Here is a 57,434-nt window from a genome sequence, read left to right as displayed (position 1 = left end):
CGGGGGTGCGCGCGTCGGGGGCCGTAGGAGTGAAATGCAGACGGAATGTGCCGCGGCAGCTTCGCCGGACCGGTCGCACCGCATGAGATCGCTACGGAGAGGGCCGCTAAGCCGGGAAATGCGCAACACCTTCGACCGCGGCTCCTTCAGTCGCTGCCGCCTCCCGGGGCACTTGGTTGGGCCACCCGGCTGATTCTGGTCCGAAAGCGTTTCGGCTCCAGCGGGTTGAAGACCGTACCGGCCGCCGGGGCACGACGATACCTCTGCCATCACCGGACCAAACGGCAAGGAGCGTCGTGAGAAGCGTTGTGCGGGCTGGAAATGTCGTCGGGGCGTGCGGCCTCGTTCTGCTGAGTTCCGGAATCGCCCGGGCCCAGATCCTTCCGGAGCCCCTTTCCGCGGTCACCGACCTCGCCGGTCTCACCGGCGTTCACAACGGTGTGGCCTGCCACAACCGGTTCGGCAACATCTTCTTCAAGGCGCCGGTGAACGGGATGTCCCGCCCCTGCGTGAACGGCCCGGTGAACAGCGGTAACAGCCAGGGCGCGGAAAACGTCATCAACCACGGCACCGCGAACAACAGCGGCAACCTCGGCAGCTACAACGGAAACACCAACAGCGGCAACTCCGTCTCGGGCGCCTCGCAGGACAGCAGCAACAACATCCAGCGCAACATCGGAGGGGGCCACCACCACCGGCACCACCACTGATCCCGCTACGGCCCCGACCGTGCCGGCCCTGGCCAGCGGCACGGTGGGGGCCGGTGGTTCGGGGCCAATGGCTCTGGGGCCGGTGGTTCGGGACCGGAAGTGCCGTGCGACTCAGCTTCCGGTGTTGGTCGGACTCCCGGCGTTGGTGACGTTGCCGGAGATGTACACGTTCTGCGCGTCCCGGACGTTTCCGCTGTTCACCGGCCCGTTGGCGCAGACCCTCGCCCTGCGTGTGCAGCGCAGCAGACCATCGAATTCGACCAGGGTGTCGCTGTCGAATACGTTGCCGTCCGAGCCCAACGGGCTCTCGTCCGCCTGCGCGGGCGAGGCCCCACCGACGGCCAGCAGCAGGCCGCATGCTCCGGCTATCACCATGTCGACACGTGCCATCTTCTTCACTGTGCGCTCCTGCACCTCGCGGTTGCCCCCCGCGGTCGGACTGCCGGGCATGCCGGTATCCACGATGCATGAGCAGCGGCCGGCCCGCGCGTTCACCGTCGGGCAGGCGCCGGACGGGCGGCCCTCGGATGGCCGATCAGTTCACGGCCGGACCGCCCGTGTTGGCGGGACCCCGTCGTCGCCGACGGGGTCCCGCCACGGCCGGGGCTGGTTCAGAGGTCCACCGTGACCTCGAACTCCTCCGGGGCAGCGCCCTCGGCCGTGACGATGAAGGTGGCGCTGCCCTCCGCATCGCCTGCCGTCAGCGGCGGCGTCCGTGCGTACCCCTGGGCGTCCGTGCGGATGGTCACGGTTCTTTCGTTGCCCTCGAAGAGGACCTGCTGGCTGGTGGACACCCAGGAGAACGTCACGAGGGCACCGGACACCGGCCGGTGGGTGTTGCTCTCGAGCAGCCGGGCCGTCAGTGGCAGGGCGAAGGGCTCACTACGCCCGGCGCGCTGGCCGGTACCCCCGGCCGGCTGGATGGTCAGTCCCCGAGCCGAGCCTGCTTCCGCACTCATGGTGCCTCCTGACTGAATGACCCTGTGGGTGGCAAGCTGCCCGGCCGGTTCCCGGGTTCCGATGCCGGTGCGGAGGCCGGATTCCGGGATGCCGGATGCGGATGCCGGATTCCGGTGATGGTAGACAGCGCAGCGCACCCGTCTCGCGCATGACCTGCTCGTTTCCGGGGAGTTCCTGCGTTGGGGTGACGAGCGCGCTGCCGTCGCGTCCACGGCCGGCACCGGGGCGTGCCGGTTCAGTCGACCATGAGGACGATCTTCCCGGTGGTCCGGCCCGTCTTCCCCAGCGCATGTGCCTTGGCCGCCTCCGAGAGCGGGAACACCGTGTCGATGTGGGGGCGCAGCGCGCCGGATTCGACGAGCCCGGCGATCGCCTGCATGCCCGCCTGGTCGGCCTCGACGAGCAGGTTCTCCAGACGGACGCCCAACGCGGCGGCCTTCTCGGTCTCTTCCTCCGTGGGGCCCTGAAGGATCGAGACGAGGATGCCGCCCGGGCGCAGCACGTCGAGGGAGCGGAGGCGGGTCTCCCCGGCGAGGCTGTCCAGGACGATGTCGATCTCCCCGGTGGCTTCGGTGAAGTCGGTGGTGCGGTAGTCCACCAGCTCGTCCGCGCCCAGCTCCCGCAGGAATTGGTGCTTGGCGGCGCTGGCCGTGCCGATGACGTAGGCGCCGCGGGCCTTGGCGATCTGTACGGCGAGGTGGCCGACGCCGCCGGCGGCCGCATGGATCAGCACCCGCTGTCCGGGCCGGATACCGGCGGTGTCGACCAGTGCCTGGTACGCGGTGAGGGCGGCCAGCGGGAGGGCACCGGCCTGGACGTGGTCGAGGGCGGGCGGCTTGGGCGCGAAGGCGCGGGCGGGTCCGGTGACGTACTCGGCGTGCGAGCCGAGCCCGTGCGGGTAGGGCAGCATCCCGAAGACCTCGTCACCCGGCTTGTGGAGGGTGACGCCGAAGCCGACGGCCTCGACGACACCGGAGACGTCCCAGCCGAGGACGAGCGGCGTCGTGCGGAGGAATCCCTGGCCCGCGCGGTGCTTCCAGTCGGTCGGATTGACGCCGGCCGCACGGACGGCGATCAGGATCTCGCCGGGGCCGGGCTGCGGTCGGGGAAGCTCGACCTCCTTGAGGACGTCGGGACCGCCGTGGGCATCCTGGCTGATGGCTCGCATGGTGGCTGGGGTGGCGCGGTGCGCTGTCGACTCGGTCATGTCCCCAAGACTGTCGGGGCCCATGATCGACGACAATGGCACGATGGTCATCGTTCGATGGGATCGCGCCAGCCGCCGGACGCTGGACAGATGGCCGGCCGGGCGCCGCCACGATGGCCCCGGGGCCTTACTGCGCCGCCCGGAAGGCCCGTCGGTAGGCCAGCGGGGAAACCCCGATCAGCGCGTTGAGGTGCTGACGGAGGGAGATGGCGGTGCCGAAACCGACTTCGTGGGCGATGCGTTCGACGGACAGGTCAGTGGTTTCCAGCAGCCGGCGGGCCTGGTGGACGCGCTGCTGGATGAGCCAGCGGCCCGGGCTGGTGCCGGTCTCCTCGGTGAAGCGCCGTGCGAAGGTACGGCCGCTCATCCCGGCCCGCGCCGCGAGGTCGGCGAGGGTGAGAGGCCGGTCGAGGTGTTGCAGGGCCCAGGCTCGTGCGGCGGCGGTGCCGGACGTCCCGGGCTCCGGCACCGGGAGTTCGATGTACTGGGCCTGCCCGCCGTCCCGCCAAGGCGGAATGACACAGCGGCGGGCGATGCGGTTGGCGAGCTCGCTACCGTGGTCCTTGCGGACGACGTGCAGACAGAGGTCGACGCCCGAGACCGCCCCGGCCGAGGTGAGGATGTCGCCGTCGTCGATGAACAGCACATCGGGGTCGACGGTGACGCGCGGGAACATCCGGCGGAAGGTGTCCGTGAGCGCCCAGTGGGTGGTGGCCGTCCGCCCGTCGAGCAGGCCCGCCGCGCCGAGCAGGAAGGCGCCGGTGCAGATCGATACGAGGCGGACTCCGGGGCGTACGCGGTCGAGGGCGGCGGCCATCGGCGGGGTGAGCCGGTCGGTGATCAGCCGGCGGTCATAGGGCGGAATGACGACCGTGTCGGCGTCTTCCAGGGCCTCGGGGCCGTTGTCGGGGGTGACCGCGAAGTCTGAACTGGTGCGTACCGGACGGCCGTCGGGGGTGCAGGTGACCACCTCGTACCGGTCCCGCGCCTCACCGAAGACGCGGTTCGCGATGCCGAGTTCGAAGGGGTACACCCCCTCGGGGGCCAGCACGACGACGCGGTGGATCGACGACTGCATGGCGTCATGCTATCGGGGGGCGGCAATCGTGCCATGACTGCCGCCGGTCGTGCCATTGCTGCCGCCGGGCCGTGCCATGACAGCCGCCGGGTCGTGCCATGACTGCCGCCGGTCCCGCCGCGGGTGCGTGCCGGTGGGCCGGCGGAGCGCCGCGGCGCCCGTGCGCCGGCCCGGACACGTGACAGGCCGTCCCGTCAGCGCGGAGCGAAGGGAACCTGCCCGGGTGCGTGCGCCGCCGTCCAGTCCACGATCTGCACCGCCGCACCGGCCGCCTCCTGGCCCCGGCAACGGGCATGGTGCCGACGGGCGATCCCGTCCAGGTCGAGGTGCGCACCGAAAGCGGGCAGGGCGGCCAGCCGGCGGGCGTACGACCACAGCCGCCGGTGGTCGGCGATGCGGTGCACGGCCTGGGCGTCCAGATGCCAGCGGTGCACGGTGTCGAGCTGCACCAGCGTCACCCACAACTCGACGTCGGCGGCGGTGAGTTCATCGCCCAGCACATACTCATGGCCGGCCAGCCGCTGCTCCACCGAGTCCAGCGCGCGCAGCAGACCGTCCATTGCGGTCCGATGGGCGGCGCTGTCGGCGCCGCACCGACCGGCACGCTGGGCAGCCTCGTTGATGTCCTGTTCGCACAGCCGCCCGACCGCCTCGATCTCCTTACGGGCATGGGGCGGACGGAGTTCGGGACCGTGCGCCCCGAACTGCCCGGCCAGATCCCGCAGGATGTCGGGCGCGTGGGTGCTGACGATCCGCCCCGTCCATCCGTCGCTGAGCACCGGCACCGCGGCGGGCCCCGGGTGCTGGTGCGAGCTGGCCTCGTACAGCGGCCGCAGCGCGGCGTATCCGCCGTCCGGGCCGTCGGGAACGGCGGGCAGCAACGTCACCGGGAGGGTGTCGCCGAGGTCCAGCAGGCTGTGGGTGATGGCGAGGCGCAAACAGCGCGGACAGGACAGCGACAGATGGAGGCGATAGCGGTGCGGTACTGCGTAGTGGCCGCTGCGGGCATCACCACCGATCCTGCCGCGCAGGGACGACTCGGACGCGGGGGACGCGGGGAATGCGGGCGACGCGGAGGACGTGGTGGATGTGGCGGGGGCGGCGGATGTGGCGGACGTGGACGGCGTGGCGGACATACGGCTCCCTCGATCCGGGCCGGTGCGGGCACGTGCGCGGGTGTGCGGGCGGGCGGACCGGCCGGTGTGTGGTCGGACGGAGATGCGGCGGCAGCCGACGGGCGGGCACTGTCGGCGCCGTCCGGCTGCGGAAGGGCGTCCGTGCGGCGCGGAGTACGGCGCGTACGGATCACGACACCTGCGGATGACGGCGCGCACGGATGACGGCGCGAGCGGGTTACCGCACGGACGAGTTACGGCGCGGCACCGGCCGCTGCCGCCTCAGCGAACGGGACTTGCCGCGCTGCACACACGCAGAAGATCGATGTGCCGGCGCGAGGTCAGACGCGAGGACAGCAGGGGAAGCGGCTGGGCCGCTACGGCGCGGTCGGTGGCCGGCCCTGCACTCCCCATGATTTCCCACCCATTCACTAGGGTTCCCACTTGAGTGTCGAGCCGTGGCCGAGCCGCGTCAAGAGGGTGCGCCGGGGTCCGCAGGGCGCTCCCCCGCGGCTGCTGCGGAATAATGCAGTCATGCGGATTTCAGCCAGGGCGGACTATGCGGTGCGGGCCGCGCTGCAACTCGCTGACGCCGGGGATGCGGGGCCGCTCAAGGCGGAGGCGATCGCCGAGGCCCAGGACATTCCGCACAAGTTCCTCGAAGGCATCCTGAACGATATGCGCCGCGGTGGGCTGGTGCTCAGCCAGCGCGGCGGCAAGGGCGGCTACCGGCTGGCCAAGGCCGCCGACGAGATCAGCATCGCCGATGTCATCCGCGTCGTGGACGGACCACTGGTGTCCGTACGCGGCGTCCGCCCACCGGAGTTGTCCTACACCGGCCCCGCGGAGTCGCTGCTCCCGCTCTGGATCGCACTGCGGGCCAACGTCCGGCAGATCCTCGACGAGGTGTCACTGGCCGATGTCGCCTCGGCCAAGCTGCCCGGCCGGGTGTCCGCACTGGCCGAGGACCCGGCGTCCTGGACCAATCCGTAGGCGAGCGAGAACGCGGCGCCTCAGCCTTGCGGCCCTTCGGCCGCCCTGGCACCGCACTGTCCGCGCGGTCCAATCTGTGCACCCCTGTCCGCACTTCAAGACTCGCTTGTCCATCCCTTGAACAGCCCTTGCCGCGAACGGAGTCCGGCCGCGATTCTTTCCCTACTAATCAAGTGGGAAAACTGGGAAACAACACGACCAGGGGCCGGAGAACCACTACTGGGCGCGCCGGTGGTCCGGGTTCCGGGGAGGGGACGGTGAACGGCGCCATGCCGAAGAAGTCCGGAGCATCCGGAGCATGTCCTGTCGCCTCGTCGATCAACTCCCCTTCTGAGGAGGAGATCTGGCGCCGCGTCACCCGTGAGCTCGCCGATGACCTCGCGGTCGATGCGCTCGTCCGGGACCGGGCTGGGAAACCGCCGTTCGACGAGATCGCGCGGCTGCGCGAGGCCGGGCTGCCGGGCTTGCTGATGCCGCCCGGCCCGCTCCGGGGCGCCGACTGGCGCACCGCCTGTGCGGTCGTCCGGGAGATCGCGGCGGCTGACGGCTCCATCGGCGAGCTGCTCGGCCGGCACTACGTCCTGTCGTGGAGTGCCCGGTTCTTCGGTACTCCGGAGCAGGCCGACGGGCTGGAGCTGCGGGCGGCCGGCGAGCAGTGGCTCTGGGCCGGCAGCACCGACGTCCCAGGATCCGTGAGGGAGTGCCGGAGCGCGACGGAACCCGGGCTCACCCTTACGCCGGCACACAACGGATACGTCCTCAACGGGCGACGGGCCCTCGCCGCGGGTGTCGCCGTCGCCGACCGGCTCGTCCTCGGCGCGGGCTGTACCGGAACCGGCGACTCACTGATCGTGGTCGTGGACCCGGCCCACCCCGGCGTCATGGCCGCTCCGGCGCACGATCGGCTCGGGCAGCGGCTCACCGGAGCCGGCAGCATCGGTTTCGACGGCGTCCCGGTGCGCCCGGACCAGGTGCTCGGCACCGTCCCGCGGGACGAGTACGACGTCTCCCCGTTCGCCACGCTCGCCCCGCTGGCGCTGCGGCTCGTCCTCGTGCACGTCGCTCTCGGGATCGCCGAAGGGGCGTTGGCCGAGGCGCGGGACGTCAGTCGTGCCACACCGCGCACCTGGCCGCCCACGGGTCCGGACGGCGAAGCGTACGAGGGGCTGCCCGGTGGGGATCCGTATCTCCTGCTGGCCTACGGGGAGTTGGTGGCCGCCGCGCACACCGCCGCCGCGGTCGTCGAACCGGCGACGGAAGCCATGGCGAGGGGCCTGCTGGCGGGGCCCGGCCTCGGCGTGGACGAGCGCGCCGACATCGCCGCCCTCGTGGCCGCGGCGGAGGCCGTCACCAGCCGGTCGGCGTTGCAGATCACCACCCGTATCCTGGAGCTCACGGAGGGCGCCGACTCCCCCGCCGCCGACCCCGGCTTCGACCGGTTCTGGCGCAATGCGCGCGTGCTGACGGCCCAGGGCTCCACCGCCCACCGGCTGCGCGATATCGGCGCCCACTATCTGAACGGCACGCATCCGCTCTTGACGCTGCGGAGGTGACGGTGACGGTCACGGCAGAGACCACCGGCCAGGGACTTGGTCCGCCGAGGCTGCCGCTCACTTGGCGGTGAGCACACCATGCGCCTCCGGATCGACCGCACGGGAGGGCGAAGGCGCCGGGCCCTGACGGGAGCGACGAGCGGACCGCGGCCGTCACGCCGGGCGGAGGGTGAAGGTGCCGGGCGGCTCGGATGCGGCGCACGGCCGGAAACCGGTGGCGATCCGGTCGAGGAGCCTTTGCAGCCACTGGAGATCCTCGGCCGAGGGGTGCCGCAGCCTCATCTGCCGCGCCTGGAGGGGAATGATCCGCAGGTCGTGGAGCCGGCCGGTGTCGGGGTCCAGCGAGACGAGGAACAGCAGCCGCAGGTCGTCCCGGTACTGCTCGTAGCCGGTGATGCCCTCGTAGTCGTCGATGAAATCGCCGCACCCGTGGATCATGAGCTTTCCCCGGTGGACCTCCAGGCCGCGCGGGTGGTGCGCGGAGTGCCCGTGGACGAGGTCGACTCCGCCGTCGAGGAGGAGGTGCGCAAAGGCGGTCTCGGCGCGCGCGACGCCATAGCCCCAGTTGGGGCCCCAGTGGACGGAGGCCACCGCGAGGTCTCCCGGACGCTTCGCCTGCCGTACGCGGGCCGCCAGTGCGTCGGCTGCCGCCTCGGTCGGGCCCGGTACGAAGGCGACCCCGCTCCGGTCGTCGGCCGCGGCCCATGACCAGGGGATACCGCTGGACGGCATGCCGAGGGAGAAGACCAGGATCCGACGGCCGCCGTCGACGGGTACGACGGCCGGGCGCCTCGCCGCGTCGCCGTCCTCCCCCGCTCCCGCGGTCCGCAGCCCCGCCCCCGCCAGCGTGCCGAGCGTCTCCTCCAGTCCGTTGCGGCCGAAGTCCAGGACGTGGTTGTTGGCGAGTACGCAGACGTCGGGCCGGGCGACGGTCAGGCAGGGCAGGTTCGCCGGGTTCATCCGGTAGTGGACCTCCTTGCCGTCCGCGAAGGCCTCGCTGCGCGTGATGCTGGTCTCCAGATTGATCACCCGGGCGTCGGGCGCGGCCTCGTCGAGCATGTGCAGGGCCTCGCCCCATGGCCAGGCGAAATCGACCGGCCGGTCGAGGGGGCCGTGCGCCGCCTCGGCCAGTTCGACATAGGCGCGGGCATCGCGGATGTACGCCTCGCGCAGCGTGGGGTCGCCCGGGTACGGCAGGATCTGGTCGACGCCCCGCCCGAGCATGACGTCCCCGCAGACGAACACCGTGATCGGCTTGTCGCCCATGCCTCCAGGCTAGGGGGTGTCCCCCGATCCTCGATCCCCGAGCCCCGGAAGGTGCCCGACCGGCCGGCAGGCTCGGTTTCCGGCGCCGTGTGTCAGAGTGAAGAGAGGACTCGATGACGGGGGCGGCTACGCATGAGAGGGGCGGCCTGTCATGTCCATACAGTCGGATCGCCCTGACTCGGCCACCGCGCGCTCCACGACGGCCTACCTGCGCAACGAGCAGTACGTGGACCTGTTCGACCAGGCCCCGGTGATCTTTACCGCGCTGAGCGGCCCGCAGCATGTGCTGGAGGCGGCGAACCCGGCGTTCTTCGAGGTGTTCGGCGACAAGCGCGGGCGCACCGGCGCACCGATCGGTGAGCTGTTCCCGGAGCTGGGACCGCAGCGCGTCCTCGACAAGCTCGACGCCGTGTACCGCACCGGCACCGCGTACCGGGCCCGCGGCGCACGGCTGGTCCTCGGTGCGCCCGGCGCCGAGCGGGAGGGGTTCTTCGACTTCACCTACGAGCCCCGGCGGGACGCGTCCGGCGAGGTCGACGGCGTGATCGTGATCGCGGTCGAGACCACCGCCTACCACCACGCCCAGCTCCTCGCCGCCGAGCAGCACCTCCTGCTGGAGCAGATCGCGCGCGACGCCCCGCTCAGCGAGATCCTGACCGGGATGGCCCGGGCGATCGAGGAGCACTCCCCCGAACTGATCGTCTCCGTGCTGCTCATGGACCCCGACGGCGTGCACCTTCGGCACGGCACCGGTCCGAGCCTGCCCGACTTCTACAACGAGGCGATCGACGGGGTCGCCATCGGCCCCGACGTGGGCTCCTGCGGCACCGCCGCCTATCTGCGCGCTCCCGTGATCGTCAGCGATATCGCGACCGATCCCCGGTGGGAGGGCTACCAGGAACTGGCCCGCCAGGCCGGGGTCGCGGCGTGCTGGTCCACCCCGATCATGAGCGCGGACGATCAGCTGCTGGGCACCTTCGCGATGTACCACCGCACGCCCAAGGCCCCCGAGGACAAGGACGTGGCGCTCAGCGCCGCGTTCGCCCGGATCACCGCGCTGGCCATCGAGCGCCATCGTGCCCTGGAGGCCGGCCACGCCGCCCAGGAGCGGGAGAAGGCGGCCCGGGAGGACCTGGCCTTCGTACTCGACGCGAGCACCGCGATCACCCGCGAGCCGCACTACTTCGACTGTCTCCAGTGCATGGCCCGGCTGACCGTCCCGGCGCTCGCCCCGCTGTGCACCGTCCATGTCCTGGAGGACGGCCGGACCCGGCGGATCGCGGTGGCGGCCGCCAGCCGGGCCGCGGAGGATCTGCTCGCTTCCTCCGGTGTCAGCGACGAGATCGATCGCGCGGTCGCCCGGGTGCTCGCCTCGGGCGTGATCGAGACCGGCGGGAGTGTCGCGGGCGCCGCCTCCCGGGGGGCGAAGGTCACCGGCTACGCCTGCGTACCGCTGGCCACCCGCGGCCGCACCTTCGGCGTACTGACCCTCGTGGCCACCGGCCCGCCGCTGGACGGCCATGTCATCGCGCTCGCCGAGGAGTTGGCCCGCCGGGCCGCCTCCAGCGCCGACAACGCCCACCAGTTCACCGACCGGGTCCGGCTCGCCCGCGATCTTCAGGCCGGGCTGCTGCCGCCCGAGTTGCCGGCGATCCCCGGCGCCGATCTGGCGGCGTCGTACCACCCGGCGGGCGAAGGCCTCGAAGTGGGCGGCGACTTCTACGACGTCTTCCCGCTGTCCGACGACCGCTGGGCGCTGATGATCGGCGATGTCTGCGGACGCGGCGCACCGGCGGCCACCACGACCGGTATGGTCCGGCACACCGCGCGGGCCGCCGCCCGCCTGCTCAACGACCCGGCGGACGTGGTCTCCGCGATCAATGACGCGCTGACCGAGAGCACCACCGAGGACACCTTCGTCTCGCTCGTCTACGGCGAGCTACGGCGCTCCGCCTCCCGGCTGACGCTGGACCTGCTGCGCGCCGGACATGTTCCCCCGCTGGTCCGGCGCGCGGACGGCAGGGTCGAGGAACTGGCCGAGCCGGGGCTGCTGCTGGGCATCGGCCCCGATTTCGCCGGAACCCCGTGCCATGTCGAACTGCGTCCGGGTGACAGCCTGGTGCTGGTCACCGACGGCATCACCGAAGCCCGCTCCGCCGAGGGCGAGTTCTTCGACGACCGCCGGCTGGCCGATGCGCTCACCTCCCTCCCCGGCAGCTCCCCCACGGCCGCCGCCCTGATCGACACCGTCAATGCCGCGGTGACCGCCTTCGCCGGCCCTTCCACGCCCGACGATCAGGCCGCGCTGGTGCTCACTGCCACCTGACATCCTGCGGCTGACCTCCCGGCGACCGGTCCGTCACGGCCTTCCGGGGCGCACCCGGGTCGGCAGGGTCGGCAGGGATCTCTCATCAACGCGCTACCGAAGACTGCCGTGGTAGACAGGGCAACCAACTGGCGTACGGGGGCTGCCCGGCGGCGCCGGCCGGGCCTATGTTGGCCTCATGGAGCGCAGGCCACCGAGGCCGCCCGACGGGCCCGGCCACCACGACCCCGGCCCCGACGATCCGCTGCGCCGGCTGACCCTCACCGAGCTGCGGCGGCGTACCAGCATGAAGTGGCGCACCTATCCGCCGGATGTGCTGCCCCTGTGGGTGGCGGAGATGGATGTGCCGCTCGCCGAACCGGTCGTCCGGGCGCTCTCGGAGGCGGTCGCGCTCGGCGACACCGGCTATCCGGCGGGCACGGGCTACGCCCGGGCGCTGGCCGGTTTCGCCCACGAGCGGTGGGGCTGGGACGGGCTCGCCGTGGAGCGTACGGCGCTGGTGCCCGATGTGATGCTGGGCATCGTCGAAGTCCTCAAGCTGATCACCCGGGCGGGAGATCCGGTGGTGATCAACTGCCCGGTGTATCCGCCGTTCTACGCGTTCGTGGCCCATATGGACCGGCGCGTCGTGGAAGCACCGCTGGGCGCTGATCTGCGGCTCGATCTCGGCGCGCTGGAGGCCGCGTTCCGGCGGGCCGCCGCGGGCGGCCGGCGGCCCGGGTACCTGCTGTGCAGTCCGCACAATCCGACCGGCACCGTGCACAGCGCCGAGGAGCTGGCCGCCGTCGCTGCGCTGGCGGCCCATTACGGGGTACGGGTCGTCGCCGATGAGATCCACGCCCCTCTGGTGGCCCGGGGCACCGCCTTCGTGCCCTATCTGAGCGTGCCCGGGGCGGAGGAGGGTTTTGCGCTGATGTCGGCTTCCAAGGCGTGGAACCTGGCAGGGCTCAAGGCGGCGCTCGCCGTTGCCGGTCCGGCTGCCGCCGGCGATCTGGCGCGTATGCCGGAAGAGGTCGGCCACGGGCCGAGCCACCTCGGCATCCTCGCCCATACCGCGGCCCTGCGGGACGGCGGCGGGTGGCTCGACGCGCTGCTCGCCGGCCTCGACGACAACCGACGGCTGCTCACCGCTCTGCTGGCCGACCGGCTGCCGGCGGTCCGCTACCGCCCGGCCCCCGGAACCTTTCTCGCCTGGCTCGACTGCCGTGCGCTCGGCCTCGGCGACAACCCGGCCGCGGTCTTCCTCGAACGCGGCAGGGTGGCGCTCAGCCCCGGCCCGGATTTCGGCACCGGCGGCACCGGGCACGTACGGCTGAACCTGGCGACCTCTCCGGAACTGCTGACCGAGGCGGTACGCAGGATGGCCGTCGCGTTGGACTGACCCGGCGCCGGATTTTGGTGTCTGACGCCGGTTCACTCCTGTTGGGTGCCCGGCAGCAATTCGACCCGGACGTGCTCGCCGTCCTGGACGACGTAGGTGACGCCGGTGCCTTGGTTCCAGCCGAGGGGCAGCAGATAGTAGCGGCCGTTGCGGTCGACGAGCCGGCGCAGACCGGTGTAGCGGTAGCGGAAGTGCGCCTTGGGCCCCAGATCCGCCACCTCCAGCCCCGGCCCGGCCAGGCTGAGACGTTCGGTGCTCAGAATCACCACCGCGGTGCGGCGGATGAGGTGCTGGGCGGTCAGCCGGGCCTCCCGCTCGCCGAGATCGGAGGTCGCGAGGCTGAGCGCCCACATGACCAGCAGCCCGGCCGTGAAGGCGGGGACCGCTCTGCCCCATAACGTGGGCGGCGGGGCGGTACCGCGGGCGGCCCAGGGGGTCTGGCCGAGGAAGATGCCCACCCCCAGCAGCAAAGGGGCCGTCCATTGATACGGGACGAGGTACGGCCACAGGAGCAGCAGGAGCAGCCCGGCTCCGACGAGGCCGAGGTGCGCCCGGGCCACCGCGCGCAGTGCCCGCTCCGCCTCGTGTGCGAGGCGGCCCTGGCCCGGGTGCTCTCCACCGGTGGCGAGGTGACGTGCCATCAGGACGGCCGCGATGCAGGCGATCGCCACGGGCACGGTGACGATGTTCAGGCTCTGGATCGCCATTTCGGCGAAGCCGAAGCCCAGGCTGAAGGAGTCCAGCCGGAAGTAGTGGTAGTAGGCCGTCATATGGACCGCGCCGAGGTAGTACATGAGCGCCACGAGGAAGGAGGCCTGCGTGACGACGATGCCGAGCAGTCCGGCCGCGGTGTGCTCCCCCGGCGCGGGGGCCGTCCCCGGCACCGGCGCCGGGGACACCGGTCGCACCCGAGCGGGGCGGGACGCCCGTGTCGCGACGGGAGAAGGGCGGCGGGTCCGCCGACGGGCGGGCCGTCCGGCCCCGGGTGCCGCCCGCGCGCCCTCGTCGGCACCTGCGCTCATGTGCCGGACGCCGACGGGCAGTTGACACCCGAAGAGGGATCGTCGGAGCCGGGTGGCGACGAGGGAGTGGCCGATCCGGTCGCCTCGGGTGAGTCGGTCGGCGACGGGGACGAGGACGGGGACGACGGGGATGACGGAGACGGGGACGGGGGCTCCGCTCCTCCGGAGCTCGGGCAGGGATCGGTGGGTTCGCCGCCGACGTCACCCCCGGTGGACTCGCCGCCACCGGTGTCCCCGCCACCGGTCGGATCCAGGCCGCTGCCGGCCGGCGGCCTGCCACCGTGGTCGGGAGGCGGTGACTTGAGCGGCGGCACGGGGTCCCCGCCGTAACTGGGGCCGCCCCCTGACGCGCCTCCCGACTCCGTACCACCGGCCGCCGACTGGTCCGGCTGTTGTCCGGTGGGGGCCGGCGTCTGCGACGCTCCCGGCGTGGACGGGCCGCCGATCCCGGCCGTGGGCCGTCCTCTGTCGGAGTCCGCCCCGGACGTACCGGACGTGCCGGATGCCCCGTGCGCGCACCCCGCCGAGGCGATCAGCGCCGCGACGAGCACGGCGGTACGGAGCGGGTGACGTTGCCTGTCGCGGTGTCCCATGACGATCCCCCTGGCATGCGGTACCGCCGTGCGGCGCACCTCCTCGGCCGCACGGCGTACACAAGGAGCCACGTCCGACGGCCCGGTTCGGTTCCCGAGACGGGCGGAAAGACCCCATCGGGTGAAGGTGCGGCGCCACAGTCCCGGTATGGCGTTCGTCCGAGGGGTGGGCGCAGGGGTCGAGTCGCTTTGTGTGCGGTGCCGTTGGGCGCCGGCGGCCGTTTTGGAGCCCGGCGGATTTCTCCATACGATCCAGCGATGATCATAAGAAAACGGCTGGCGGCCGGGGTGTGCGGGCTGCTCGCCGCCCTGGCCGTCGCCCTTCCTCCCGCCACCGCCACGGCCGCCGAGCCGGACGCGAAGCCGTCACCCAAGGTCGAGTTGACGCTCGATGTCAGCGGCTCGATGCGAGCCCGCGACATCGACGGACAGAGCCGGATGGCCGCCGCCAAGCAGGCGTTCAACGAGGTGCTGGACGCCGTACCGAACGACGTCCAGCTCGGCATCCGTACCCTCGGCGCCAACTACCGTGGTGAGGACCGCAAGGTCGGCTGCAAGGACACAAAGCAGCTCTATCCGGTCGGGCCGCTCGACCGGACCGAGGCGAAGACCGCGGTGGCGACGCTCACCCCCACCGGCTGGACGCCCATCGGCCCCGCCCTGATGGGCTCGGCCCAGGACCTCAAGGGCGGTGAAGGTACCCGCAGGATCGTGCTCATCACGGACGGCGAGGACACCTGCGCCCCGCTCGATCCGTGCCAGGTGGCCCGCGACATCGCCGCGCAGGGCATCCACCTCACCGTCGACACCCTCGGGCTGCTGCCGGACGCCAAGACCCGCAAGCAGCTGAGCTGTATCGCCGAGGCCACCGGCGGTACGTACACCTCCGTGCAGCACACCAAGGAACTCCGGGACCGGGTGCACCAGTTGGTGGACCGGGCCGCCGACCCTGTCGTCACGCCGGTGCCGGCGAAGGGTGCCCAGCAGTGCGCGGGCGCCCCCAAGCTCAAGCCCGGGCTCTACAGCGACCGGGAGAAGTTCGCCGAGCACCGCTGGTACCGGGTCGATGTCCGGCCCGGCCAGGAACTGCGCGCCTCGGTGAGCGTCGGCGCCGACCGTGCGGTCAACAACGACTACGGGGTCCTGTTGCGGGCCTCGACGGTGCACGGCCGGGAGATCGTCCGCGGCGCGGAGGCCGGTGACGGCCGTACCGATGTGATCTCGTCCGGACTGCGCTACCCCAAGGCGCCGCAGGACGCCCCGGACGGCGCGGAGCAGGCGCCGGCGGAGACCGTGTGTCTCCAGGTCAGCAACTCCTTCTCGGCGCCCGCCTCGGTCAAGACCGAGCCCGGCCTGCCGGTCGAGCTGACCATCGACCTGGTGGACGGCCCCGACGACGCCTCCGACGTGGCCTCCTTCGGCCTCGGCCACGGCTGGTGGCTGCTGGGCGCGCTGGCGCTCGCCGGTCTGCTGGCCGGCCTGGTGTGGGGCTGGATCTCCCGTTGGCGCGTCACCGTCTGGAGGACCAACTGATGCGTACCGTACGCCTGCTGACGACCGCCGTACTGGCGGGCCCCGGTGTCCTCGGCCTGGCGGGCAGCGCCGTCGCCGACGACGCCACGCCGAGCCCGAGTGCGAGTGCGAGCTCGGATGCGGCCGGTCCCACCGAGGCCGGCACCTCGTTCCGTACGGCGACCGCCATCAAGCCGGACCAGCCCGCCACGGCCGACGCCTCCACCGGCGACTACCTGTACTGGGTGCTGCCCGTGGACACCGCGCAGCGCGCCACCGTCAAGGCCAAGGTGACGCTGCCGGCGGCCGCCGCCCGGCACGGCGCGGCCACCTGGCAGCTCGATGTGTACGACGGACTGCGCCGCCGCCAGGCGTGCACGTACGGCGCGCAGACCAGGACGGCGGACCGGGAGGCCGGTTCCGTCGAGTTGTCCTGCACCCTGCGCACGGTCCGTGGCGGGGCGGAGCCCTGGGCCAACGACCCGCTGCCGGGCAGCTATTACGTCCGGCTGACGGTCGTCGATCTGCCGCAGGAGGATCTGGGGCAGCCGGTGCACGCCGAGGTCGAGGCGTCCGTCTCCGACCAGGGCGGCGCGTATGCGGTGGACGGTGCGCTGGCCGCTCCGCTGGTGCCCGGCGCCGGGGCCGCCACGCCGGAGGCGGACGGCGAGTCCGCCTCCCCGCGTCCCGCGGCCCGGGTGGAGCCGGAGGGCGGCTGGTCCTCCGGCCGGTGGTCCGACCGCTGGCTGTGGACCGCGGCGGGCGGCGCGCTCGCGGCGCTGGCGGGCATCGCCGGGTACCGCGTCACCCGAGGCTCGGGCCGTCCGGCACGGATTCCGCCGGGCGCCTGACCGGCGGGGCGGTAGCCCTCGTTACGGCTGACGCAGCTCGCCGGCCGCGCCCATGGTGGCGCGGCCGGCGGGGCGAGGGGTGCCGCGTGCGTCCGGTGCGGACGTGGAAGCGCTCAGCAGTCGCAGCAACTACAGCATTCACAGCAACCGCAGCACTCGCAGCAGCCACCGTCGCAGTTGCAGCCGTCGATCTTGTGGCAGCAGCCCTCGCGCTTCTTGCGCGACCACGGACCCTCGAACTCCTCGGCACAGCAGACCTTGCAGGTGCAGAACAGGCCGATGGCGACCGCGCAGCCGGCGAGGAAGCCGCGGGGCGGCTTCGGCTGGTTCGGGAACTGCGGCCTTCCGCCGTCCCCACCGCCCGGACCGCCTCCGTGTCCCCCGCCATGGCCGCCGCCCGGACCGCCGGGCGGCACCGGGCCGCCCGCGTACGGGTGCTGCGGGGCGTTCAGGGGCAGGCCGCCCTGGGCGTACGGGCCGGCGGCCGGGGCCTGGCCGGGGTGCGGGGGCTGACCGTACTGCGGGGGCGGGCCGCCGTACCCGTCCTGGTACGGGTTGGCGCCGTGGCCCTGGTGCGCGCAGGTGGTGGTGCCGAAGGCGCGGTCCACCGAGCGCCGCAGCTCGTGCACCAGCAGCACATGCACCAGGGCGGAGTCGGTGAACTCCACCTCGCGCAGCGCGAGTCGGATGCCGTGCAGCGCGTCGTCGCACAGCCGGCGGGCCTCGGCGACGGTGGCGCCGGTCGCGGTGAGCGGGTTCCAGGCGCCCTCGGCGGCGTCCGTGGCGCGGTCCTCCACGGCGTCCAGGAGGTGGGCCAGCCGGCCGAAGAGCCGGCCGGCCTCGGCCAGTGGCGCGGCGTTGCCCGGGCGGCCCGCCAGCACCGCGGTGTGGGCGAAGGCGGCGCCGGTCGCGGTTTCGGTCGGTTCGGTGATGACGGTCAACGGGGTGCCGGGGCCGGCCAGTTGCTCGATGCCCGGCTGCCGGTCGACCGCGTCGACGAGTACGGCGGTGTCGAAGCCGAGGGCGGCGCCGGTGCGTGCCCCGGCCCGGTCCCAGCCCGCGGCGACCTTGCGCGCGGCAGCGGCCACCGGCCGGCGGCGCAACAGGCCGTTCCGGTCGGCGACATGGTCGCGTATCTTCGCCGAGGCGAGGACGAGGGAGACCGAGGCGGCGAGCCGCGCGCCCTCGCCCTTGGCGACCGAGGCGGTCCGCATGCCCCGGAGGGGGCAGGGGCCGGCGGTGCGGCGTTGCCCGGCGGCGTGGCCGGACTGGGCATCCGTGAGTACGGAGACGATCAGGCCGTCGTAGTTGGTGACGACCCGGGCGAACTGCCCGTGGTCACCGCGCAGCGCGAGACAGAGACCGCACAGATGGGCCATCCACTCCGCTTTGAGCCCTTGGGAGAGCCGATGGGTGCAGGGCCTGACGATTCCGAACATATGGCTACCCCCGTGAGACATCGGAAGGTGCGGGCAGGGGGTGTGCGCCCCGGCCGGCACCGGGGGTGATCGTACGACAGGGCCGTTGACCTGGGTGCACACGCCCTCGGGGGCATGGGCCCGATCCACCTGACGCACCGTCAGGCAAGCTGGAGCCGTACGGAGCCGCCGCACTCCCGTCGTACCGGGCGGCGGATCATGTCGTCGTCATCGGATGCGTCGGCCCCGGCCCCGGATGCTCGCGCACCCGTGCGGCGAGCACGGCGACATCGTCCTCGGCGTGCATCCCGTCGAGGTGGAGCAGCACCTCGTCCAGCACCTCCTCCACCCCGGCCCCGGCGGGCACCCGCAGCCGGGCCAGCCGGGCCAGGGAGTCGTCGATGTCCTCACCGCGGCGCTCGATGAGGCCGTCGGTGAACATCAGCAGGGTCTCGTCGGGGGTGAGGTTACGGGTGACGAGTTCGTAGCCGCCGACGCCCGTACCCAGCGGCGGGCCGACCGGCACCCGTACCAGGTTCGCGGTGCCGTCGCGGCCGAAGACCACCGGGGGGAGGTGGCCGGCGCTGGCGAACCCGGCGATGCCACGTGCCGGGTCCACCTGGGCCAGCAGACAGGTGGCGGGCCGGCGGGCCTCGTCCTCGGCCACCGCGGTGTCGAGCTGGCGCAGCACGCGATGGGGCGGCAGATCGGTCGAGGCGACGTAGCGCAGGGTGGTGCGGTAGGCGTTCATGTCGACGGCCGCGTCCAGGCCATGCCCCATGACGTCACCCATGACGAGCAGGGTGCGCCCGTAGTGGAGGCGCACCGTCTCGAACCAGTCGCCACCGACCAGGGCGGTGGTGCCGGAGGGGAGGTAGCGGGTGGCGAGCTCCAGATTGGGGTGCGGCCGGCCCGGTTCGGCCAGCAGGGCCCGCTGGAGGTCCATCGCGGTGCGCTGGACCGAGGCGTACCGGCGGGCATGGGCAAGATGGGCGGCGGCCAGGCGCGCCGCGTAGTGCATCGTGGCGGTCTCGTGCTCTCCGAAACTCCCGCCGGCCCGGAAGACGAGCAGCACGCCGTAGCAGCGGCCGTGGGCGAGCAGCGGCACCGCCTCCGCCTCGGCGGACATACCGCCCTTCAGGACGCCGGTGGCGGTGACCGGATGCCGCTCCATCAGCGCCCGCAGCGCGGGGAACCCCTCGCCCGGCTCCCCGGTCCCGTCGTCCGGGAACTGCGCCTGGAGCACCTTGACCAGACCCGCCGACGCCACGCGGGTCAGCTCCGGGGCCCGGGAGGGGCGCCTCGTCGCGGCGGCCTCCTCGGGGAGGAGGTCGACCGCGGCGGCGTCACACAGGTGCTGGCACAGGAACCGGGACAGCTCGGCGCAGATCGTCTGCTCGTCCAGGGTGGTACCGATCCGTTCGGCGGCTTCCTCCACCACGCGCAGACGGGTCAGCACGTGTGCCGCGCCGGTGTCCCGACCCTCATCCGAGCCATCCCGGTTCGTCAAGGCCACCTCCAGGGCACTGCGTCCGCGTACGGCGGATGCGCTTCTGATGCACCCATACCACCCACGACGCCGGATCCCGGCCCGGCGCGGCGGCCGTCAGGTCAGTACGCCCATGCCAAGCAGTCCGAACAGCAGCGCGCCGATGAGGATCCGGTAGATCACAAAGGAATTGAAGGAGTGCTTGGCCACGAACTTCAGCAGCCAGGCGATCGACGCGTAGGCGACGAGGAAGGAGACGACCGTGCCGACGGCCAGCGGGGCGACCGCGGCGCCGCTGCCGACCGCGTCCTTCAGTTCGTAGATTCCCGCCCCGGTGAGGGCCGGGATGCCGAGGAAGAACGACAGCCGGGTGGCCGCGACGCGCTCCAGGTCGAGGATGAGCGCGGTGGACATGGTCGCGCCGGAGCGGGAGAAGCCGGGGAAGAGCAGCGCGAGGATCTGCGAGCAGCCGACCCACATGGCGTCCTTGAGGGAGGTGTCGTCCTCCCCGCGCTTGTGGCGGCCCATCTGGTCGGCCGCCCACATCACACCGCTGCCGACGATCAGCGAGCCGGCCACCACCCACAGCGAGGCAAGGGGACCCTCGATCAGCGGCTTGGCGGCCAGACCGACGACGACGATCGGGATGGTGGCGTAGATCACCCACCAGGCGAACTTGTAGTCGTGGTGGTAGCGCTCCTCGCGGTTGCGCAGTCCGCGGAACCATGCGCCCACGATGCGCACGATGTCCTTGCCGAAGTAGACGAGCGCGGCGGCGATCGCACCGACCTGGATGACGGCCGAGAAGCCGACGACGGCCTTGTCGTCGACGGGGATCCCCATCAGACCTTCGGTGATCTTGAGATGGCCGGTCGAGGAGACCGGGAGGAATTCCGTCACCCCCTCGACGGCTCCGAGAACGACGGCTTGGCCGATGCTGATCGCGCTCATGGGATCCATTTCTGGCGACGGGCGGACGGTGGGCGCAGGGCGCGCCTCACGGCGCGGGGCGCGGTGAGGCGCCTGTGACTGTACTGGGGGTTTGACTGCCCGGAGGACGGGAAGGCCTCCGCAGCCTCCCTCGACGGGCAGAGGTGCGCCCCGCGTGCCCGGACGTCTACAGTGCCCCGAAACGGTCTACAGCACTGTAGACGGAACGAGGGGAGGAAAGGTTCCATGGCCGAGGCACAGGTCCACCGCCGGCCCATCAGCGGCGAGCGGCCCGCCCCCGGCAAGCAGCGCGACGCCTTCTTCGACAACGCCAAGTACCTGGCCATCGTCCTGGTGGCGATCGGCCACGCCTGGGAGCCGCTCTACCACACCAGCCGGAGTGCGGCCGCCCTCTACATCTTCGTCTTCGCCTTCCACATGCCGGCGTTCACGCTGATCTCCGGCTACTTCTCGCGCAGCTTCACGATGCGCCGCGACCAGCTGCAACGGCTGGTCACCGGCGTCGCCGTCCCGTACGTGGTCTTCCAGATCGCCTACGCGCTGTTCAGATACGCGGCCGGCGACCTCCCGGAGTTCTCGGTCAGTCTGCTGGACCCGTGGTTTCTCACCTGGTTCCTGGCCGCGCTGTTCCTCTGGCGGCTGACCGCACCGCTGTGGCGGATCGTGCGGTGGCCGGTGCCGCTGGCCCTGGCGATCGCCGCACTGGCCTCGGCCTCCCCGGAGATCGGCAGCGATCTGGACCTGCAACGGGTGCTCCAGTTCCTGCCGTTCTTCGTCCTGGGGAGGTCCCTGAAACCGGAGCACTTCGCATGGGTGCGCCGCCGGGCGGTGCGCCTCGCCGCGGTGCCGGTTCTCGCCGGGGCAGCGGTCTTTGCGTACTGGGCCGTACCGCGGATGAACGACGCGTGGTTCTACCACACCGACAGTGCCCAGAAGCTGGGCGTCCCGTGGTGGTGCGGGGTGCTGATGCAGGGGGCCATGTTCGGCTGCTCCCTGCTGCTCAGCGCCTGCTTCCTGGCCTGGGTGCCGGGCCGCCGGACATGGTGCACCGCGCTGGGCGCCGGCACGCTCTACGGCTATCTGCTGCACGGCTTCCTCGCCAAGGGCTCGCGCTGGTGGAACTGGTACGACGCGGCCTGGATCCACACGCCCTGGGGCGCCGTCGTGGTGACCCTGATCGCCGCGGCGGCCGTGACGCTGCTGTGCACCGCGCCCGTGCGGCGCGCCTTCCGCAGTGTCATGGAGCCGACGATGGACTGGGCGTTCAGACCGGTCGGCCGCTGCCCGGCCGACGGCGCCGGCGGCACCCGCTGACGGTGCCCGGGGGTGCGCCCTCGGACACGGATGGCCGCGGTTGCCCCGGCGGATAGCATCAGTACTGTTGGCGTGGCTCATTCGCGCGGTGGCGGCCCGGTGTGTGGCCGATCGGACGCCTGGCATGACGTGCTCGGACGTGCAGGTGAGATGGCCGGCGACGCCATGGGCCCAGGCCACCCGAACTCAGCAGAGGCGCCGATCATGGAACCAGTTGCCGCGGCATCACCACCCCGTGCCGGCATCAGCCTCCGCCAGCTGCTGATGTCGCTGGGCGAGCCCCTGGTCGAGTTGCAGGCCGCGCCCGCCGGTCTGGACGTCGAGATCCTCAGCGTCGCCCTGCTCGACCCCGAGGATCCGCCGATGGCCCGCCCCGGTGAGCTGGTGCTTGCCATAGGCGCCCGCGGCCGCGCCGCGTTCCCGGCGCTGCGGGCCGGCGGCCGCGACGGGGCGGCCGCCATCGCGGTCAAGCTCGACACCCCCGGCCAGGCCGCTGCGCTCTGTGAGACCGCGGTCGAGGCCGGGGTCGCGCTGCTGTCCGTACGGAGCGAGGCGCGCTGGGAGCAGGTGGACGCGCTGGCCCGGGCGGCCCTCGACAGCGCGCCGCAGGGGCGCCCCGGCGAGCCCCTGGACGAGGGCGACCTCTTCGCGCTCGCCCAGACCACCGCCATCCTCACCGGCGGCATCGTCAGCATCGAGGACACCGCCAACCGCGTGCTGGCGTACTCGCGTTCCACCAACACCGACGAGGTCGACGATCTGCGGCGGCTGTCCATCCTGGGCTGGCAGGGCCCGGAGGCGTACCTGGCGCGGCTGCGCAAGTGGGGCGTGTTCCAGCGGCTGCGCGCCACCGACGAGGTGATCAATATCGAAAGCCACCCCGAGCTGGGGATCCGCCGCCGGCTCGCGGTGGCCATCCGGGCCGGGGAACGGCAACTGGGCACGATCTGGGTACAGGAGGGCTCGGCACCGCTGACCGAGCACTCGGACCAGGCGCTGCTGGGCGCGGCCCGGGTCGCCGCGCTGCATCTGGTGCGCCGCCGCCGGGAGCTGTCGGCGGATCTGACCCTGACCCGTACGCTCACGGCCGGGCTGCTGGAGGGCAGTACCGGACCGCAGCCGCTCGCGAGCCACCTGGGACTGGACGCGAACCGGCCGGCCGCCGTCCTGGGCTTCTCGTACGGGTCCACCGAGGCCACCCCGGCCGAGCTGGCCCAGGCCGAGGTGAGCAATCTGATCTCGGTGCACACCGCGGCCCGGCACCGCAGCGCCCTGGTCACCCAGGCCGACTCGCGGATCTACGTGCTGCTGCCGCAACTGCCGCGCAGCATCGACCTCGGCACCCTGCGGCTCTGGGGGCAGGAGATCACCGACGCCGCCCGCCGCCACCTGAACCTGTCGCTGCGCGGCTCGGTGGGCTGCATAGTGCCGGTGCTCGGCGAGGTGCCCGAATCCCGCCGCGAGGCGGACCGGATCCTTGACGCGATGGTGAGCGTCGGCGTCACCACCACGGTGGCCGCGCTGCCCGACATCCAGGCGGAGGTGCTGGTCAGCGAGGTGCTGTCGCTGCTCTCCGCGCACCCCGACATGCGCGATCCCCGGCTGACCGCGCTGGTCGCGCACGACCGCCGCAATCAGGGACAGTTGGCCGAGACCGTCCTCGCGTATCTGAACGCCTTCGGCGATGTCCGGGCCGCCGCCACCGAGCTGCATGTGCACCCCAATACGCTGCGCTACCGGATCCGCCGGGCCGAGGAGTTGACCGGTCTCGACCTGAGCCGGCCGGACCAGCGGCTGCTGGCCATGCTTCAGCTGCGGCTGCCGTCCGCGACATGATCCGACGGTCCGGTGCGGGTCGTCGCCGGACCGCTCGCTCCCAGCTGTTGATCCGCAATCCCCCTAGACTGGGCGATATGCGCCATTGAGCTGACGGGCTGGCGATCATGACCTCGGACAATCCGCTGACGGGCGGGCCCGGACGGGCCTGTGACCTCGCGAAGGCGGCCACGGCCGAGCTGGACGCGCAGGGGCTGGTCGTCTCCTGGACCCGGGCGGCTGAGCGGCTGCTCGGTTACCGGGCCGAGGAGATCCTGAACCGCCCCGCCGCCCAGCTGCTGGCGCTGCCCGGCGACGCGGAGCGGGCGGCGGCCGTGGCGCGGTGGTGCCGGGCAGGGGACGGCTGGGGCGGATCGGTGGCCGTGCGCCACCGGGACGGCCGGGATCTCCAGCTGGCCGTACAGGTCACCCCCGTGCTCGACGGTGCCGGCCAGGAGCGGTGGTCGGTCCTCGCCCTGGAGGAGTGGCGGGTGCCGGGCGGCGGGGTGAACCAGCTGATGCTGGAGCCCTTCCTCGCACACGCCCCGGTCGGGATGGCCGTACTGGACACCGACCTGCGCTACGTCTGGGTGAACGACGTACTGGAGCGGCTGATCCCCCTGGAGCGCCGGCTGGGCCGCACGGTCGGGGAGGTACTGCCGCGGCTGGAGGCCGAGGCGTTCGAGGAGCGGATGCGGCGGGTCCTGCGGACCGGATCGCCGGTGATGGACTACGAGTTCCGCAGCCCCACCTACGCCGACCCCACCCAGGAGCGCGCATACTCCGCCTCCTTCTTCGGGCTGGCCGACCCTCAGGGCGAACGGATCGGCATCTGGTACATGGTCATCGACGTCACCGAGCGCTGGCGGGCCCAGGAGCGCCTTGCCCTGCTCAACGACGCCAGCGCCCGGATCGGCAGCACACTCGACGTCACCCGGACCGCACAGGAGCTGGCCGATGTCGCGGTGCCGGCGCTCGCCGACTTCGTCGCCGTCGATCTGCTGGACTCGGTGCTGCGCGGTGAGGAGCCGGTTCCCGGGCCGGTCGACAGCACCCCGACGATGCGCCGCTGCGGCCAGCAGTCGGTCAACGAGGGCTGCCCGGAGGCGGGCCTCGCGGTGGGCGAAACCGTCCAGCGCTCCCCTTCGTCACCGGTCGCCCGCTGTCTGCTGACGGGCGAGTCGCTGGTCGAGCCGGCCCTGGACGACTCCAGCGCATGGTTCACCGAGGACCCGGTGCGGGCGGCGGCGATCCGCGCGTTCGGCTTCCGCTCGGTGATGGTGGCGCCGGTGCAGGCCCGTGGCATCACGCTGGGCGCGGCGACGTTCTTCCGGACCCGCCGGCTGGGGCCTTTCGTCCCGGACGATGTACGGCTCGCCGAGGAGCTGGTCGCCCGGGCCGCGGTATGTGTCGACAACGCCCGGCGCTTCACCCGCGAGCGCACCGCGGCCCGGATGATGCAGCAGAACCTGCTGCCGCACGAACTGAGCGGCGGATCGGCGCTGGAGGTGGCCTCCTGGTACTTCCCGGCGGACGCCCCGAGCGGGGTGGGCGGCGACTGGTTCGATGTGATCCCGCTGTCCGGGGCCCGGGTCGCGCTGGTCGTCGGGGATGTGGTCGGACACGGCATCAACGCCGCGGCCACGATGGGCCGGCTGCGTACCGCGGTCCGTACGCTCGCCAATTTGGACCTGCCGCCCGACGAGCTGCTGGCCCGCCTGGACGACCTGGTCATCGGACTGGTGCAGACACAGGGCGCCGATCGGGAGACGGACACCGAGAACACCAAGGTGGCCGCCACGTTCATGGGGGCGACGTGCCTGTACACGGTGTACGACCCGGTCAGCAGGCGGTGCAGCATGGCGCGCGCCGGCCACCTCCCACCCGCGGTCATGGGCCCCGACGGTGCCGTCGACCACCCCGACCTGCCCGCCGGGCCGCCGCTCGGCCTGGGGTCGCTGCCCTTCGAGGCCGTCGAGCTGGAGCTGGCCGAGGGCAGCCTGCTCGCGCTCTACACCAACGGGCTGATCGAGACCTGCGACCGGGACATCGGCGTCGGCCTGGCCCGGCTCAGCAACGCCCTCGCGGTGTCCGGACCGGCGCTGGCGGACATCGGCGGCAGTGTGGTGAAGGCGTTGCTGACCGGCCCGCCGTCCGACGACGCCGCTCTGCTCCTGGCCCGGACCCGGGCCCTGGATGCGCACCAGGTCGCGTCCTGGGATCTGCCCACCGATCCGGCGGTGGTCGGCCGCGCCCGTGCCCTGGCCGGCCGGCAGCTGTCGGAGTGGGGCCTGGACGAGCTGCTGTTCACCACGGAACTGGTCGTCAGCGAACTGGTCACCAACGCCATCCGCCACGGCACCGGCCCGATCACCCTGCGGCTGATCCGGCAGGACGCCCTGATCTGCGAGGTCTCCGACGGCGGCAGCAACGCGCCACATCTGCGTCATGCCCGGACCACCGACGAGGGCGGACGCGGACTGTTCATCGTCGCGCAGCTCACCCGCAGGTGGGGCACCCGCTACACCCCGACCGGCAAGATCATCTGGACCGAGCAGGACGTACCGGCCGAGGGCTGAAGGGGGCCCGGTTTCGCGGAAGGCCCGCTGGTGACTGCGGAATGCCCCCTGGGGTGGCTCAGGTCGCTAGCGCCGGTCCTCGACGCCCGACGGAACCGCGCGCTCGCCCCCGGGCACATGGCCGCAGTCGTCCCCGGCCGGGACCGGGCGGGCGGCCAGGCCTCGGCCGGGCAGGTCGACGTAGTCGCAGTCGGCAGCGGCCACGACATGGCGCGGGGCGGCGTCCTGCGGGTGGGCGGTCAGATGGGCGGTCACGAACGCCGCGCTGGTCCGGGTGATGTCGCGGGTCAGCCCGAGGGGCAGCAGCGCGCGGGTCTCGGCGATCGCCTCGTCCTCGCCGGCCCGCAGCACCACCCTGACCTCCGGTGCCACCCCGTGCGCGGCGACCGCGACGGCGATGTTGTCCAGCTCGTCGGAGCCGACCGCGGCGAGCGCCCGGGCCCGGCCCAGGCCGAGCCGGGCGAGCACCGCCCGGTCCTCACCGTGCGCCAGCACCACGGGTATGCCCATCGACCGCGCCAGCCGCAGGTTGGGGGCGGCCGGTTCGCGCTCGACCCCGACGACCGGGACGCCCAGCTGACGCAGCGTCTGGCACAGTCGCAGCCCGACCTGGCCGAGGCCGACCACGATGACATGACCGGCGCGGGGCAGTACCCGCGGCCCGAGCACCCCGACCAGCCGCGGGCCGAAGAGCCGGTCGACGATGCCGGCGGTCAGCAGGGCGGTGAACCCCACCGTCACCAGCATCGCCGCCCCGGAGACCACCTCGTACCCGGGGTGGCCGGGGTGCGGCGCGGCCGGTCCGACCCCCGCGACGACCCGGGCGGCCTCCAGGAAGGCGGTGCTGGCCGGCGTATGGAAGGCCGTCACCAGCCACAGCCAGTCCAGGGCCAGTACGGTCACGATGCCGAACAGCCCGATGAGCAGCAGCCGGGCGTCCGCGTCATGGGGCTGCAACTGTCCGCGCAGCCGCCCGAGCAGGGCTTGCCGCCGGGCGGCCGGGCCGGCCCGCCAGGCGGTCTCCACCAGCCGCCCCGCCCGCCGGCGGACCGCCACCGCACCGCTGTCGCCGGGCCGTACGGCGAGCGCGTCGGGATCCACGCACAGACCGGCCAGGGTCGGCGCGAGGAGGTCGGCGGGTGAGACGGTCACACAGTGGCCCAGCAGCGACCGAAGCTGCCCGCCCACGGTGCGGTCGAAGACCGTGACGACGATCCGGACGGTGGCGCAGACATGCCGTACGGCGAGGGCGTAGCGCAGCGCGGCGAGGTCATCGCCCACCAGGACGGCGACGCCGGCCGGCCGGGCGGCGAGCGCCCGTCGCAGCTCCTGGTCGTCCGGAGCGGCGAGATGACCGACCGGCCGGCCGCTCTCGGCGAGGGAGGCACAGACCCTGCGGGCGAGGGATGTGGCGCCAATCACCACGAACCCCGCGGACTCCGTGCGCTCACCTTCGGAATCCGCATTCCCGTCATCCGGCATTTCGTCCCCCGTTCCGCTCATGTCGCGCAGCACTGATCGCGTGTGGGCACACATGGCCCACGTGGGCCGAACTCACGCTAGGGCGCGGGCAGTCCGCGCCGGCTGTCCGCCCGGCCAAGGGTTCGCGGCCCGCGTTGTCCGCCCCTACCAGCGGCGATGTGGGGAACGCGAGTCCGGATTCCGGGGATTGCGCATTGGCCGACCGCACAGCCATCGGGGGTGACTTTGTCGCCTCTCACAAATACGCCGCCGCTCACCGCCACATACGCTGACGCAAATCCAATCCGGACGTGATGCGGCTCACCTCTCACGAGGAGGACGGGCAATCAGCGTGGCAGCGCGGTAAGCGCTCCCCCACCCGCGCGGGGCATCCGAGGACGGGGCCCCTGTGCCGCCGCTTCGAAATGCGTCAGGGCCATGATCGCCATCACCAGTACCCGGCCCTTTCGTGCGTCCACCACCGAGGCGATCGCAGCAGTCACCCCGTGCATGACCCTCCAACCCTCAACGGATGTAGAGATGACTACACCTCCCTCCACCCAGGCCGCGCCGCCCGCTCCCCCCGGCAGCGGTGCGACCCCGGGGCACTCAGGACTGCAGTCCGGCCTGAAGAACCGCCATCTGTCCATGATCGCCGTCGGTGGCGTCATCGGCGCCGGCCTGTTCGTCGGCTCCGCATCCGGCATCGCCGCGGCCGGCCCCGGCATTCTGCTGTCGTATGCGCTGGTCGGCGCGCTGGTCGTCTTCGTGATGCGGATGCTCGGCGAGATGGCGGCCGCCAACCCGACCTCCGGCTCCTTCTCCGCCTACGCGGACCGGGCGCTCGGCCGCTGGGCCGGCTTCTCCATCGGCTGGCTGTACTGGTTCTTCTGGGTCGTGGTGCTCGCCGTGGAGGCGACCGCCGGCGCGGCCATCCTCACGAGCTGGGTCCCGGCCGTCCCGCAGTGGGCCTGGGCACTGATCGTGATGGTCGTGCTGACCGCCACCAACCTCGCCTCCGTCTCCTCGTTCGGTGAGTTCGAGTTCTGGTTCGCGGGCATCAAGGTCGTCGCCATCGCGGCCTTCATCGTCCTCGGCGGTCTGGCGATCTTCGGTGTGCTGCCCGGCTCCGACAACGCGGCCACCGGCTTCGCCAACCTCACCTCACATGGCGGCTTCCTCCCGAACGGGCCCAGCGCGATCCTCACCGGCATCCTGATGGTCGTCTTCTCCTTCATGGGCAGTGAGATCGTCACCCTCGCCGCCGGTGAGTCCGAGGACCCGGAGCGCGCGGTCACCAAGGCCACCAAGAGCGTGATCTGGCGGGTCGGCATCTTCTACCTCGGCTCGATCCTGGTCGTCGTCTCCCTCCTGCCGTGGAACGACCCCTCGATCGCCAAGAAGGGCTCCTACGTGGCGGCCCTCGACTCGATCGGCATCCCGCACGCGGGCCAGATCATGAACGTGATCGTGCTGACCGCGGTGCTCTCCTGCCTCAACTCCGGCCTCTACACCGCCTCCCGCATGGCCTTCTCGCTCGGCCAGCGCGGCGACGCTCCGAAGAGCTTCGCCCGGACGAACAGCCGGGGCGTCCCGCAGGCCGCGATCGTGGCCTCCGTGCTCTTCGGCTTCATCGCGGTCGGCTTCAACTACCTGTGGCCGACCACGGTCTTCCAGTTCCTGCTCAACTCGTCGGGTGCGGTCGCGCTCTTCGTGTGGCTCGTCATCTGCTTCTCGCAGCTGCGGATGCGCGGCATCATCCAGCGCGAGAACCCGGAGAAGCTGCTCGTCCGGATGTGGCTGTTCCCGTACCTGACCTGGGCGACCATCGCGATGATCTCGTTCGTGCTGGTCTACATGCTCACCGACGACAGCGAGGGCGGTGGCCGGATCCAGGTGCTGCTGTCCGTGCTGGTGGCCGTGATCGTGGTCGGGATCTCCCTGGTCCGCGACCGGCTCGGCCGCAACGGCGACAAGCCGGCGGTCGGCTCTCACTAGCGAGCAACAGTCCGGCATACGGGCGGCGGCGTGCACGGCACGCCGCCGCCCGTATGCTGCGTGAACTCCTGTCCGTCCCCCCACCCGCTCTGGAAGGCCACCGCGGAATGCCCGTCTTCAGACGCCGCAAAGGCAGCCGTCCCCGCCTCGTGCCCGAACTCGACGATGCCGCCCTGGGCCAGGTCCGGCGGCGGGTCGAGACGTGCTGGGCGCGCGGGTCGCTCGACACGGCCGTGATGGCCGTGATGGCGGAGGTGATCGACGACGCCGGAGAGGACTGGGACCGCAAGGCGCACCGCCTGCGGGTGCTGGCCGGGTGCTCGGGGCGGGCGCTGCCCGGCATCTGGCGGCAGCACAGCCCGAAGAACCCGGGCGCCTTGCTGCTCCATGCCTGGTCGGACCTGCTCCAGGCCGCACAGCATGGCGCCGCCGTCGATCTCCACGAGGTCCGCGAGACCTGCCGGCTCGCGGCCGAGCTGGTGCCCGCCGACCCCACGCCCTGGACGCTTCAGCTGGCCACGCTGCGGCTGGAGCGGCGCCCGTCCAGCGAGCTGTCGGCGATCTGGCGCGAGATCAAGGCCCGCGACCCGTGGAACCGGGAGGCCCACCTCCAAGCCCTGGGCTATCTGTCGCCGGACGAGTGCGGCTCCAGCTCCCTGGTGCTGGACCTCCTCGACGGTATGCGCTCCGCCATGCCTCTCGATGCGCCCGCCGCCGGTCTGGAACTCACCGCGCTGGTCCGTACGCACCACCGGGCGGTGGCGCCCGGCGGGCTCAACGCGCTCGGTGCGGGCGAGATCTGGCGCCGCCCGGACGCCGCCAAGGCCCTGGACCAGGCGGCGCACTACTGGCCGAGGCCGGGTTTCCTCCACCACGCACAGGCGCTGGCCGATCTGAACCTGCTGGCCTATGCGCTGATCAAGTCGGCGCGGATCACCGAGGCCTCGGCCGTGCTGCGGGTCACCGGAGGGGTGGCGACGCCCTGGCCGTGGAGCGCGGACGGCGAGGCGCTGGAGCAGTTCTCGCACTACTACAGCCGGGCCACCGCGGCGGGCTGACGCCTGCTGAGCCGTACGTAGGCGCACGGAAACCTACTGAGGTCTTACGGAGACCTACTGAGGTCTACTGACGCGGTCCGGGCCGAACGGGCCGGTAGGTCCGGGCGGCCCGACCGAGGCGGACATATCCGTTTTGCGGCGCATACGTGCGGTCCATAGCCGGATCGAGTGGAATTGCGGACTCTTTCCGGAGTATCCGGAGTGCCCCAATGCCTTCCAGGGGATCCCTTCCTGGAAGAGCGTTGGGAGATCCGTATGCGCGACACCGTCAGCACCGGCCGCTCCGTGGCGACCGGTGGCTGGCGTGTGTTGCTGTTACTGATGCTGCTGGCCCTGCTGCACACCGCGCTCACCCCCGACTCCGCCGAACTGCCGGCCTCCGGCGCCCACGCCTGTACACCCCCGGTGGGCGCCGCTGCTGTGCCCGGCCCCCCTGAGCGGCCCTGCCTCGCCGCGGCACCCGTACTGGCTTCGACCGGGGACGGCGCAAAACACCCGGGCAGCGGCTTCCGCAGACTCTGCGAGGCATCCGCCTGCCATCTGCGCCACCACACCCCCACCGGCCCCGGCGGCAAGGCGATCAGAACGTCCGCCGTGACCCCGGCCCTCAACCCACCGGGCCACGCCGCTTCCCGGGCCGTCACCCCGGCCGCCGCCGCCGGACCGCCGACGCGGGTGACCGTGCTCCGCTGCTGATCCGCCCCCACCGCACGCCCCACCCCGACCGCACCGCGCGCGGAGGGGCGATCGCGGCCTGCCGTCATCAGCTCTCAGCACGTCCGCACCGCAGGAGATCCGGCATGCCCCTCGACATCTTCGCCGCCCTCGGCGCTCTCGTACGCGCCGAGGCCGCCCGCACGCCCAAGCCCCGGTCCGAGCCCAACTCCCCGTCCGCGCAAGCCGATACGGACCCGGCGCAGGGCCAGAGCAGTCCCCCGCCGCCCTCGGAGGGGCCGCCGGCCGCCGCCCCGGACGCCGCGTCCGCGTCCGCCGCCCCACGGCCCTCCCGCTCCAGGCTGCGGCGGAAGCTGTCCGCGCTCACCTCGCTCGGACGAAGGCGCCCCGGCGGCTCTGCCAACGGGCGCAAAGGCCCCCGGTCCTGACGCAGGGGCGCGGGGTGAGCGGCCCGTCCCGGCGGTCCGGTGCACTCCCGGCACCGCGGCCTGAGCGGTACGACCGCACGGGCGCGGCGGACGCCTGGGCCTGCCGCTGCGGCGGACCAGTGGCGTGCGCCGGTCTCGTCACCGTTTGTCCCTCCCCCTGGCGGCCGCCATCCTGGAGACATGGCTGCTCATGCGCCGGCGGACGCGGCCTCGGGCGTCGGCCCGGGCTCGGTGTCCGGCTGGGCCGTCCGGCGGCCCGGCGCGATCGAGTCCGGCCCGCTGGTGCCGGTCCGGCGGCCGAGGCCCGTACCGGGCCCGAAGGATCTGCTGCTCGAGGTCGAGGCCTGCGGGGTCTGCCGTACGGATCTGCATCTGACCGAAGGCGATCTGCCCCCGCGGCGCCCGGAGACGGTACCCGGCCATGAGATCGTCGGCCGCGTGGTCGCCGTCGGCGAGGCGGTCACCGATTTCCGGCCCGGCGACCGGGCGGGCGGGGCCTGGCTGCGCGGCACCTGCGGTGGCTGCCGGTACTGCCGGGCCGGCCGCGAGAACCTCTGCCCGGCCTCCCGGTACACCGGCTGGGACGCCGACGGCGGATTCGCCGAGACCGCCCTCGTCCCTGCCGACTACGCCTATCCGCTCCCGGAGGGCCAGGACGCCACCCGGCTGGCGCCGCTGCTGTGCGCGGGGATCATCGGCTACCGGGCGCTGCGCCGCAGTGCGCTGCCACCGGGCGGCCGGCTCGGCCTCTACGGCTTCGGCGCATCGGCACATCTGGCCGCGCAGATCGCGCTGGCCGACGGTGCGCGGGTCCATGTGCTGACCCGGTCGGCGCAGGCCCGTGACCTGGCACTTCGTCTGGGCGCCTGCTCCGTCGGCGAGGCCTACGACCGCCCTCCCGAGCCGCTGGACTCGGCGATCCTCTTCGCGCCGGTGGGCGATCTGGTGCCGGTGGCACTGGCGGCGCTGGACCGGTCGGGCACCCTCGCGGTCGCCGGTATCCACCTCACCGATGTCCCGGCCCTGAACTACCAGCGGCACCTGTTCTACGAGCGGGATCTGCGCAGCGTGACCTCCAACACCCGGGAGGACGGCCGGGAGTTCCTTGCGGCGGCGGCGCGGGTCGGCATTCAAGTCACGGTCAGTCCCTACCCGTTGAGCCGCGCCCCGGAGGCGCTTGCCGACCTGGCCGCCGACCGGGTCCACGGTGCCGCGGTGCTGATCCCCGGGTGACCGGGACACCCTCGCTCCGTCGTACCCCGGCCGGATCCGGCCATAGGGCTTCCGGCCTGCGGCACCCCCACCCTTCGCCGGTCACGCACCGTGACCCCATGACGCCCCTCGTCGACTGGCTGGGGTCTCCTTGCATGCCGCACCATGGAGTGAAGGCGGTAAATTACGAAATATCCGATGAGGCGGTGGCGGGGTCGACGCCCTGGCCCCGAGGGCGGATACGGCGACCGTGGCTTATGACGACGGCTTCCCGCGTACGGAGGCGGTGCAGGAAGTGACCGCGCGGGTCCTTGGGTCTTCCGGGGCTGAACTGATCGCCGTCTACGTGCCGGCCGAAGGCGACGGCGATCTTCAGCTGGCCGAGATGGTCGGTGGCTCCGGCTTCCCCTACGGATTGCCGACGAGGTACCCGCTGTCCGGCAACTCTCCGGTCGCCGCGGCCTTCCGCACGGGCCTCCCCCAGTGGCTGAGCGCCGCCGATCTCTCCGAGCACGGCCTTACCCCTCCCCCCGAGACCGCTGCCGCGGAGCCCGGTCACGCCGCCGGCGGGCAGCCGGTCTCGTTCGGCGTACTGCCGCTGGGCGGCGACGGCAAGCGGCTGGGCTGCCTGGTCGTGGTGGACCAGGCCACCGACGCCTTCGACGCCGACCGCCGCCACCTCCTGGAACTGCATGCCGACCAGGTGGCCGCGGGGCTGGAGGCGGTCGAGGCGCGGGTGATGGCGCAGACCGAGCGCCGTTCGCTGCTGGGCCCGGGCCTGGACACCCTCCGCGGCGGCGCCTTCACACTGGTGCTGCACACCGGGCGGATGGAGGCGGACGCCCAGGTGCTGGAGCTGTTCGGGATCGCGCGGGAGGACTTCGGCCGGCGGGTGGAGACGCTGCTGGAGCGGACCGTTCCGGACGACGTTCCGGCGCTGATGTCGATCGTGGAGCCGGGCGGCGTGCCGGTCGCCGGGCAGCAGCTGTCGTTCCGTATCCGCCGGCCCAACGGCGAGCTGCGCTGGCTGAGTCTGCGCTGCCGGGTGCTGGTGGGCGCGGACGGAATTCCGGAGCGGATGCTGGGGGTCGTCGCGGACGCCTCGTTCCTGCGGCCCAGCGCCGATGAGGTCTCGATCGTGCAGCGGCTGTCGGCCGCGCTGGCCGGCGGCTCCACCATCCGGGACGTCAGCCGGGCCGTGGTCTCGGTGCTGCGGGCGCCGCTGGCCGCCAGCCGGATCGCGGTGGCCGAACTGGAGGCCGACCGGCTGGTGGTCACCATGCTCGACCCGCCCGAACCGGGGTCCTGGCCCGCGTCGTGGCAGGCCGAATGGCGGTCCGAGTGGCCCGATGCCTCCTGCCACACCATGCCCACGCTGGAAGGCGTACTGCGGGGCGGCCATGTGGCCCTGTGGCCCCCGGGGGCGACGCTCGAACCGGGCTTGGCGGGCATCGGCCCCGGCGGTCTGGCCGTACTGCCGCTGCCGGCCGACGGCCGGATCGTGGGGGTGTGCCTGGTCGGGTGGGACGACGAGCACCGGTTCGGTCCTGAGGAGCGCTCGCTGCTGACCGCGACCGCGGGCCTGGTGGGCCAGGCCCTGGTCCGCGCCCATGCGCTGGACGCCGGCCATGAGCTCGCCACGATGCTCCAGCGCAGTCTGCTGCCCCGCACGCTGCCGAAGCTGGCCGGCGGGGTGGCCGCGGTGCGCTATCTGCCGGCCACGATGGGGCTGGAGGTGGGCGGCGACTGGTACGACGTCATCCCGCTCTCCGACGGGCATGTGGCGCTGGTCATCGGCGATGTGGAGGGGCACAGCGCGGGCGCCGCGACGATCATGGGCCAGATGCGCACGGCCATCCGGGCCTACGCGGTCGAGGGCCATCCGCCCGACGTGGTGATCGCGCACGCCAACCGTCTGCTGCTGGGCATGGAGACCGATCTCTTCGCCACCTGCTGTTATGTGGACCTGGACATGGAGGAGGGCATCGCCTGGTTCGTGCGGGCCGGGCATCTGCCGCCGTTGCTGCGGATGCCCGACGGCAGTACGGAGGAGATGTCGGTGGAGGGCGGCCCTCCGCTCGGGGTGTCCGCGGAGGGCGAGTTCCCGCTCACCGAGATCGGTCTCGCCCCTGGAACCGTCCTGGTGCTGCTCACCGACGGTCTGGCCGAGTCGGCCAGCCTCCCGCTGGAGGACGGCATCCGACGGGTACGTGATGTGCTGGCCGCCGCCGACCCCGCCGATGCCGGACGGCTCGCCGATGCCCTGCTCGGCAGCGCCAAGCGACGCGACGACGATGTCGCGGTGCTGGTGCTGCGCTACGACGGGATGCGGGTCCGTCCGACCCGGGCGCGCTGGACGGTGTGGCGACTGCCCGACGCCGTCATGCACGCCCGCCGCTTCACCGGGCGCACCCTGCGCACCTGGGGCGTGTCGGAGGAGATGGACGTGGCGCTGCTGGTGGTGTCCGAGCTGGTCACCAACGCCATCGCGCATACGCAGGGGGAGGTGCAGCTGGATCTGACGCTCGCCGCCGACCGGCTGCGGATCGCGGTGAACGACGCCTCGCCGCGGGCGCCCGTCAAGCCGACGAGCGTGGACTGGGAGGCCACCGGTGGCCGCGGACTGCTGCTCGTCGAGGCGATGTCGGCGTCCTGGGGCTCGGTGCCGCTGAGCGGCGGCAAGCAGGTGTGGAGCGAGATCAGCCTCCCGCCCGGCGAGCGCGCCGGTACGGCGGGAGGGTGAGGAGGCCGCTGTGGAAAGAGCACGTCTGCGAAGCGCCGGGGCCGTCCTCGCCGGACTGTGTCTGCTCGCCGGGCCGGTGGCCTGCGGTGAGGCCGGCGAGTCACATCCGGGCGGCGGCGGCTCCGGCGGCACCCTGCGGATCGGTGTGCTGCTGCCGGACAACACCTCGCGCATGTACCACTACGACAAGCCCATGATCAACAACAAGATCCGTGAGCTGTGCCCGGAGTGCGAGGTGGAGACCGTCAGCGCCGAGCACGACGTCGCCACCCAGCAGCAGCAGATGGACGCGATGATCACCAAGCAGAAGGACGCCCTGATCCTCGACGCCGTCGACTCCAAGTCGCTGCGCGCCCCGGTCGAGAACGCGCGCCGGGCCGGCATCGAGGTCGTCGCCTACGACCGTCTCGTGGAGGGGCCGATTGCGGGCTATGTCTCCTTCGACGGTGCCAAGGTCGGCCGGCTCCAGGGCGAGGCGCTGCTCAAGGCGCTCGGCGACAAGGCCCGTAACGGGCAGATCGTCATGATGAACGGCGCGGCGACGGACCCCAACTCCGCCTGGTTCAAGCGGGGCGCGCTCTCCGCTCTCCAGGGCAAGGTGCGGATCGGGCAGTCGTACAACACCGCCGGCTGGCGTCCGGAGGCGGCCAACGCCAACATGACCGCCGCCATCGCCGCGCTCGGCGCCGACCGGATCAACGGGGTCTACTCCGCGAACGACGGCCTCGCCGCCGGCATCCTCGCCGCTCTCAAGGCCGCCAAGATCGATCCGCTGCCGCCGATCACCGGCCAGGACGCCGAGCTCGCGGCCATTCAGCGCATCCTCACGGGCGAGCAGTACATGACCGTCCTCAAATGGTTCAAGCCCGAGGCGGATGCCGCCGCCACGATGGCCGTCCGGCTGGCACGCGGCCAGAAGATCCACGACGTCACCACCCACCACATCAACAGCCCCACCACGCGCGGCATCCCGGCCGTGCTGCTGACTCCCGTACCCGTGACCGTGCACCACATCAAGGACACCGTGGTCCGGGTCGGTATGTACACCATCGATCAGATCTGCACCCCCAAGTACGCGTCCGCCTGCGCGAAGGCGGGGCTCACCAGGTAAGGCAGGTACCCATGTCAGGACCGCCGCTGCTGGCGCTGCGCGGGATCTTCAAGCGGTTCGGCGCCGTCCAGGCCCTCGCGGACGTGGAGCTGGAGATCCGTGCCGGGCAGGTCGTCGCGCTCGTGGGGGACAACGGCGCGGGCAAGTCGACCCTGATCAAAGTGATCGCCGGGGTCGACCCGGCCGATGCCGGCACCGTCGAGTGGGAGGGCCGGCCGGTGCACCTCGCCCGGCCGCACGACGCCCAGGACCTGGGGATCGCCACGGTGTACCAGGACCTCGCGCTGTGCGAGAACCTCGACGTGGTCGGCAACCTCTTCCTGGGCCGGGAGATCCAGCGAGTCGGTCTCCTGGACGAGGTGGAGATGGAGCGCCGCACCCTGGAGCTGCTCAACACCCTCGCCATCCGGATGCCCAGCGTGCGGATGCCGGTCGCCTCGTTGTCCGGCGGCCAGCGGCAGACCGTGGCGATCTCCCGCTCGATGCTCGGCGAACCCCGGCTGGTGCTGCTGGACGAGCCCACCGCTTCGCTGGGCATCGAGCAGACCGCGCAGGTCCTCGACCTCGTCGACCAGCTGCGCGAGCGCGGGCTCGGGGTGCTGCTGATCAGTCACAACATGGGGGACGTCAAGGCCGTCGCGGACTCGGTCGCGGTGCTGCGGCTGGGCCGTAACAACGGGTTCTTCGACGTCATGACCACCTCCCACGAACAGATCATCTCCTCCATCACGGGGGCCACCGACAACGCGGTGACCCGCCGCACGGCGCAGGGCTGGGAGGTGGAGAGGTGAGCAGGCCCTGGACGCTGCCGCTGCGCAGAAACCGGACGGGGACCGAGGGCGGCCGGCCCCCGTCCGGGCGCGGTGCGCGGCAGAACCCCCTCCAGATCCTCAAGCGCCGGTTCCACAGCGGTGAGCTCGGCTCGGTGCCTGTCGTCCTGGGCCTGCTGGTGGTGTGGATCATCTTCGAGAGCCTCAACAGCAACTTCCTCTCGCCGCGCAATCTGTCCAGCCTGAGCGTGGACATCGTCGGGATCGGGCTGATCTCGACGGGCATCGTCTTCGTGCTGCTGCTCGGGGAGATCGATCTGTCGGTCGGCTCGGTGAGCGGTCTGGCGGCGGCCGCCTTCGCGGTGCTGAATGTGAACCTCGGGGTGCCGGAAGGCCTTGCGCTGCTGCTCGCGGTGCTGGGCGGCACCGCGATCGGAGCCGTCCAGGGGTTCTTCCTCGCCAAGGTGGGGGTGCCCGCCTTCGTGGTCACCCTTGCGGGCCTGCTGGGCTGGAACGGTCTGATGCTCTACATCCTGGGGTCCAGCGGCACCATCAATTTCGACGACAAGGGCCTGGTCGCCATGCTGACCAGCTTCTACTTCACCAATGTCGCCGCCGCATACGGCCTGGCGGCGCTCGGCACCGCCGGGTACTTCCTCGCCTCCTACGCGGACGTACGGCGCCGCCGGGCCGCCGGGGTGCCGGCCCGGCCGCTGAGCGAGATCGTCCTGCGCACGGGCCTGCTGGCGGTGATCTCGCTGGCCGCGGCCTATGTGCTCAACCAGTTCGCGGGCCTGCCACTGGCACTGCTGATCTTCCTCACCTTCCTCGTCGGGCTCGACCACGTCCTGCGCCGTACCCGCTACGGGCGGATGGTCTTCGCGCTCGGTGGCAGCGTCGAGGCGTCCCGTCGCACCGGCCTCAATGTGGATCTGGTCCGGATCTCCGTGTTCATGGTGTCGGGGACGATGGCGGCGCTCGGCGGGATGTTCCTGGCCTCCCGGGTCACCTCGGCCAGTCAGACCTCGGGCGGCGGCAATCTGCTGATGAACGCCATCGCCGCCGCGGTCATCGGCGGCACCAGTCTCTTCGGCGGCCGGGGCAGGACCTGGTCCGCGCTGCTCGGTGTGCTGGTCATCCAGTCGATCGCCTCCGGCGTGGCCCTGATGGGCATCCAGACCGCCGTCCAGTTCATGATCACCGGCGGGGTGCTGCTGGTCGCGGTGGTCATCGACTCGCTGTCCCGCCGCGCCCAGCGGGCGCACGGCCGGGTGTGAGGCCCCGCCGCGGGTGGGCCGGGGTGCGTTTGGTCCCCGGCACGCCACGGAATGCATCGCCCGATGCATGCGATCACGCACGCCCTGTCCATCGCCGGATCGATGACCTGGGAGATCACCTGGGCGCTGATCCTGGGCTTCGCGCTGTCCGCGGTGGTCCAGGCCGTGGTGCGCACCTCCACCGTCGTCGGCGCGCTCGGCGACGACCGTCCCCGTACGCTCGCGCTCGCCGCCGGCCTGGGCGCGGCGTCCTCCTCCTGCTCGTACGCCGCGGTCGCGCTGGCGCGGTCGCTGTTCCTGAAGGGGGCGAACTTCACCGCGGCGATGGCGTTCGAGATCGCCTCCACCAATCTTGTGGTCGAACTCGGCGTCATCCTGGCCCTGTTGATGGGCTGGCAGTTCACCGCCGCGGAATTCGTCGGCGGGCCGGTCATGATCCTGCTGCTGGCCGTGCTGTTCCGCCTCTTCCTGCGCGAGCGGCTGCTGCGGCAGGCCCGCGAGCAGGCCGAACGGGGCCTGGCGGGCGCCATGGAAGGGCATGCCGCGATGGACATGTCCGTACGGCGCGAGGGGTCCTTCACACGGCGGCTGTTCTCCGGTGCGGGCTTCACCGCCACCGCGCATGTCTTCGTCATGGAGTGGGCCGCGATCCTCAAGGACCTGGTGCTCGGTCTGCTGATCGCCGGTGCCATCGCGGCCTGGGTCCCGAACAGCTTCTGGCAGGCCTTCTTCTTCGAAGGGCATCCGCTGGCCGCGAAGCTCTGGGGGCCGCTGATCGGCCCGCTGGTGTCCATCGCCTCGTTCGTCTGCTCCATCGGCAATGTGCCACTGGCGGTGGTGCTGTGGCAGGGCGGCATCAGCTTCGGCGGAGTGGTCGCGTTCATCTTCGCCGACCTGCTGATCCTGCCGATCCTGAACATCTACCGGAAGTACTACGGCGCCAGGACGGCCCTCTTCCTGCTGGTCACGTTCTATGCGGCCATCGTCGTGGCGAGCTACGCCGTCGAATTCGTCTTCGGCGGACTCGGCCTCGTCCCCAGCCGGGCACAGTCCCGGATCCCCATGTCGGGCGTCTCCTGGAACTACACGACCTGGCTCAACATCGCCTTTCTCCTGCTGGCCGCCGCGCTGGTGCTGCGGTTCCTGCGCACCGGCGGGCGGGCCATGCTCCGCATGATGGGCGGCGCCCCGGACGACGTCCCGCAGGCCTGAGCGCGCCGTCGCCGTGCGCGCGGTGCGGACCTGGGCGGAGGCTGGAGGTAGCGCGAGCGCCCGGCCGCGGCCGTCGGAGGAGAGGAGCGAGGCGATGAAGGACGTCATCACCGTCGGCGTGGACGGTACGCCGGAGTCGCTGTCGGCCGTCCTGTGGGCGGCACAGGAGGCGCAGGTGCGGCGCGCGCGGTTGCGGCTGCTGCACGCCTGGGTCCTGCTCGCCGCCGCACCGGTGCCCCCGCGCCCTGAGGAGGACGACCAGAACTACTGGCCCCACCAGATGATGGCCGAGGCCCGCGCCGCCGTCCGCAGCGCGCACCCGGACCTCCCGGTGGCGGAGGATCTGGTGGCCGAGGACCCGTTCGATGCCCTCAGGGAGGCCGCCGGGGCCTCGGACCTGCTGGTCCTGGGCTCACGGAACCTGGGCCCGATGACCCGCTACGTCCTCGGCGAGCTGGGGCTGAAGCTGGTGGCGCACACCGACTGTCCGACGGTCCTCGTCCGCACCCATCAGGACGCGCCGGCGACCGGGCAGGGCGGTGAGGTGGTGGTCGGGGTGAGCCTGCACGAGCCCTGCGAGGCGCTGCTCGCCTTCGCCTTCGACAGCGCCGCGCGACGCGGGGTCACCCTGCGTGCCGTGCACGGCAGGCATCTGCCCTCGTTCGCGTACAACCGCGGGGGCGGGGTGGAGCCGTACGCCGCCGAGGAGGCGGCGAAGCTGGCCCGGAACGAGCTGGCCCGGGCGCTGCATCCCTGGCAGGAGAAGTACCCGGACGTCCGGGTGGACGCCCGGGTGGAGATGGAGAGCGCGGCTCCGGCCCTGCTGCACGACACCACCGGCGCGGCGCTGCTGGTCGTCGGCCGCCGGCACCGGCACCTGCTGCCGACGCCGCGGATCGGTCATGTCGTACAGGCCGTGGTCCACCACGCTCCGTGCCCGGTGGCGGTGGTGCCGCACGAGTGAGAGGGCGGATGATGACCGTAGAGCACGGAAGGAAGCTGGGGTAAGCCATGGCGAACACAGTCGAGTGGCCCGTGCGTCTCTCCCTCGTCGAGGAGGACGGAACGACCACGGCACGCGTGGTGCTCAACACCGGGGACGCCACCTTCACCGGGCACGGCACGGCCCGCTGTAGCCCGGAGGACCCGGACGTACCGGAGATCGGGGACGAGATCGCGGCCGGGCGGGCGCTGAAGGACCTGGCCGGGCAGCTGCTGCGGGTGGCCGACGACGAGCTGGAGGGCGTCGGTGCCGCTCCGCCCCGGCGGGAGCCCCGGATCGCCTACGGCTGGACGAACGCGCTGGCGTGAGCCGGGGGCCGGGCCGGTGTCCCGGCCGTGGAAGGAGTCGGCCATGTCGGATGCGACCGTCACCGACCTGTACGAAGTGACGATGGCCCTGTCGTATCTCCACGAGGGCATGGAGCAGCCGGCGACCTTCAGCTGCTTTGTGCGGGAACTGCCGCCGGAGCGCGGCTTCCTGGTGGCCGCGGGCATCGAGACCGTGCTCGATTACCTCGCCGGCTTCCACGTGGGACACGAGGACGTCGAGGTGTTCGCCGAAGCGCTGCAACGCCCGGCCCGCGACCTGGCCCCGCTGCTGGACCTGCGCTTCACCGGCGAGGTCCGGGCGGTACCGGAGGGGCGGGTGGTGCTGGCCAACGAGCCCCTGCTGGAGATCACCGCCCCGCTCCCCCAGGCGCAGCTCTTCGAGTCGTTCGTGCTCAACCAGCTCAGCCATCAGACCGCCCTCGCGTCCAAGTGCGCCCGCTGTGTGATCGCCGCGCGGGGGCACCCCGTGGTGGACTTCTCGCTGCGGCGCACCCATGGCACCGCGGTCGCCCATGAGGTGGCCCGGCTGGGCGCGATGGCCGGTTTCGTGGGCACCAGCAATGTCGCGGCGGCGCACGCCGAGGACCTGCACGCCGTCGGGACGATGGCGCACTCGTACATCGAGGCGTTCGAGAGCGAGGAAGCGGCGTTCACCGCGTTCGCGCGCTGCCATCCGGGGCCGGTGACCTTCCTGGTCGACACCTACGACACCCCGTCCGGGGTCGCGGCGGCGGCCCGGGTGCTGACCGCGATGGGCCGCGGGGACGGCTCGGCGATCCGGCTGGACAGCGGGGACCTGGCCCAACTGGCCCGCCACGCACGGGCGATGCTCGACAACGCGGGACTGCCGCAGGTACGCATCGTCGCCAGCGGCGGGCTGGACGAGTTCGCCGTGCACGACCTGGTGTCCGCGGGCGCGCCGATCGACGTCTATGCGGTGGGTACCCGCGTCGGGGTGAGCGCCGACGCCCCGTATCTGGACTCGGCGTACAAGCTCGTCGCCTACGACGGCCGGCCGGTGATGAAGCTGTCGTCGGCGAAGGTGACCGCCCCGGGCCGTAAGCAGGTCTTCCGCCGGCCCGGCTGCCTCGATGTGATCGGCCTGGCCGACGAGCCGGCACCGGAGGCGAGCGTGCCGCTGCTGGCGACGATGATGCGGGCGGGCGAGCGCTGCGCGCCACGGGACCGGCTCGACCACGCCCACCGCCGGCTGACCGCGGACATCGCGGAACTGCCCGCGACGGCCCGGCACATCCGGTCGCCGCAGCCCGTCCGGGCGATGGTCTCGCACCGGCTGTCGGTGCTGACGGACCGGGTGCGGCGGCGGACCGAGCGCGAGATCCTGGCGCCGTTCGCCTGAGCTCCGCGCCGCGTCAGTCGTGCTGCGGCACGATCGCCACGGGGCAGGCGGCGTGGCACAGCACGGTGTGGGCCACCCTGCCGAGGGGGAGCCCGAAGTGGCCATGGCGGCGGCCCGCGCCGATGACCAGCAGATCCGCGGCGGCGGCGCGGTGGACCAGCACTTTGTGGGCCGGCCCCTCGACGGTGGTGCGGCGTACCTGCACCGCCGGATGTGCTCCGGCGGCCTCGTCGAGGGCCCGGTCGATCAGCTCGGCCGCCTGCCGCTCGTGGTGGCTCTGCGCCTGTCCGGCGAGCCGCGGCGGATCGGTGCGCTCATGCGGCGGGCAGCGCCAGGCGCGTACCGCCTTGAGCAGACAGCTCCGGGCCGCCGCCGCACGGAAGGCGAAGCGCACGGCCTCCGACGCCTTCTCCGGATCGCCGACCCCGAGGAGCACACTGCGGTGCGCGCCCGCCAGTCCGGCTGCATCGCCCCGTACCACGATCACCGGGCAGCGGGCCCGGGCCGCCACCGCCAGCCCTACGGAGCCCAGCAGCAGCGTGGTGAGTTCGCCGTGCCCGCGGGAGCCCAGGACCAGCGCGGACGCATAGGCGCCTTCGCGCAGCAGGGCGGTGACCGCTTCGTCGGGCAGCACCTCGCCGGCGGCCTGGATCCCCGGGTGGCGGCAGCGGGCCCGTTCGACGGCGGATCCGACGATGCCTTCGGCGATGACCAGCTCACCGGGGCGTTCCTCGTCCGTTTCGGGTGTCGTCCCCTCGTAGTGCTCCCAGGTGGAGGCGTGCACCACGCGCAGCCCGAGCCCGTGGCGTGCCGCCTCGTCCACCGCCCAGTCGAGCGCCCTGAGCGCGGGGGCCGAGCCGTCGACGCCTACGACCAGGGGCCGCTCCATGGGTGCCACCGCCTTCCTCTGGGTCGCCCGGTACCGGGTGGCGTCTCCATCGTCACCCCGCCCCGGTGGGCCCGCCAGGGACGCCGCCCGTGCGGCGCGCCCCGGGCCACGAGCCGTGGTGCCATGGAAGGGACACCGACGAACGGAACCGTCGTATGACCGGTGCACCGTCCCTGGCCGCGTGCCTGCACTCGCTGCGGGCCGTGGTCTTCGACACGGACGGGGTCATCACCGACTCCGCCCGGGTGCACGCCGCTGCCTGGAAGGAGGCCTTCGACCCCTGTCTGGCGGCCGCGGGACAGCGCCCGTTCGATGCGGTGGCCGAATATCTGCGCCATGTCGACGGCCGTGCCCGGCTGGACGGGGCGGCTGCGTTCCTGGCGTCCCGGGGCCTGGACCTGCCGCTCGGCGGCCCGGACGACGCGCCGGGCACGGGCACCGTGCACGCCGTGGCGGCCCGCAAGGAGGAGCTGTTCACCGCGCGCCTGCGGGCCGGCGCCATCGCGGTGTGGCCCGGCACCGTACGACTGCTGCACGCACTGCGCGGCGAGGGGGTGCCGTGTGCCGCGGTGTCGGCGTCCCGGCATGCGACCGAGCTGCTGTCCGCGGCCGAGGTGCTGCCGCTCTTCGAGGCCGTGGTGGACGGCAATGAGGCGCGCCGGCTGGAGCTCCCGGGCAAACCGGATCCGGCGCTCTTCACGGAGGCGGCCCGCCGGCTCGGTGTGCCGCCCCGGGACACCGCCGTGGTGGAGGACGCCCTGGCCGGTGTCGAGGCCGGCCGGCGGGGCGGATTCGGCCTGGTGGTGGGAGTGGACCGGACCGACGGACCGTCCGGCGCCGCCGCGCTGCGCCGTCGTGGCGCCGATGTGGTGGTGTCCGACCCCGGCGAGCTGCTGACGGCCGGGGAGCACTGATGCCGACCGCCGGCACCCGTGCCTGGACCTGGTCGTACGAGGGGTACGACGCGGGCGCGGAACGGCTGCGGGAGACGCTCTGTGCACTCGGCAACGGCTACTTCGTCACCCGCGGCGCGGCCTCAGAGGTGCTGTCCGGGCCCGCGCACTACCCGGGCACCTACGCCGCCGGCTGCTACAACCGGCTCACCTCGACGGTGGCCGGCCGCACCGTCGAGAACGAGGAGATGGTCAATCTGCCCAACTGGCTCCCGCTGCGCTACCGGATGTGCCCCACCGGCGGGGAGGCGGGCCCCTGGCTCTCCCCCGACGACCCACAGCTGCGGGAGCACCGGCAGACCCTGGACCTGCGGCACGGCACCCTGATCCGCTGGTCGGTCTACGAGGACGGGGCCGGGCGGCGCCTGACCGTGGAGCAGCGCCGTCTGGTGCACATGGGCGAGCCTCATCTGGCCGTGCAGCGCACCTCGTTCACGGCCGAAGGGTGGGCCGGTGAGGTGGAGGTGGAGTCGGACATCGACGGGGCGGTGCGCAACGCCGGTGTCGAGCGCTACCGCGGCCTGGGCGACCAGCATCTGCGGGGGTGGGAGACGGGCAGCGAGGGGACCGACACGGTGTGGCTGAGCTGCCGCACCGTCGACTCGGACATCCAGATCGCGCTGGCCCAGCGGGTCCGGGCCACCCCCGGGCAGGGCGTGACGACGCACAGCGAGCTCGCCGTGCTCCGCGCCGGCCATACGCTCACGCTGCCGCTCACCTCGGGTGCCACGGTGGTGGTCGACAAGACGGTGGCCCTGTACACCTCCCGTGACCCGGCGATCGAGAGCCCCCGGCACGCGGCGGTGGACTGTGTGGTCAGGGCGCCGCACTTCCGGCAGCTGCTGGCCTCGCACCGCCGGGCCTGGGAGGACCTGTGGCGGCAGGCGAAGCTGGAGGTGCCCGGGGACGCGGGCCGGATCCTGCGGCTGCACCTCTTCCATGTGCTCCAGACGCTCTCGCCGCACACCGCCGAGCTCGATGTCGGGGTGCCGGCGCGGGGCCTGCACGGGGAGGCGTACCGCGGGCACGTCTTCTGGGACGAGCTGTTCGTGCTGCCGTTCCTGAATCTGCATCTGCCCCAGGTCTCCCGGGCGTTGCTCACCTACCGCTACCGACGGCTGCCCGCCGCCTGCCACGCCGCGGAGGAAGCGGGCCGGGCGGGGGCGATGTACCCGTGGCAGAGCGCCGGTGACGGCCGCGAGGAGACCCAGCAGCTGCATCTCAATCCGCGCTCCGGCCGCTGGCTGCCCGACTATTCGCGGCTCCAGCACCACGTCGGATCGGCGATCGCCTACAACGTCTGGCAGTACGGACAGGCCAGCGGGGACACCGAGTTCCTGCACACCAGGGGCGCCGAGATGCTGATGCAGATCGCACGGTTCTGGGCCTCCGTCGCGACCTGGGACCCGGTGCTCGGCCGGTACCGCATCCGCGGGGTGGTCGGCCCCGACGAGTACCACGACGGCTATCCGGGCGCCGCGGAACCGGGGGTGGACGACAACACGTACACCAACGTCACGGCGGCCTGGGTGCTGATGCGCGCCCTGGAGCTGTGCCACACCCTTCCCGAGGCCCATCGGCGGCAGCTCTTCGAACGTCTCCAGCTCACCCCCGACGAGCCGGAGCGCTGGGAGGACATCGCAGGGCTGCTGCATGTGCCCTATCACGGCGGGGTGATCAGCCAGTTCGCCGGCTATGCGGACCTGGCGGAGCTGGACTGGGACGGCTATCGGCGGCGCTACGGTGACATCCGGCGGCTGGACCGGATCCTGGAGGCGGAGGGCGACACCGTCAACCGCTTTCAGGCCTCCAAGCAGGCCGATGTGCTGATGCTGGGTTACCTCTTCTCGCCGTCGGAGCTCGCCTCGGTCTTCCGCCGGCTGGGCTACCCGTTCGACGACGACACCTGGCACGCCACCGTCGACTACTACCTGCACCGCACCAGCCACGGCTCCACCCTCAGCGCGCTGGTGCACGCCTGGGTGCTGGCCCGTGTCCACCGGCCCGACGCCTGGACGTACTGTGAGGAGGCGCTGACCGGCGATGTCGCCGACGTCCAGGGCGGGACCACGGCGGAGGGCATCCACCTGGGGGCGATGGCGGGCACGCTGGACCTGGTCCAGCGGGGCCTGACCGGTCTGGAAACCCGTGAGCAGGCCCTCTGGCTCGATCCGGCACCGCTCCCGCAGCTGTCGAAGTTCGGCGTACGCATCCGCTACCGGCGTCACTGGGACATCGATCTGCGGATCCGCGCGGAACAGGTGCGGATCACGGTGCCGGAGTCCGAGCTCGGGCCGGTCGGGGTGCGGCTGCGGGAGCGGTCGTTCAGCATTGCGCCGGGGACGGCCCGGCGGCTCGATCTGCCGGACGCCTGACCTGCGTCAGTGCCGTACCGCCGGACGGCGGTTACCGCGTCATCGGCGCAGCGGTCCTTCGCAGATGTACTCCGCCGTGCCCCTGTTCCCCGAGACGGTGGGCGTCCCGAAGGTGCAGTTCATGTCCGCGAAGTTGTTCGCGACGGCCCTGGTGCGGTCGAGGAGCCTCTTGTCGACGGCCGCGGACATGTCCTTGAAGACCTGGTCGGGGCTGCCGGTGTTGCTGAGGGCGACGCGGATCCGGCCCTTGCACTGGAAGCGGCCGTAGGCCGGGTCCTTGGTGTCCTTGCACGAGGGCGTGTTGCGGGTGGCCGCGGCGAAGGCGCGCTTCACCTGGCCCGCCTTGGCGAACTTCAGGGCGTCGTTGGGGGTGAACCTGGTGTCCGGGACGTAGAGCTGGTCGACGACGGCGATCTGCTTGTCGAGGAAGGTGTCGTACTCCTTCTGGAGCGCCGCGTCGGATCCCAGCCGGTCGCGCCAGGCGTCGAAGGCGGCCGGGTCGTTGGCCCGCAGGTGCTGGTACATCTCCTGGAGCTTCGCCGGGTGGTCGCGCCACAGGAACTCGAAGAACGTGCCGGCGTAGTTGTAGAAGCGGAAGCCGTCGCCGTCGTAGGTCGCGTGCAGCAGCTGGTTGACGCTCATCCGCGGTCCGCCGTTGGCGGTGTCCGCGATGATGCCCTTGACCAGCGACTTCCGCACGGCGATGCCGTCGTCGCGGGTCGAGCCGTCGAAGAACTCGGCGCTGCCCTCGTCCATGGCGGTGGTGCGGTCGCGCTCGTACCAGGGGCCCTCGCCGAAGAAGCCGGGGACCGCGAAGCGGCCGTTGAGGTAGTGCGTGTACTCGTGCCGGAAGAGCTCTTCGAGGGTGAGGGTGGAGTCCTGGGGGACGCGGCGCTGGTACGTGTAGAAGGTCGCGCCGTTCTCGATGTAGACGCCGCCGTTGTTGGTGCCCATGCCGGTGAGCAGCGGGTGGAAGACCTCGTAGTCGGCGCGCGAGGCGTACAGGACGATGTTGAGCGTGGTGTTGGGGTCGCCGGTCAGCGGGATGTCGGTGCCGAGCACCCGGTGGAACTGGGCTTTGACCTGCTTGGACGCGTAGTAGAGCTGGTCGACGGTGGCGCGGGGAAGGGCGGTGCGGACCTTGATGGCGCCCTTGTCGTAGGAGTACGTCTTCGGGAAGATCTTCTTCTCGATGTCCTCCTTGCAGACCTGGTACGGCTTGCAGGCGTCGAAGGTGTTGAGCCAGCTGGCGACCTTCGCCCACGGTGCACTGGCGTCGCCGAAGTTCTTGACGATGACGGGGAGGAGTGCGCCGAGGTCCTTGATGATGTCCGGCTTGAGGGAGGCGATCTCGCCGAACCGGCCGTACTCGCTGACCGCGTCGCGCACGACCCAGGCGTTGCCGGTGCCCTTGAGGTGGGTGTAGTCCGCGAACGCCTTGAAGGTGGCGCGGTAGCCGGGGTCGGCAACGACCGCCTTCTGGAACTCGGTGTCCTGGTTGCCGGAGTAGACGCCGAGGTAGTTCAGCGAGAGGGCGGCGAGGGTGGCGCTGCCCCAGTACCAGTCCTTGTTGGTGGCGGTGTGCTGCGCGTCCATGGTGGCCAGGACCTTTTTGATCAGGCCGAGTTGGTACTGGCGCCCGCCCGGCCCGACGCCGTACAGGGCCTCCCGCAGGGTGATGGCGTTCTCCTTGGTGGTGTCGAAGGTGTGGGCCGCGGCGCCGAAGGCGTCGACCGCGGCGCGTACCGCGTTGACGGTCTGTGCGTCGGTGGTGTCGATCTCGTCGCGCGAGAAGTCGTGGTAGGCCACCGCGTGCAGGTACGTGAACATCTCGTACAGGTGGCTGGTGTTCTTGCCGTCATGGCCGGCGGCGAGCGAGGTGATGCGCCGGGCCACGGCCTGGACGTGCTGGTCGGACATCACGGGGGCCAGCCGGGCGTCCCACCTCCAGATGAGGTCGCGCAGACAGCCGTCGGCGGTGACCGCGGGGTCGGCGAGGAAGTCGGCGAACCGCTCGGGGCTCAGGCCGGTGATCCCGTCCAGGGTGCAGTCGGCGACGGCGGGCCGCGCATGGTGCGCCCGGGCGAGGGGTTTGGTCTGCGGGCCCGGTATGCGGCCGCGGTCGGTGCGTGAGCGGGGCGCCGGTGCGGGGGCCGTGGTGAACTTCGGTGCTCTGGCGAGGTGTTGGACCCGGTCGAAGGGTCTCCCGTCCGTCCCGGCCGTGGGCCGTGGCTCGGCCTGCGCCTGGCGGGCGGGGGTGGTCACGTCCCCGGGTGTGGCCTGGGCGGCCTGGACGACCGGCATCGCGAGGGCGGCGACGAGGGTCGCGGACAGCAGGATGCTGCGCGGGATGCGCTGATGTGACACCTGAACCTCCATGAGGGGGGTGGGGGTTGGTGGGGGGTTGTGTGGGTTTGAGGCAGGGGCCTTCACTCCACGAGATGTGACCCGTAACATAGTAATGTGAAATTGCACTGACAAGGCTTCAGCAGAAGTCCGCCAAAGTTTCCCGCCCGGAGGTGTCCGTGACCGACCGCGCCGCCCAACTCCACACCGGCAGCCATGACTTGCCGGTGTCGAGCGCGCTCGCCCGTTTCATGACCGTCGGCTGGGCCGCCAGCCCGCTCCCCGCCGGCTCCCGCGTCCCCGGCTTCGGCCACTTCGCCGGACGCCGGGCCCGGCTGTCCGCCCACTTCCCCGGCGAGCGGCTGATGATCCCGGCCGGTGAGCTGAAGGTCCGTTCCCACGACTGCGATCACCGCTTCCGCCCGCACAGCGCATACGCCTGGCTGACCGGGCTGACCGGCGAGGACCAGCCGGGACACGTCCTGGTGCTGGAGCCGGACGGAGAGGCGGTGCTGTACCTGCGGCCGCGGTCACCGCGGGACGACGGCGGCGAGTTCTACCGGGACCGCAGGTACGGCGAGTTCTGGGTGGGCCGCCGCCCGGACCTGGCCGAGGCCGAGCAGCTGACCGGCATCCGCTGCGCCCACCTGGACGACCTCGCCCGGCTCCCACCCGGCCGGGACGCCTCCAGGGACCCCGAACTCGCCAGTGTGCTCAGCGAGTTGCGACTGGTGAAGGACGCCTGGGAGGTGGGCCAGCTCCAGCAGGCCGTCGACCACACCGTCACCGGCTTCGAGGACGTGGTGCGCTCCCTCCCCCAGGCCCTGCGGCACCCACGCGGCGAACGCTGGATCGAAGGCGTCTTCAATCTGCGCGCCCGCGCCGAGGGCAACGGCACCGGCTACGAGACCATCGCGGCGGCCGGCGCCCATGCCTGCGTGCTGCACTGGATACGCAACGACGGTCCGCTCGACCCGAACCAACTGCTGTTGCTGGACGCGGGCGTGGAGACCGACACGCTGTACACCGCCGACATCACCCGCACCCTGCCGCTCTCCGGACGCTTCTCCCCCGTCCAGCGCCGGGTCTACGAGCTGGTGCTCGCCGCGCAGGACGCCGGAATCGCCGCCCTGAAGCCGGGCGCGTCCTTCCGGGACTTCCACCGCGCCTGTATGTCCGTCCTGGCGGAGGGGCTGGCCGACTGGGGTGTGCTGCGCATCCCGCCCGAGCAGGCGCTGGCCGCCGACAGCGGCCTCTACCGGCGCTATACGCTGTGCAGTTCGGGCCATATGCTCGGGCTCGACGTCCACGACTGCGGCCGGGCCCGCGCCGAGCAGTATCTGGACGGTGTCCTCGAAGAGGGCCAGGTGCTCACCGTCGAGCCGGGCCTCTACCTCCAGCCCGATGACGAGACCCTGCCGCCGGAGCTGCGCGGCATCGGCGTGCGCATCGAGGACGACTTGGTGATCACGTCCGACGGCGCCCGGCTGATGTCATCGGCGCTGCCCCGCACCGCCGACGCGGTGGAGGAGTGGATGGACGGGCTGCTGGCCGGGGACGGCTGATCCGGCAGCCGGCCCGCCCGGTGTACGGCCGGTGACCAACTGCCGTACACCGGCCCGGGCGTACAGCGCTCAGTGCCGGCGCGCGGCGGGCCTGCGCTGCGCGGGAGGTGCCGGTGTCTCCTCGCGCCCCTGGGCCCACAGGGAGCGGACATGGCCGAGGTGGCGGGCCATACACGCCTCGGCCGCCTCGGCATCACCGGTCAGCATCGCCTCCAGCAGCTCCATGTGCTCCTCGGCGGAGGGCAGCAGCTGGTTGCGCTCGTCGAGCCGGGTGAGGCCGTAGAGACGGGAGCGCTTGCGCAACTCCCCGACGGTCTCGACGAGTCGTTCGTTGCCGCTGAGCCCCAACAGTCCGAGGTGGAAGCGGCGGTCGGCCTCGAGGTAGCCGATGAGGTCGTGCTCGCGGGCGGCGGCGACGATCTCCTCGGCGACCGGGCGCAGCGCCTCAAGCTGTGCGCGGGTCGCGGTGCGGGTGATCCGTCCGACGACGGGGACCTCGATCAGTGCACGGATCTCGGTGTACTGGTCGAGGTCGCGCTCGCTCACCTCGGTGATCCGGAAACCCTTGTTCCGTACCGGCTCGACCAGACCCTCGCGGGCCAGATCGAGCATCGCCTCACGCACCGGGGTGGCCGAGACCCCGAAGTCCGCGGCGAGACCCGGGGCCGAGTAGACCGTCCCCGGCCGGAGTTCCCCCGCTATCAGGGCCGCACGCAACTGATGGGCGACCTGGTCGCGCAGCGGCTGCTGGGCGGTGATCAGGCTGCGATGCTTGAGTTCACCCATCTTGGCCTCCGAATGGCCCTTCGAGTTGACGCGGGGTGCCAGCGTACGATGTCACGTTGCGCAAATTGCCTGGAGACGGCACTCGTCAGCGACGACACGCTCCCGGCGCCCCGCCTCGCCGGCGAGCCCTCCCTCTGTCTACCGCCGCCGACGCCCACCCCACCCCACCCCGCCCCCGAACAACCCACCGAATTCGTCGGCAACATAGCCATGGACAACGAATTCCGCCGTGAGATACATCTCTACTCATGGAATCAGCAGAAGAAGGCGCCGCCGTACCCACCGGGAAGTTGTCCGGGACCGCTCGCACCCGCCATCACAGACAGCGCGAGCAGGGCCGTCTCGACCGTGCGGAACTCGACGCGGTGCTGGCGGCCGGGTTCCTCTGTCACCTCGGGGTGACCGTGGACGGCAGCGTGCTCGTCGTCCCCACGGTCTACGGTGCGGACGGCAGCACGCTGTACTTCCACGGGTCCGTCGCCAGCCGCAGCCTGATCGCCTCGCCCGGTGCGAGCGTCTGCGTCACGGTGACCCATGTCGACGGGCTGGTGCTCGCCCGCTCCGTGTTCGAGCACGGCGTCAACTACCGCAGCGCAATGGTCTTCGGCACGCCCCGCCTGGTCACCGACCCGGACGAGAAGCTTGCCGGACTGCGCTGTCTCACCGAACAGGCCGCCCCCGGCCAGTGGGACTACGCCCGTCGCCCGCATCGCAAGGAGCTCGCCGCGACGGCGCTGCTGGCCCTCTCCCTCGACGAGGCCTCGGTGAAGGTCCGCACCGGACCTCCGGACGACGGCGAGGGCCCGGACGCCGAACTCGGTCTCTGGGCAGGCGTCCGCCCCCTGCACACCTCCTGGGGCCCGCTCCAGCCCGACCCGCTGCTCCCCGCCGGCATCGAACCGCCCGCACATCTCACCGGGCGTGCCTGACCGGGCGGGTGCGCTGCTATGGGGTGTCTCCCCCTAGACGACCGGCTGGCCGATCCCCAGCAGGTTCCCCTCGCTGTCGCGGAACCAGGCGGCGCGTTCGCCCCGTGCGCCCTTGCTCGGGTAGTTCCCGTCGACCTCGACGATGCCGTCCGACGTTCGCCCGCCGCCCAGCAGCCCGGGAAGGTCCACGTCCTCGAACACCACGCCGCGCCGCCTGAGTTCCGATACGGCGCCCTCGATGTCGTCGACCTCCCAGGCCATCTGGGTGAACGTACCCGGCGAGGCCCCCGTCGACCGGAACACCACGAAGTCCGCGCCGCCACATCGGTACAGCAGCCCGCCGGGCCGTTCGTCGACGGGCTCCAGCCCGAGCTGCTCGGAGTAGAAACGCCGTGCCCGGCCCAGGTCCTGGGCGGGAAGCCTGGTGGCCACCCGGGCCCGGGCCAGAAAACCCCTGTCGTCTGCGGTCATGTCTCCACTCTGCCGTGCGCAGGGCCCGGAGGCGCGGCGCCGGGCCCGCCGCGGGTCACCCGCCGGCGGTCTTGAGGGTGCCGCCGGTGCGGAGGGCGGTGCCGGTGTCGAGGCCGAGGCGGGCTGCCCAGGCGAGGGCGTCGTCGAGGGTGGCGTCTGTGTCGGCCAGGCGGGCGGCGGTGAGGGTGGGCGGCACCTTGCCCTCGTTCAGCAGGGTGGTCCACTGGCGTCCGGTGAGGGCGAGGTAGCGGAGGTCCGTCAGGTCGGCCAGGACGGCCAGGGGGGCGACGTCGGCTCCGGAGAGGTCGAGGCCGCGCAGGTGGGGGACGGTGCGCAGCGGGGTGAGGTCGGCCGGGGCGGTGGTGGTCAGGTCGAGGGAGGCGAGGTGGGGGTGGCCTGCGAGCGGGGTCAGATCGCCATTGTCGAGGGTCAGGCGCAGGGATTCGACGGGCAGTTCGCGCACCGGTGTCAGGTCGGCGGTGGTGGAGCGGTTGAGGTGCAGTCGGCGGAGCTGGGGGGCGGCGGTGAGCGGGGCAAGGTCGACCAGGCCGGTGGCGTCGTTGATGTGGATTGCCTGGAGGGTGGGCGGGACCTCGTCGGGGATGGCGCCGATGATCTGCCGGCGGCCGGGAGAGCAGGCGGGTGCGCGCAGGGCGATGTGGTCACCGTGCTTCTCGTATGCGCCGCGGTCCAGCAGTTCCAGGTAATGGCCGAGGAGGGCGGTGACCGAGTCGGCGACGTAGTGGGGCCCGTCGTCGTAGTCGCGGCCGGTGCGGATGAGCTGGCCGGGGCGGCCGTTGCGGGCCGGGTCCGTGTCGACGGCAAGGAAGTTGCCGTCCTCGCTGCTGGCGAAGCGCAGCCAGCCGGGGTGGCCTCCGCAGCGGCGGACGGTATCGGTGGGGGTGGCGTCGAAGACGACGGCGTCCCACTCCAGGTCCCAGCCGTACCAGGGCCGTTCGGCCGCCCACTCGGTGCGCTCGGCGACGAGGCTCTCCAGCGACAGCCATGCGTTGCCCTCGAACAGGTAGCGGTGGTCGTAGCCGACGCCGTCTCCGTCGGCGATCATGTAGAGCGCCCGCAGGTCGGCGGGCAGACGGCGGCCGAGGCGGCGTTCGGCTGCCTCGATGGTGGCGGCGGTGGCGGGCGGGGGCAGTTCGTCGGGGTGTCCCAGGATCGCGGCGCGCCGCTCGAGGTAGGCGCGGAAGCGGGCCACGGCGAGCTCGGGGTCACCTGCCGGTGCGGCGGTGCAGGGCTCCTGGTGCACGCCGGGCTGGGGCAACCGGTAGTCGGGGTCCAAAACCACTTGGAAGCCGCCGCCCGTCCCGGTCTCCCAGGTGAGGGCGTCATGGAAGGCGACGAGCTCGTACTCGCCGGACGGCCTGCACCGGATCTCGACGCTGACGGGTTCCCAGCCGCGGTCTTTGCGCAGCGCCTCCGCCAGTGCCATGAGTTCCCTGTGGACGTGGGGGATGCCGGCGTCCCAGGGACTCCGCCGCGGGCTGTAGCCGCCGGTCGTGGAGGAACCGCCCCGGCCCGCCCGGCCGTGCAGTACTGCCTGCGTCCAGCCTCTCGGGGCGTTGGCGACGATCGCCTCGGCTATCGGTCGTACCGCCTGCTCCACCATGCTCTGCTCCCGTGCTGTCGATGTTCCCGCGCATCATGGCAGCGACCACTGACATGGCGTCCGGCCGCCGGGACGAGGCGGATCTCGGAGCGCGCGGCGACGTCGCGTGGGTGCAGGCGCGCCGGGCTCCTCGGGAGGGCCCCGGAGATTGCTGATCGACCATCCGGTCAAGGCTCCCCGTCGGCACTAGCGTGGAGGCATGGACGACACAGGAGCGGCGGGTTCGCTGCCGGGGCCTGGTGGGAGCGGCTTTCCGGCCTCCCGTGCGCCGCGCTGCGGTGGGCTGGCGGAGCTGGATGCGCAGGTGGTGCGCTGCCGGGCCTGTCCCCGGCTGGTGGAGTGGCGGGAGCAGGTCGGCGCGCATCCGCGGGCCGCGTTCCGGGACTGGGAGTACTGGGCGCGGCCGGTGCCGGGGTTCGGGCCGTCGGACGCGGCACTGGTCGTCGTCGGGCTGGCGCCCGCCGCGCACGGAGGCAATCGCACCGGCCGGATGTTCACCGGCGACGCGTCGGGGGACTTCCTGTTCGCCGCGCTCCATGAGGTGGGGCTCGCCTCTCAGCCGACCGCGACCCATCGCGACGACGGGCTGGAGCTGTACGGGGTGCGGGTCACCGCCCCTGTGCACTGCGCGCCGCCGGCGAACAAGCCGACGCCCGCCGAGCGGACCACCTGCCGCCCCTGGCTGGCGGCGGAGTTGGAGCTGCTGAGTCCGGGCCTGCGGGCGGTCGTGGCGCTGGGCGCGTTCGCCTGGCAGACGCTGCTGCCCGTCCTCGGTGAGGCGGGCTGGCCGCTCCCCCGGCCACGGCCCGCGTTCGGCCACGGCGTGGAGCTGACCCTGCCGGGCACCGACCGGCGCTCACCGCTGCACGTCCTGGGGAGCTACCACCCCAGCCAGCGCAATACGTTCACCAAACGGCTCACCCCGGACATGCTCGTCGATCTGCTCGCCCGGGCCGCCGGCCTGGCGGGGTTGCGCACCGGCTGAACACCAGCGGCTGACGGGCGCGGCGGTACGCGTCGGTGGCGCGGGTCAGCGCGCGCCGTACGCCGGTGGGGGCGGTTCGGCCTCCGCCAGCAGCTTGCGGACCGTCTCGCCCGCCTCCGCCGGGGTCCACCGGCCGCCCTTGTCCGCGGTGGGGCCGGGGCGCCAGCCCGCCATGACGGTGATGCGGCCCGCTTCGACCTCGAAGACCCGGCCCGTGACGCCGTCGGCGGCGGTGGAGGACAGCCAGACGACCAGGGGGGAGACGTTCTCCGGGGCCATGGCGTCGAACGCGTCCGCGGCGGGGGCCGCCATCCTCGTGGCGAAGGTCTGCTCGGTCATCCGGGTGCGGGCGGCCGGGGCGATGGCGTTGACCTGTACGCCGTAGCGGCCGAGTTCGGCGGCGGCGACGAGGGTGAGGCCGAGGATGCCGGCCTTGGCGGCGGAGTAGTTGCCCTGGCCGACGCTGCCCAGCAGACCGGCGCCCGAACTGGTGTTGATGACCCGGGCGTTGGGCGGACGGCCGGCCTTGGTCTCGGCCCGCCAGTGCGCGGCGGCGTGCTTCAGCGGCAGGAAGTGGCCCTTGAGGTGGACCCGGATCACGGCGTCCCAGTCGTCCTCGTCGAGGTTGACCAGCATGCGGTCGCGCAGGAACCCGGCGTTGTTGACGAGGGTGTCGAAGCGGCCGTAGGTGTCCAGGGCGGTGGCGAGGAGCGAGCCGGCGCCGTCGGTGGTGGTGATGTCGCCGGTGTGGGCGACGGCCTTGCCGCCGCGGGAGCGGATCTCGTCGACGACCTGGTGGGCCGGGCCGGACGAGGCGCCGGCGCCGTCCGCGGAGACGCCGAGGTCATTGACCACGACCCGGGCCCCTTCGGCGGCGAGCGCGAGGGCATGGGCGCGGCCGAGGCCCCGGCCGGCCCCGGTGACGGCGGCGACTCGGCCGGTGCAGAGTCCGGGCATCTCACTTCTCCTTGGGATCTCGGTTGACGGTTGCGGCGTCGAGGAAGGCGGGGCGTTCCCCGCCGCCGTGGACGAGCAGGCTGGCCCCGGTCAGATATCCGGCGCGGTCGGAGGCGAGGAAGACACAGGCGTCGCCGATCTCGGCGGGTTCGGCCAGCCGGCCGAGCGGCACGGTCGCACCGACCGCGGCGATGCCGGCCTCGTCGCCGTAGTGCTGCGCGGAACGTTCGGTGTGCACCATTCCGAGGACGAGGGTGTTGACCCGGACCGCCGGGGCCCATTCGACGGCCATGGAGCGGGCGAGGTGGTCCAGGCCCGCCTTGGCGGCTCCGTAGGCGGCGGTGCCGGGCGAGGGGCGGGTGCCGCTGACGCTGCCGATCATGATGATGGAGCCGCCGGCCGGCTGACGGCGCATCACCTCGTGGGCGGCGAGCGAGGCGGTCAGGGGGGCGGTGAGGTTGAGTTCGAGGACGCGGGCGTGCCGTTCCGGGGGCGCGTCGCCGAGCAGGCGGTAGGGCGTACCGCCGGCGTTGTTGACCAGGCAGTCGAGGCGGCCGTGGGCCGCTGCCAGGTGACCGAAGAAGTCCCGTACGGAGGGTGGGTCGCGCAGGTCGAGGGGGTGGAAGCGGGCGGTGCGGCCCGCGGCCCGTACGGGGGTGTCCGGGGGGCGGCGGGCACAGACCACCACCTCCGCCCCGGCGTGCAGAAAGGCGCGGGCGATACCCGCGCCGACGCCCCTGGTGCCGCCGGTGACGACGGCCAGCCGCCCGGACAGATCGAGGGT

Annotated in this window: 46 protein-coding genes (1 of these 46 running past the window's edge); 28 read left to right on the top strand and 18 right to left on the bottom strand. The window is 72.3% G+C overall.

Features of this window, described 5'->3' with window-relative positions; all coding sequences use genetic code 11:
• The first annotated feature begins 296 nt into the window (after positions 1-296).
• Positions 297-710, top strand: coding sequence for a hypothetical protein (locus tag ACZ55A_RS30710; RefSeq protein ID WP_468846892.1), 414 nt, complete (start codon positions 297-299; stop codon positions 708-710).
• Between the two features lie 111 nt (positions 711-821).
• Here ACZ55A_RS30710 and ACZ55A_RS30705 read toward each other — a convergent pair whose 3' ends face one another.
• The 5 genes from ACZ55A_RS30705 to ACZ55A_RS30685 form a co-directional block, all read right to left on the bottom strand.
• Entirely contained in the window at positions 822-1,100 is a 279-nt protein-coding gene (locus ACZ55A_RS30705) for a hypothetical protein (protein ID WP_468846889.1), read from the bottom strand.
• Positions 1,101-1,321: 221 nt separating this feature from the next.
• On the bottom strand, positions 1,322-1,669 hold the full coding sequence (locus ACZ55A_RS30700) for an Ig domain-containing protein (RefSeq protein WP_468846886.1): 348 nt from the start codon (positions 1,667-1,669) through the stop codon (positions 1,322-1,324).
• Positions 1,670-1,905: 236 nt separating this feature from the next.
• On the bottom strand, positions 1,906-2,838 hold the full coding sequence (locus ACZ55A_RS30695; protein ID WP_468847038.1) for an NADP-dependent oxidoreductase: 933 nt from the start codon (positions 2,836-2,838) through the stop codon (positions 1,906-1,908).
• A gap of 166 nt (positions 2,839-3,004) precedes the next feature.
• Entirely contained in the window at positions 3,005-3,955 is a 951-nt protein-coding gene (locus ACZ55A_RS30690; RefSeq protein WP_468846883.1) for a GlxA family transcriptional regulator, read from the bottom strand.
• A gap of 194 nt (positions 3,956-4,149) precedes the next feature.
• Positions 4,150-5,091: a glutathione S-transferase C-terminal domain-containing protein gene (locus ACZ55A_RS30685; RefSeq protein ID WP_468846880.1), complete on the bottom strand. Its 942-nt coding sequence runs from the start codon at positions 5,089-5,091 to the stop codon at positions 4,150-4,152.
• A 513-nt stretch (positions 5,092-5,604) separates the two neighbouring features.
• Between ACZ55A_RS30685 and ACZ55A_RS30680 the strand changes: the two genes are divergently transcribed.
• Both ACZ55A_RS30680 and ACZ55A_RS30675 read left to right on the top strand, forming a co-directional pair.
• Positions 5,605-6,063: an RrF2 family transcriptional regulator gene (locus tag ACZ55A_RS30680; protein WP_468846877.1), complete on the top strand. Its 459-nt coding sequence runs from the start codon at positions 5,605-5,607 to the stop codon at positions 6,061-6,063.
• A 269-nt stretch (positions 6,064-6,332) separates the two neighbouring features.
• Complete coding sequence (locus tag ACZ55A_RS30675) at positions 6,333-7,616, top strand: acyl-CoA dehydrogenase family protein (RefSeq protein WP_468847036.1); 1,284 nt, start codon at positions 6,333-6,335, stop codon at positions 7,614-7,616.
• Positions 7,617-7,769: 153 nt separating this feature from the next.
• Here the strand turns inward: ACZ55A_RS30675 and ACZ55A_RS30670 are convergent, their stop codons facing one another.
• On the bottom strand, positions 7,770-8,882 hold the full coding sequence (locus tag ACZ55A_RS30670) for a CapA family protein (RefSeq protein WP_468846874.1): 1,113 nt from the start codon (positions 8,880-8,882) through the stop codon (positions 7,770-7,772).
• Between the two features lie 151 nt (positions 8,883-9,033).
• On the opposite strand from ACZ55A_RS30670, the gene ACZ55A_RS30665 reads away from it, so the two are divergent.
• Together ACZ55A_RS30665 and ACZ55A_RS30660 are read left to right on the top strand one after the other, a co-directional pair.
• Positions 9,034-11,208, top strand: coding sequence for a SpoIIE family protein phosphatase (locus ACZ55A_RS30665; protein WP_468846871.1), 2,175 nt, complete (start codon positions 9,034-9,036; stop codon positions 11,206-11,208).
• Between the two features lie 178 nt (positions 11,209-11,386).
• Positions 11,387-12,589: a MalY/PatB family protein gene (locus ACZ55A_RS30660; RefSeq protein ID WP_468846868.1), complete on the top strand. Its 1,203-nt coding sequence runs from the start codon at positions 11,387-11,389 to the stop codon at positions 12,587-12,589.
• A gap of 32 nt (positions 12,590-12,621) precedes the next feature.
• Here ACZ55A_RS30660 and ACZ55A_RS30655 read toward each other — a convergent pair whose 3' ends face one another.
• Complete coding sequence (locus tag ACZ55A_RS30655; protein WP_468846865.1) at positions 12,622-13,488, bottom strand: hypothetical protein; 867 nt, start codon at positions 13,486-13,488, stop codon at positions 12,622-12,624.
• 974 nt (positions 13,489-14,462) lie between these two features.
• On the opposite strand from ACZ55A_RS30655, the gene ACZ55A_RS30650 reads away from it, so the two are divergent.
• Together ACZ55A_RS30650 and ACZ55A_RS30645 are read left to right on the top strand one after the other, a co-directional pair.
• Positions 14,463-15,737, top strand: coding sequence for a VWA domain-containing protein (locus ACZ55A_RS30650; RefSeq protein ID WP_468846863.1), 1,275 nt, complete (start codon positions 14,463-14,465; stop codon positions 15,735-15,737).
• Positions 15,737-16,567 (top strand): hypothetical protein, encoded by an 831-nt coding sequence (locus tag ACZ55A_RS30645; protein WP_468846860.1) that lies wholly within the window; start codon positions 15,737-15,739, stop codon positions 16,565-16,567. The genes ACZ55A_RS30650 and ACZ55A_RS30645 overlap by 1 nt, the downstream gene beginning before the upstream one ends.
• Positions 16,568-16,680: 113 nt before the next feature.
• Here ACZ55A_RS30645 and ACZ55A_RS30640 read toward each other — a convergent pair whose 3' ends face one another.
• From ACZ55A_RS30640 to ACZ55A_RS30630, 3 genes are all read right to left on the bottom strand, one after another.
• Positions 16,681-18,006: a DUF5685 family protein gene (locus ACZ55A_RS30640; protein WP_468846857.1), complete on the bottom strand. Its 1,326-nt coding sequence runs from the start codon at positions 18,004-18,006 to the stop codon at positions 16,681-16,683.
• 196 nt (positions 18,007-18,202) lie between these two features.
• Positions 18,203-19,495, bottom strand: coding sequence for a PP2C family protein-serine/threonine phosphatase (locus tag ACZ55A_RS30635; protein ID WP_468846855.1), 1,293 nt, complete (start codon positions 19,493-19,495; stop codon positions 18,203-18,205).
• Positions 19,496-19,591: 96 nt separating this feature from the next.
• The gene (locus tag ACZ55A_RS30630; RefSeq protein ID WP_468846854.1) at positions 19,592-20,425 is read right to left on the bottom strand and encodes an undecaprenyl-diphosphate phosphatase; all 834 of its coding nucleotides are present in this window, start codon (positions 20,423-20,425) and stop codon (positions 19,592-19,594) included.
• Positions 20,426-20,650: 225 nt separating this feature from the next.
• Between ACZ55A_RS30630 and ACZ55A_RS30625 the strand changes: the two genes are divergently transcribed.
• From ACZ55A_RS30625 to ACZ55A_RS30615, 3 genes are all read left to right on the top strand, one after another.
• Entirely contained in the window at positions 20,651-21,739 is a 1,089-nt protein-coding gene (locus ACZ55A_RS30625; protein ID WP_468846852.1) for an acyltransferase family protein, read from the top strand.
• 204 nt (positions 21,740-21,943) lie between these two features.
• The gene (locus tag ACZ55A_RS30620; protein WP_468846847.1) at positions 21,944-23,575 is read left to right on the top strand and encodes a PucR family transcriptional regulator; all 1,632 of its coding nucleotides are present in this window, start codon (positions 21,944-21,946) and stop codon (positions 23,573-23,575) included.
• 107 nt (positions 23,576-23,682) lie between these two features.
• Positions 23,683-26,133: a SpoIIE family protein phosphatase gene (locus tag ACZ55A_RS30615; RefSeq protein WP_468846844.1), complete on the top strand. Its 2,451-nt coding sequence runs from the start codon at positions 23,683-23,685 to the stop codon at positions 26,131-26,133.
• A gap of 66 nt (positions 26,134-26,199) precedes the next feature.
• Here ACZ55A_RS30615 and ACZ55A_RS30610 read toward each other — a convergent pair whose 3' ends face one another.
• Positions 26,200-27,558, bottom strand: a complete 1,359-nt coding sequence (locus tag ACZ55A_RS30610; protein ID WP_468846842.1) for an NAD-binding protein — start codon at positions 27,556-27,558, stop codon at positions 26,200-26,202.
• Positions 27,559-28,134: 576 nt separating this feature from the next.
• On the opposite strand from ACZ55A_RS30610, the gene ACZ55A_RS30605 reads away from it, so the two are divergent.
• The 13 genes from ACZ55A_RS30605 (at position 28,135) to ACZ55A_RS30545 (ending at position 42,770) form a co-directional block, all read left to right on the top strand.
• Entirely contained in the window at positions 28,135-29,592 is a 1,458-nt protein-coding gene (locus ACZ55A_RS30605) for an amino acid permease (protein WP_468846839.1), read from the top strand.
• Between the two features lie 107 nt (positions 29,593-29,699).
• On the top strand, positions 29,700-30,650 hold the full coding sequence (locus tag ACZ55A_RS30600; RefSeq protein ID WP_468846836.1) for a hypothetical protein: 951 nt from the start codon (positions 29,700-29,702) through the stop codon (positions 30,648-30,650).
• A gap of 255 nt (positions 30,651-30,905) precedes the next feature.
• Positions 30,906-31,346: a hypothetical protein gene (locus ACZ55A_RS30595; RefSeq protein ID WP_468846834.1), complete on the top strand. Its 441-nt coding sequence runs from the start codon at positions 30,906-30,908 to the stop codon at positions 31,344-31,346.
• Between the two features lie 104 nt (positions 31,347-31,450).
• Positions 31,451-31,753 (top strand): hypothetical protein, encoded by a 303-nt coding sequence (locus ACZ55A_RS30590; RefSeq protein ID WP_468846831.1) that lies wholly within the window; start codon positions 31,451-31,453, stop codon positions 31,751-31,753.
• A 180-nt stretch (positions 31,754-31,933) separates the two neighbouring features.
• On the top strand, positions 31,934-32,986 hold the full coding sequence (locus tag ACZ55A_RS30585; RefSeq protein ID WP_468846829.1) for a zinc-dependent alcohol dehydrogenase family protein: 1,053 nt from the start codon (positions 31,934-31,936) through the stop codon (positions 32,984-32,986).
• Positions 32,987-33,215: 229 nt separating this feature from the next.
• Positions 33,216-35,708: a SpoIIE family protein phosphatase gene (locus ACZ55A_RS30580; RefSeq protein WP_468846826.1), complete on the top strand. Its 2,493-nt coding sequence runs from the start codon at positions 33,216-33,218 to the stop codon at positions 35,706-35,708.
• A gap of 10 nt (positions 35,709-35,718) precedes the next feature.
• Positions 35,719-36,819: a sugar ABC transporter substrate-binding protein gene (locus tag ACZ55A_RS30575; RefSeq protein ID WP_468846822.1), complete on the top strand. Its 1,101-nt coding sequence runs from the start codon at positions 35,719-35,721 to the stop codon at positions 36,817-36,819.
• Between the two features lie 11 nt (positions 36,820-36,830).
• Entirely contained in the window at positions 36,831-37,610 is a 780-nt protein-coding gene (locus ACZ55A_RS30570; RefSeq protein WP_468846819.1) for an ATP-binding cassette domain-containing protein, read from the top strand.
• A gap of 95 nt (positions 37,611-37,705) precedes the next feature.
• Positions 37,706-38,866: a sugar ABC transporter permease gene (locus tag ACZ55A_RS30565; protein ID WP_468847033.1), complete on the top strand. Its 1,161-nt coding sequence runs from the start codon at positions 37,706-37,708 to the stop codon at positions 38,864-38,866.
• Between the two features lie 63 nt (positions 38,867-38,929).
• Complete coding sequence (locus ACZ55A_RS30560) at positions 38,930-40,078, top strand: permease (RefSeq protein ID WP_468846816.1); 1,149 nt, start codon at positions 38,930-38,932, stop codon at positions 40,076-40,078.
• 94 nt (positions 40,079-40,172) lie between these two features.
• Complete coding sequence (locus ACZ55A_RS30555; protein WP_468846814.1) at positions 40,173-41,042, top strand: universal stress protein; 870 nt, start codon at positions 40,173-40,175, stop codon at positions 41,040-41,042.
• Between the two features lie 47 nt (positions 41,043-41,089).
• A complete protein-coding gene (locus ACZ55A_RS30550; RefSeq protein WP_468846812.1) occupies positions 41,090-41,389 on the top strand; it encodes a DUF1876 domain-containing protein in 300 nt (99 codons plus the stop codon).
• Positions 41,390-41,432: 43 nt separating this feature from the next.
• The gene (locus tag ACZ55A_RS30545; RefSeq protein ID WP_468846809.1) at positions 41,433-42,770 is read left to right on the top strand and encodes a nicotinate phosphoribosyltransferase; all 1,338 of its coding nucleotides are present in this window, start codon (positions 41,433-41,435) and stop codon (positions 42,768-42,770) included.
• A gap of 13 nt (positions 42,771-42,783) precedes the next feature.
• Here the strand turns inward: ACZ55A_RS30545 and ACZ55A_RS30540 are convergent, their stop codons facing one another.
• Positions 42,784-43,659 (bottom strand): universal stress protein, encoded by an 876-nt coding sequence (locus ACZ55A_RS30540; protein WP_468846806.1) that lies wholly within the window; start codon positions 43,657-43,659, stop codon positions 42,784-42,786.
• 155 nt (positions 43,660-43,814) lie between these two features.
• On the opposite strand from ACZ55A_RS30540, the gene ACZ55A_RS30535 reads away from it, so the two are divergent.
• Positions 43,815-44,573 (top strand): HAD family hydrolase, encoded by a 759-nt coding sequence (locus ACZ55A_RS30535; RefSeq protein ID WP_468846803.1) that lies wholly within the window; start codon positions 43,815-43,817, stop codon positions 44,571-44,573.
• Positions 44,573-46,987: a glycoside hydrolase family 65 protein gene (locus ACZ55A_RS30530; protein ID WP_468846800.1), complete on the top strand. Its 2,415-nt coding sequence runs from the start codon at positions 44,573-44,575 to the stop codon at positions 46,985-46,987. Before ACZ55A_RS30535 ends, ACZ55A_RS30530 begins: the two co-directional genes overlap by 1 nt.
• A gap of 39 nt (positions 46,988-47,026) precedes the next feature.
• Here ACZ55A_RS30530 and ACZ55A_RS30525 read toward each other — a convergent pair whose 3' ends face one another.
• Positions 47,027-49,366: a collagenase gene (locus ACZ55A_RS30525; protein ID WP_468846798.1), complete on the bottom strand. Its 2,340-nt coding sequence runs from the start codon at positions 49,364-49,366 to the stop codon at positions 47,027-47,029.
• 146 nt (positions 49,367-49,512) lie between these two features.
• Here ACZ55A_RS30525 and ACZ55A_RS30520 point away from each other — a divergent pair, with 146 nt between their 5' ends.
• On the top strand, positions 49,513-50,898 hold the full coding sequence (locus ACZ55A_RS30520; RefSeq protein WP_468846795.1) for an aminopeptidase P family protein: 1,386 nt from the start codon (positions 49,513-49,515) through the stop codon (positions 50,896-50,898).
• Positions 50,899-50,967: 69 nt separating this feature from the next.
• Here ACZ55A_RS30520 and ACZ55A_RS30515 read toward each other — a convergent pair whose 3' ends face one another.
• A complete protein-coding gene (locus ACZ55A_RS30515; RefSeq protein ID WP_468846792.1) occupies positions 50,968-51,684 on the bottom strand; it encodes a GntR family transcriptional regulator in 717 nt (238 codons plus the stop codon).
• A 248-nt stretch (positions 51,685-51,932) separates the two neighbouring features.
• Between ACZ55A_RS30515 and ACZ55A_RS30510 the strand changes: the two genes are divergently transcribed.
• The gene (locus ACZ55A_RS30510; RefSeq protein WP_468846789.1) at positions 51,933-52,613 is read left to right on the top strand and encodes a pyridoxamine 5'-phosphate oxidase family protein; all 681 of its coding nucleotides are present in this window, start codon (positions 51,933-51,935) and stop codon (positions 52,611-52,613) included.
• Between the two features lie 33 nt (positions 52,614-52,646).
• Here ACZ55A_RS30510 and ACZ55A_RS30505 read toward each other — a convergent pair whose 3' ends face one another.
• Together ACZ55A_RS30505 and ACZ55A_RS30500 are read right to left on the bottom strand one after the other, a co-directional pair.
• Positions 52,647-53,084, bottom strand: a complete 438-nt coding sequence (locus tag ACZ55A_RS30505; protein WP_468846786.1) for a VOC family protein — start codon at positions 53,082-53,084, stop codon at positions 52,647-52,649.
• 55 nt (positions 53,085-53,139) lie between these two features.
• Complete coding sequence (locus ACZ55A_RS30500) at positions 53,140-54,708, bottom strand: SMI1/KNR4 family protein (protein WP_468846783.1); 1,569 nt, start codon at positions 54,706-54,708, stop codon at positions 53,140-53,142.
• Between the two features lie 199 nt (positions 54,709-54,907).
• Here ACZ55A_RS30500 and ACZ55A_RS30495 point away from each other — a divergent pair, with 199 nt between their 5' ends.
• A complete protein-coding gene (locus tag ACZ55A_RS30495) occupies positions 54,908-55,693 on the top strand; it encodes a uracil-DNA glycosylase (protein ID WP_468846781.1) in 786 nt (261 codons plus the stop codon).
• A 45-nt stretch (positions 55,694-55,738) separates the two neighbouring features.
• On the opposite strand, the gene ACZ55A_RS30490 is transcribed toward ACZ55A_RS30495, so the two are convergent.
• Positions 55,739-56,650, bottom strand: a complete 912-nt coding sequence (locus tag ACZ55A_RS30490) for an SDR family oxidoreductase (RefSeq protein WP_468846779.1) — start codon at positions 56,648-56,650, stop codon at positions 55,739-55,741.
• Position 56,651: 1 nt separating this feature from the next.
• A protein-coding gene (locus ACZ55A_RS30485; protein ID WP_468846777.1) for an SDR family oxidoreductase crosses the window boundary here: on the bottom strand, positions 56,652-57,434 show its 3' portion. The gene runs 9 nt beyond the window's last position; the window shows 783 of its 792 coding nt (coding positions 10-792); its start codon lies beyond the right edge, outside the window; the stop codon is at positions 56,652-56,654.

This window comes from Streptomyces sp. NPDC034111 (assembly GCF_055575375.1).
This window is presented reverse-complemented; position numbering and strand designations above follow the sequence as displayed.

What these genes read in the sequence shown, in the direction of transcription:
- ACZ55A_RS30705 (WP_468846889.1), bottom strand. Translation starts at nt 1,100, where the DNA reads ATGGCACGTGTCGACATGGTGATAGCCGGAGCATGCGGCCTGCTGCTG.
- ACZ55A_RS30700 (WP_468846886.1), bottom strand. Translation starts at nt 1,669, where the DNA reads ATGAGTGCGGAAGCAGGCTCGGCTCGGGGACTGACCATCCAGCCGGCC.
- ACZ55A_RS30695 (WP_468847038.1), bottom strand. Translation starts at nt 2,838, where the DNA reads ATGCGAGCCATCAGCCAGGATGCCCACGGCGGTCCCGACGTCCTCAAG.
- ACZ55A_RS30690 (WP_468846883.1), bottom strand. Translation starts at nt 3,955, where the DNA reads ATGCAGTCGTCGATCCACCGCGTCGTCGTGCTGGCCCCCGAGGGGGTG.
- ACZ55A_RS30685 (WP_468846880.1), bottom strand. Translation starts at nt 5,091, where the DNA reads ATGTCCGCCACGCCGTCCACGTCCGCCACATCCGCCGCCCCCGCCACA.
- ACZ55A_RS30680 (WP_468846877.1), top strand. Translation starts at nt 5,605, where the DNA reads ATGCGGATTTCAGCCAGGGCGGACTATGCGGTGCGGGCCGCGCTGCAA.
- ACZ55A_RS30675 (WP_468847036.1), top strand. Translation starts at nt 6,333, where the DNA reads ATGCCGAAGAAGTCCGGAGCATCCGGAGCATGTCCTGTCGCCTCGTCG.
- ACZ55A_RS30670 (WP_468846874.1), bottom strand. Translation starts at nt 8,882, where the DNA reads ATGGGCGACAAGCCGATCACGGTGTTCGTCTGCGGGGACGTCATGCTC.
- ACZ55A_RS30665 (WP_468846871.1), top strand. Translation starts at nt 9,034, where the DNA reads ATGTCCATACAGTCGGATCGCCCTGACTCGGCCACCGCGCGCTCCACG.
- ACZ55A_RS30660 (WP_468846868.1), top strand. Translation starts at nt 11,387, where the DNA reads ATGGAGCGCAGGCCACCGAGGCCGCCCGACGGGCCCGGCCACCACGAC.
- ACZ55A_RS30650 (WP_468846863.1), top strand. Translation starts at nt 14,463, where the DNA reads ATGATCATAAGAAAACGGCTGGCGGCCGGGGTGTGCGGGCTGCTCGCC.
- ACZ55A_RS30645 (WP_468846860.1), top strand. Translation starts at nt 15,737, where the DNA reads ATGCGTACCGTACGCCTGCTGACGACCGCCGTACTGGCGGGCCCCGGT.
- ACZ55A_RS30640 (WP_468846857.1), bottom strand. Translation starts at nt 18,006, where the DNA reads ATGTTCGGAATCGTCAGGCCCTGCACCCATCGGCTCTCCCAAGGGCTC.
- ACZ55A_RS30630 (WP_468846854.1), bottom strand. Translation starts at nt 20,425, where the DNA reads ATGAGCGCGATCAGCATCGGCCAAGCCGTCGTTCTCGGAGCCGTCGAG.
- ACZ55A_RS30625 (WP_468846852.1), top strand. Translation starts at nt 20,651, where the DNA reads ATGGCCGAGGCACAGGTCCACCGCCGGCCCATCAGCGGCGAGCGGCCC.
- ACZ55A_RS30620 (WP_468846847.1), top strand. Translation starts at nt 21,944, where the DNA reads ATGGAACCAGTTGCCGCGGCATCACCACCCCGTGCCGGCATCAGCCTC.
- ACZ55A_RS30615 (WP_468846844.1), top strand. Translation starts at nt 23,683, where the DNA reads ATGACCTCGGACAATCCGCTGACGGGCGGGCCCGGACGGGCCTGTGAC.
- ACZ55A_RS30605 (WP_468846839.1), top strand. Translation starts at nt 28,135, where the DNA reads ATGACTACACCTCCCTCCACCCAGGCCGCGCCGCCCGCTCCCCCCGGC.
- ACZ55A_RS30600 (WP_468846836.1), top strand. Translation starts at nt 29,700, where the DNA reads ATGCCCGTCTTCAGACGCCGCAAAGGCAGCCGTCCCCGCCTCGTGCCC.
- ACZ55A_RS30595 (WP_468846834.1), top strand. Translation starts at nt 30,906, where the DNA reads ATGCGCGACACCGTCAGCACCGGCCGCTCCGTGGCGACCGGTGGCTGG.
- ACZ55A_RS30590 (WP_468846831.1), top strand. Translation starts at nt 31,451, where the DNA reads ATGCCCCTCGACATCTTCGCCGCCCTCGGCGCTCTCGTACGCGCCGAG.
- ACZ55A_RS30585 (WP_468846829.1), top strand. Translation starts at nt 31,934, where the DNA reads ATGGCTGCTCATGCGCCGGCGGACGCGGCCTCGGGCGTCGGCCCGGGC.
- ACZ55A_RS30570 (WP_468846819.1), top strand. Translation starts at nt 36,831, where the DNA reads ATGTCAGGACCGCCGCTGCTGGCGCTGCGCGGGATCTTCAAGCGGTTC.
- ACZ55A_RS30560 (WP_468846816.1), top strand. Translation starts at nt 38,930, where the DNA reads ATGCATGCGATCACGCACGCCCTGTCCATCGCCGGATCGATGACCTGG.
- ACZ55A_RS30555 (WP_468846814.1), top strand. Translation starts at nt 40,173, where the DNA reads ATGAAGGACGTCATCACCGTCGGCGTGGACGGTACGCCGGAGTCGCTG.
- ACZ55A_RS30550 (WP_468846812.1), top strand. Translation starts at nt 41,090, where the DNA reads ATGGCGAACACAGTCGAGTGGCCCGTGCGTCTCTCCCTCGTCGAGGAG.
- ACZ55A_RS30545 (WP_468846809.1), top strand. Translation starts at nt 41,433, where the DNA reads ATGTCGGATGCGACCGTCACCGACCTGTACGAAGTGACGATGGCCCTG.
- ACZ55A_RS30540 (WP_468846806.1), bottom strand. Translation starts at nt 43,659, where the DNA reads ATGGAGCGGCCCCTGGTCGTAGGCGTCGACGGCTCGGCCCCCGCGCTC.
- ACZ55A_RS30535 (WP_468846803.1), top strand. Translation starts at nt 43,815, where the DNA reads ATGACCGGTGCACCGTCCCTGGCCGCGTGCCTGCACTCGCTGCGGGCC.
- ACZ55A_RS30530 (WP_468846800.1), top strand. Translation starts at nt 44,573, where the DNA reads ATGCCGACCGCCGGCACCCGTGCCTGGACCTGGTCGTACGAGGGGTAC.
- ACZ55A_RS30525 (WP_468846798.1), bottom strand. Translation starts at nt 49,366, where the DNA reads ATGGAGGTTCAGGTGTCACATCAGCGCATCCCGCGCAGCATCCTGCTG.
- ACZ55A_RS30515 (WP_468846792.1), bottom strand. Translation starts at nt 51,684, where the DNA reads ATGGGTGAACTCAAGCATCGCAGCCTGATCACCGCCCAGCAGCCGCTG.
- ACZ55A_RS30510 (WP_468846789.1), top strand. Translation starts at nt 51,933, where the DNA reads ATGGAATCAGCAGAAGAAGGCGCCGCCGTACCCACCGGGAAGTTGTCC.
- ACZ55A_RS30505 (WP_468846786.1), bottom strand. Translation starts at nt 53,084, where the DNA reads ATGACCGCAGACGACAGGGGTTTTCTGGCCCGGGCCCGGGTGGCCACC.
- ACZ55A_RS30500 (WP_468846783.1), bottom strand. Translation starts at nt 54,708, where the DNA reads ATGGTGGAGCAGGCGGTACGACCGATAGCCGAGGCGATCGTCGCCAAC.
- ACZ55A_RS30495 (WP_468846781.1), top strand. Translation starts at nt 54,908, where the DNA reads ATGGACGACACAGGAGCGGCGGGTTCGCTGCCGGGGCCTGGTGGGAGC.
- ACZ55A_RS30490 (WP_468846779.1), bottom strand. Translation starts at nt 56,650, where the DNA reads ATGCCCGGACTCTGCACCGGCCGAGTCGCCGCCGTCACCGGGGCCGGC.